Raw genomic sequence first — 57671 nt, 5'->3', positions numbered from 1 at the left:
ACCGTGCCGGTTGAGTCAGGCTCCTTCTCCGCCCGCCTGGACCTGCCCGAGAGCTGGTCCGGCCTGCGCGACGGTGAGTTGGCCGCCGTGAACGGCGTGCCAGACAGCGTGTTCTGCCACCTCAACCTCTTCATTGGCGGTGCCCGCAGTTTTGAGGGCGCGGTGAAGATGGCGGAGCTGGCGTTAGCGTAGCTCTTGTTGTTGCTATTAGCTCCTGAATTAGGAGCGAAAAACGCCTGTGGGTAAACGGCTAGAGACCAATAGAGTTCATTCCTTTCTTTGTATCGGTCACACCACCTTGGCCCGCTCCAGCATCGCATGCAGCAGCACATTGCACCCGGCCGTGATGTGCTCGGGCTTGGCGTCTTCAATCTCGTTGTGGCTGATGCCGTCCTTGCACGGGATGAAGATCATACCGGCGGGTGCGAGGCTGGCCATGTAGACCGCGTCGTGTCCGGCGCCGGAGACGGCGGGCATGTTGGAGTAACCCAGCTTTTTGGCGGCACGGGCCACGGCGTCCACGCAGTCTTTGTGAAAACTGATGGCGGAGTAGCTCGATGACGGCTCAATCTTCACCTCCATCCCCGTCTCTTTGGACAGCTTGGCGGCAAAGGCTTTCACCTCGTCGGCCATCTGGTCCACCAGCGCATCGGTGGCGTTGCGCAGATCAATGCTGAATTTGACCCGACCTGGAATCACATTACGGCTGTTGGGAAACACCTGCACCATACCCACCGTGCCCCGGCCATGCGGTGCGTGACGCAGCGCGGCAGCGACCGTCTCTTGCATGATGTGGGTGGCCAACTGCAGCGCGTCTTTGCGCAGTGCCATGGGGGTAGGGCCGGCATGGGCTTCCATGCCGGTGACGGTGCAGTCGAACCAGCGAATGCCGAGCACACCACTGACCACGCCAATGGTGACATCGTTGTCTTCCAGCACCGGGCCTTGCTCGATGTGGGTCTCAAAGTAAGCACCAATCGGGTGGTCGCCCGGCTCTTGGTCGCCGATGTAGCCAATGCGCTTCAGCTCGTCACCCACCGACTTACCTTCGGTGTCGGTGGCGGCGTAAGCGGTTTCCAGCGAGAAGGCTTTGGCGAACACGCCCGAGCCCATCATCACCGGCACAAAGCGCGAACCCTCTTCGTTGGTCCAGAAGGCCACTTCAATCGGCGCTTCAGTCTCAATGCCGTGGTCATTGAGCGTGCGCACCACCTCAATGCCTGCCAAGACGCCGTAGTTGCCGTCAAACTTGCCCCCGGTGGGTTGCGTGTCGATGTGGCTGCCCGTCATGATGGGGGGCAGGCTGTTGTTGCGTCCGGCGCGGCGCATGAAGCCGTTGCCGATTTTGTCGATGGTGACGGTCATGCCGGCCTCTTTCGCCCAGCGCAAGACAAGGTCGCGGCCCTGTTTGTCCAGGTCGGTGAGGGTTAAGCGGCAGACACCGCCTTTGGGCGTGGCACCAATCTGGGCCAGCTCCATGAGCGAGGCCCACAGGCGTTCGCCGTTGATGCGCAGGGTGTCGATGCCGGGGGTGATGGCTGTGTTCATGGTGACCTTGTCGGCAGTTGCAAAATGAAAGTCAAAGTTGATCCAGGGGGAACACCGGGCGTTTCACGTGGACAAACGGAAACAGCGAGTAATCCGAGCTGGTCACGCCCGCGCTGTCGCACTCAACCAAGGCGTGTGCGAGGGGCTCAAAGACGGGGCGGCAGTACATGCGCGATTTCAATAAAACAAAGTGATGCGCGCTCGGGTCTAAGCTGACGCATTGAAAGACGCCAAGGTCCCAGGGTTCGTGAGGGCGCTCAGTCACCACAATCTGCGCCGTGCCAATGTCGAACAGCACGGTGCGGCCCATGGTGCAGCGTTGGCCGGTGTAGATGGGCCCGGTCACGGTGTATGCGCCGTCGCTGATGGCGCGCACCGTGCCTCGTACCACCATGGGTTGTTTGACAATGCCCAACTGCGTCAACGCCACTTTGTTGCCTAAGGCGAGGCTGACCTCTGCACCCATGCCGGCTTGAATCAAGGTATCAACCGCCTCGGGGTCGCACAGCGGGCCCACGGCAATGTCTTGCAACCCCTGCGCCAGTGCCGCCTGCAGAACATCCATGGTGTCGCAGGTGCCGCCAGACATGCAGTTGTCGCTGTGGTCTAGCAGCAGCACGGGTTGACTGGCTCCCACGGCCAACGCCTGCGCCCGTTCCATCGAACTGACCAGTGGCTCGCTGTCATACACAAACTCTGTACGGTCGGCCCAGATTTGTTTCGCGATTTGATCCGCGACGGCTTGCGCTTCAATCACCCCTTGTGGCGTGGCCGCGCTGGTTACAACCACGCTGACGCAGGGCGCTTCAATATCCGCCAAAGAAAAGCCGGCGAAGACGGTCACGGCAGGCACGTTGACGCACTCGGCCGCCGTGGCGGCTTGCACCGCACGTTGCATGGCACCGTTGAGGGTGGTGCTGCGCAGGGTATGACTCATGAGGGGTAGCTGGTGCCAGCGCACGGTGTAGCGCGCTTTGCCTTGCAGCATCGCCAGCAGCAGGCGACCCGCATGTTCGCCCGTTTCGTACATGTCCACGTGAGGGTAGGTTTTAAAACCCACCACCACATCCGCGTTGTCTATGATCTTTTGGGTGATGTTGCCATGCAGGTCCAGCGCCACGCCAATGGGCACGCCCGGCGCGGCGGCACGCACGCGTGCCAGCAAGTCACCTTCACCGTCGGTGCTGTTTTCGGCGACCATGGCGCCATGCAGGTCGAGCAGAATGGCGTCGCATCCAGGCGCCGCGCTCACGATGCACTCCGTAAGTTCGTCGTAAGCCTGTGCTTGCGCGGGGCCACTGGGGTTGGCCATGGCGGAGAGCGGCGTTATCAGCGTGGCACCGGCAATTTTTGCCAAATCAATGAAAGCCGCCATGGCGGTGCGCATGCCAAAGTTGTCGCGGTAGGCTGCCTCACCATACGTGGGGGAAAAGGCTTGCAGCGGCGTGGGCACGGGCGAGAAGGTGTTGGTTTCGTGGTTCAACCGAGCAATCAAAATCTTCATGTGTGTCTCCAATTTCATCTCTTCTCAAATTAAACCAAACCAACACCCAGGTATCGGTCCTTGACGGCCACATCCCCTAAAAAGGTAGCGTTGTCTGCGCTGTAAACAATGGCGCCTTGCTCGATGATGTAATGCCGATCCGCCAGTTGCGTGCAAACTTCCAAATTCTGTTCCACCAGCAAGATGGCCACGCCCGCCGCCTTGATGGTCTTGAGCTGCGCCACAATTTCTTCCACGATCACGGGGGCCAGACCCTCCACCGGCTCGTCCAGCATGAGCAACTTCGGGTCATTCATCAAGGCGCGCCCAATGGCCAGCATTTGTTGCTCACCCCCTGAGAGTTGAGCGCCGCCGTTTTTGCGACGCTCCTTGAGGCGAGGAAAGATTCGGTACACGTCGTCGAGTTGCCAAGGCGAACTTTTGCGCTGACCCAAGAGCAAGTTTTCTTCCACTGTGAGCAACTTGAAGATGCCTCGGCTCTCTGGCACCAGGCAAATGCCGCGCTGGGCAATGAGGTGTGAGGGTAGGCCTGCAATGGCTTGCCCGCAAAACCGAATGCCGCCCTGTGTTGGCGGCAGCACGCCCACAATGCACTTGAGGGTGGTGGTTTTACCGGCGCCGTTGCGCCCCAGCAGTGTGACCAGTTCACCTTCGTTGACCTGCAAGGTGACGCCCTGCAGCACATGGCTTTTGCCGTAATGGGCGTGGCCGTTTTCTATGTCCAAAATCATGCTTTCCCCCCCGTAATCATGTTGCCCAGGTAAGCGGCGCGCACGCGGTCGTCGCTGCGAATTTCATGGGGAAGCCCTTCGGCTAAGACGCGACCTTGTTGCATCACGGTCACAGTGTCTGAAATATCCATCACGATGTTCATGTTGTGTTCGATCAGCACCACGGTGTGCTCGTCGCGCAGGCTCTTAATGAAATGCTTCATGTCTTCCAGGTCGTCAATCCCCATGCCTGAGGTCGGCTCGTCCAGAAAAATGGCTTTGGGGCGCGCAGCCAGGGCCATGCCCACTTCCAATCGGCGTTGTTGCCCATGGGACAGATTACCGGCCGGCACCGTGGCAAAGCTCTCCAGTCCTAACTTGGCCAACACGTTGGCAACAATGTCTGCGCGTGAGCGAGTGCCCTCAGGTTCGTGCCAGCAATTCAGAGCCGTGTTGGGTGACGTGCCCTGCGCTGCAAGTCGCAAGTTCTCACGCACCGACAGGCTGAGAAACAGGCTCGTGACTTGGAAGGAGCGGGCAATGCCCCGTTGCACGCGGCGATGGTCAGGCTCGTTGGTGACGTCGTGTCCGTCAAATAAAATGCGACCGCCGCTGACAGACTTGGTACCCGTGAGCATATGAAACAGCGTTGTTTTACCCGCGCCGTTCGGACCGATCACGGAATGCACCGTGTTGGCCCGCACCTTGAGGTCCACGCCACCCAATGCGGCAAACTTACCGTAGTACTTTTCGATGCCAATGGCTTCTAGCAAGATGGGCGAGCTCATGCTTGTTCTCCTTTTCTACTCACAGAACGCCATTTGTTGCGCACCATTCCCCAGAGCTTTTCGCCCAAGCCCCAGAGGCCACGTTGCATCCACAAGCTGATGGCAATGAGCACCATTCCGAGCAACAGAAGCCAACGCGGCCACAAGGTGGAGAGCCAATCACCCAGCAGCAAATAGAAGGCCGAGCCCAGCACTGAGGCAAACAGATTGCCAGTGCCTCCAATGACGGTCATGACCAGAATCATTTCACTGGTGTGGTACTCCGCATTGGAGAGTGGCGCAATGCCGGTCATCATGGCGTGCAGCGCACCGGCCAAGCCGGTGACCGCGCCCGAAATCACAAAAGCCTGCAGCTTCAGTAGTTTGAGGTTGTAGCCAATGGCGCCTGCGCGCTCCTCGTTGTCACGCACGGCAAGCAAGGTGCGCCCAAAGGTTGAGCGTGATACTTTGAGCAGCAACCAGAACGCCGCCATGAAGATCACGGCCACAAAACCGTAGAACTGCCATGGCGAGACCAATGGCCACAGCACGTGACCGAAGACGGACAGGCTCGGGCGAGGGATGTCCAGCAGCCCGTTGTCACCGCCCGTGATGTCGGTCGCGGTGTAGGCGACGAAATAGAACATCTGGGCGAAAGCCAGCGTCAACATGACGAAATACGTCCCCTTTTGACGAATGGCCACCCACCCCACAATCGCGGCACCTAACGCGCCCACGACAACTGCCAAGGTGAGCGCCAGAGGCATCGGCAATGGCCAGCGCGTCAAGGTGAGTGCAATGGTGTAACTGCCCAAGCCAAAGAAGATGCCTTGACCAAATGACAGCAGCCCAGTGAATCCCAGCAACAGGTTGCAACCCATGGCAGCCAAACCGAAGATCAGGACTTCGCTGGCTAAAGAGCCGGATTGCATCAAAACGGGCATCAGCAGCACAGCAACCAAGGCCAAGAGAAGGTGAGTATTTTTTTTCATGAGGCTATTCCTTGCGACCGAGCAAGCCATGGGGACGCAGCAACAAGATGGCTGCCATGGCGATGTAAATCATCAAACGCGCGCCTTCTGGCCACAGTGTGCTCATCACGCTTTGCACCACACCAATCAGCAGCCCCCCCAACAAGGCGCCACTAAAACTTCCCAGACCTCCGACCACTACGATGACAAAAGCAATACCTAGCGCCTCGATCCCCATAAATGGTTCAGCCCCGCGAATCGGTGCAGCCAGCACACCTGCCAAAGCGGCTGTGGCCGCACCCAATGCAAAGACGAGACTGAAAATTCTAAAAACGTTAATGCCCAGCAATGACACCATCTCCGTTGACTCGCTGCCGGCGCGCACGGCGCTTCCCAGCCGAGTGCCTTCTAGGACAAACCACAACAGGACGGCGAGGATTGCGGTGAAACCAATCACAAATAGCCGGTATTTGGGATAGATGAAATTGCCCCACATCACCACGCCTTGAAGCAAATCGGGCACGGGTACGTTGCCACCCAGCGGGCCCCATTGCAAGATGACCAGTTCCTGAATGACCAACGCCAAACCGACTGTGACCACGATATGAAATTCGTGGGCCTTGTTATACACATGGCGCAGGATCAGCTTCTCAGCCAGCCAGCCAATCGCACCGACAGCCAGCGGCGACACGATCAAGGACCACCAGAAACTTACGCCCCACTGCGTCAGCTGATAGCAAAAATACGCGCCCAGTAAATAGAAGGCGCCATGGGCAAAATTGACAAAGCGTAACAAACCAAAAACGATGGACAAACCGACGGCCAACAAGAAGTACAGCATGCCGATGCCGATCCCGTTGATGATCTGAAGTAGATAGATGTTCATGCGATGTCTAATGCAGAAATGAAGCACTCCCAAAGCGCTGGACAGCGCTTCGAGCGGGAAATGCAGAAGTGGGTCTCAGCGCGACACCGCGCTGAGCCACGGGTGAACGGTCAGGTCCGTTTGCAGCCTGTTTGGTCAATCGGAAGGAATGATTTGCCAGAGCTCAGGACATCAACATAGTCGTCCTTGTTCTTCATTTTGGATTTCGCTTTGCCTTTAAGCAAGTAGTAGTTTTTGACCACTTGGTGGTCAGCTTTGCGAACCTCTTCTTCGCCCGTCAAACCTTGGTACTTCATGCCTTCAAGCGCAGCAATAACCGCTTTTTGCTCAACGGTTCCCGCCTTGATGATGCCGTCGATGAGCAGCTTGGTGCAGGTGTAGGAACCCGCCAGACTGTAGTTGGGGTTGGATTTGAATACAGCGTTGGAGCGCTTCACCAAATCACGGTTCAGCTCGGAGTCCACGGTATGCCAGTACTGCGCACCAAAGTAAATGCCTTCACACAGGTCGGCGCCCAGCGATTCAAACTGCTCCAAGCCGGAAGCCCAAGCGACCAAGATGGTCATGTTCTTGTTCATGCCAAAACTCACCGCTTGACGCAAGGTGTCAGCGCATTGGGCACCAAAGTTCAGCAGCAGCAGAACATCGGGCTTGGCTGCCAAGGCGTTGGTGATGTAGCCGCTGAATTCCTTTTCGGCGAGCGAGTGGTAGCTGTTGCCCACATGCTCGATTCCTTTTTCTTTGAAGATGTTTTTTGCTGCTGACAGCAAGCCATCACCAAACACGTACTGCGGTGTGATGGTGTACCAGCGCTTGGCTTTGGGCATGGATTCAATGAGGGGGCGCACCGTCTGCTCAATGGCACCAAAGGTGGGCACTGACCAACGGAAGGTGGCAACATTGCAGTCGGCTCCCGTGATTTCATCGGCACCTGCTGTGGTGATGAAAATGGCGCCGGCTTTTTCGGCCTCCTTGCCCATCGCGAGGGCTTCGGACGACAAAATACCGCCTGCAAAAAATCGTGTTCCTTGTTGCTGTGCAGCTTCCTGAACCTTGCGAATGGCCGTGGCTGGTTTGCCCTCTGTGTCGAGCAAGGTGTAGGCCAGAGGCCGCTTGAGAGCGGTGCCGTATTGCTCTATGGCCAGCTTCATACCCAAGTCAGCATATTTGCCGTTGGCGGCAAATGCACCCGACACAGGAACTGGACAACCAAATTGAATGGCGTTTGTTGACTGGGCAAAAGCAGACTGAATCAGTCCCAGTGAAGAGGGCAGAGCACCCAAGGCGGATAGTTGAAGGATGTGACGACGTAGCATGGTGGATTCCTCATGTGTGCAAAAGAACACCTCGAGTTTTTCGCAAAATCCCCCTTCACGCAGCTTCAATTTCTTTCATTTTCTGTCATCTTTCATACGGGATATCCCGTACGCCCAATGGCCCTAGACAGAATTCTTTTCTTGCGATAAACGGGCGTGCGCCGTGAACGCGTAACCCAGTTGATGGGCCGTTTTGAGGGGCAGCGGCTCAGTCAGCATGTCGCTGGCTTTCTTGCGCAGGCGGGCCACCAGCAAGTTCAAGCGCTCATTGCCATTTTGTGCGCGTGCGCCCTGGATCTGTGTGATCAAATCCTGCTTGGATACAACCTTGCCTTGCGAGCGGATCAGACAGTTCAGTAGGGCGAACTCGTGTGTGGTCAGAGGCAGCACCATGCCCTGTGGTGAGACGAGTTGCCAGTCTTGGGTTGCCAAGGTCCAGGGTCCTTTTGAGAGATCGGAAGGAGAACGATTTAGCTCATCTGAGTGCAGCACCAGGCGCTTGCCAACCGCATCGATGTTCGCGGCGAGTTCAAGCAGGCTGACAGGCTTAATCAGGTAGCGATCAGCCCCGGAGCGCATCCCCAACAAGCGGTCATTGAGAGCATCCCGAGCACTCAGTATGATGACCGCCACCTCAGGTCGGTCCATCAACAGTTTGGCCACAGACAGGCCACTTTCACCCGGCAGGCCGACGTCCAGAATCACGACATCCACGGGGTTGACCATGAAATTTCGATAGAAAGACTCTGCGCTGCCTGCCCCCCAAACCGTATACCCAGCATCCAGTAAAAATTCCTCAATGGAATGCAACTGATCGACGTCGTCCTCAACAATGGCAATGCGGGGTTTTGGCGTTTTCATGAGCTTCAGTTTAGGCGGTAGGCGGAGCAAGCAAGGAAATGCTTAAGACAAACCGACTGCCGACCGGTTCGCGCCGAGACATATGGACGCTTCCTCCGTGCAGTGTGGCGATGCGCTCTACCAGGGCCAGTCCCAAGCCTGCGCCAGGTTTGCCTTCTGCGGCGCGTCCGCGGCGGTATTTGTGGAAAATCAACTCGACCTCTTCGTCTGGAATACCAACACCATAGTCATTCACCGCAAAATGGCAGTGTTCCTTGTCAGCCCAGACCTGCAGTTCCACCGTCGTCCCTTCAGGTGAATACTTGAAGGCGTTGGACAGCAGGTTGGTCAGCGCGATGCGCAGAAGAACCTCATCACCGTGCACCGTTGGCAAATCATGCGATACATTGATGTCAAAGTGCTGGTTGGTGGTCAACTGCGCACCGCCATTCGTCACCCATAACAGCATGCGTATGACATCAATAGGCGCTGTTTGGACGCCAAAATTTTGACTGTCGATCCGATCTTGAGTCAGGCAGTTATCAAAAAAATTGGCGATTCGAGCAGACCCCCGGCGGATGCGCTCTGCCACGGCAAGTTGGGCAGGATCGTCCTTCAATCGAAAGGATAGCAACTGTGCTGCGGTGTCAATCACTGCCAGCGGCGATCGCACTTCGTGTGACAGCATGGCAATGAACTGACGTTCATCGGTTAGTGCTTGCTCAATGACGCTCAGCGCTTCCTTGAGTTCGATGGTGCGTTCAGCCACTTCGTGCTCCAGGCTGTCGGCATGTTGTTTCAAGTGCCCGGCCATGACCCCCATGGCGGCAGAGAGTCCGGTCAGCTCACGAATAGGACTGGATTTGGGTGGGGCGGCACTCCAGTCGCCTTGTGTCAGGCGGGCTGCCCAGCCACTCAGCGATGACAAGGGCTGCACCACCCGGTTCGTGACAAAAATTGCGAAAAGAACCGCTGCCATCATCACGGCCAGTGTGAGTGAGACGACATTGCGAACGATGCCATGCAGAGGAGTGTTGAACTGGCTTTCTGGCAGAACAACCCCCATGGTCAGCTCAGGCCCGTTAGCAAGTTGGTGCGTCCACCAGCGGGCCAAATGACGGGTGCCATTGACGGTGATGAATTGGTTGCCCTCAGCAGCGGCGGTATCTCGAATTCGTTCCCCCACCACCCGCAGGATGGGGTCTATGCTGTTGGCTGTTTTAACCCGATAGTCGTTGCGGTTGGCGTCCAGATGAAAGGTGGGCTCGGCGGTAGAGGTGGCCAGTAGTTCACCGGCGGAGTCGGCCAGAAAGGCAATGCTGTTCGATTCGCTTACAACCAGCTTCAGAAAGTCGCTGACTTGGGACAGGGCCAGGTCGGCACTGGTGACGCCCACCATGACGCCGCTCTCGGAAAACACGGGTGCCGACACGCCCATTCCCATCGCCGTGTAAGCGGATTGTTCATCCTCAATCATGTATCGGTAAGGCGCATACCACGCCAATCCACCATTCCAGATGGCAGACTTGTACCAAGGGCGAATACGTGAGTCGAAATGGATATCGCTGTGCGATATGCGGTCGCCACGCTTGCTCACGTCATTGACGCGAAAAACCTCCATGGCGCGGTTGTCCGCGATGCGGGCACGCAGCATGCGAAAATCACCGTCTGCTCCGAGGGGGGGGCGACTGCCCGCATAGTACTGGCCGTCAATCATTCCCATGGAGACAAAAGTCAGCTGCGGCTGCTGACGAATTTGCAGAAGAAATTGACGCATGAGTTCTTCAGGCTGCGCGTAATTCAGATAACCCGCTTTGGCTTGCTCGATATTAAAGGTCACGACCCGCAATGGGATATCAAAGAACGCAATCACTTTTTCGCGCACACGGCCTGACACATCATCTGCGATTTGTTGTGCAAACTGCTCGGTGGCGTCAAGCGCGGAGCGGTAAAAGAACCAACCGCTGGCGATCATGATGGGCAGCAAAACGACCAGCAAGGCGCCGATCAGGAACGTTCTAAGGGCGATGTGGCGGGGCATACATGGGTATTCTCAAACAAAAGACGCACATCGAAATGAGTGGTGTGCAGAAAGCGCCCTGCATCAAAGCACCATCCGCTTGGGCGCTGTGCCAACGTGGGTAGTCAGGTTGTGAGCCTGCAGCATGAGGTGGGGGTTTCGCTCGCGGCGTCTCAAAAGGCAATGTTCACATTGTTGAGCAAGCCCCGGTCTCTCAGCACAAAACCGTTGTAAGGAATGTTCATCACGTTGTCACCACCTCTTGGCGGATGCCATCTTCACCGACAGCAGGTGAAGCTTTGAGCCACCTCAAAGCCTGCGTGGTACTCAGCGTCCCAACGCAGTTTGATGGGTTGAGGCTTTTAACTCCATGCGGTGTGGGTGGGGCGTCCCGGCATGTGCAGCTGGCTGCGCGTCACGGGTGTTTCTGCCAGCAATTGGCCGCGCCGAAACACCTTGAGTCGGGTGGCTCGGAGCCGAATAGCTTCGACGGGGTCGCGCGCTTGTAACAACACGAAGTCAGCGTGGCAACCTGCGGACAAGCCATAGTGGTCCAGCCCCATCACGCGGGCCGCATTGGTGGTGACGGCCTCAAAGCATTGCCGCATGGCGGTTTGGCTGGTCATTTGGGCCACGTGCAAGCCCATGTGGGCCACTTCGAGCATGTCGCCACTGCCCAGGCTGTACCAAGGGTCCATGACACAGTCGTGGCCAAACGCGACGTTCACGCCGGCGGCAAGCAGCTCAGGTACGCGGGTCATACCCCGCCGCTTGGGGTAGCTGTCGTGGCGGCCCTGCAGGGTGATGTTGATCAATGGGTTGGCGATGGCGTGCAACTGCGCCTCAGCCATTAATGGGATGAGTTTGCTGACGTAATAGTTGTCCATGCTGTGCATGCTGGTCAGGTGCGAGCCAGTGACCCGGCCTTGCAGGCCCAGGCGTTGGGTCTCAAAGGCCAAGGTCTCAACGTGGCGTGAGTGTGGATCGTCCGACTCATCACAGTGCATGTCCACCCGCAGGCCGCGTTCGGCGGCGAGTTCGCAGAGCAATTTAACGCTGAGGGCGCCGTCCGCCATGGTGCGCTCAAAGTGGGGAATACCCCCAATGACGTCCACGCCCATATCGAGTGCGCGGCGCAGGTTACCAAAGTGCTGGTCGGGCCCCTGTGGACCGCGCAACAGACCATCTTGGGGAAATGCCACCAGTTGCAAGTCGATGAAGGGCGCGACGCGTTGTTTCACTTCCAGTAACGCCTCGACGGCCAGCAATCGAGGGTCACACACATCGACATGGGTGCGAATGGCAAGCAGACCGTTGGCCACCGCCCAGTCGCAATAAGTCAATGCTCGGTCGATCAGCGCCGCTTGGGTCAGCGAGGGTTTGAGCTCGCCCCACACGGCAATACCTTCCAGCAAGGTGCCTGACTGGTTGACCCGGGGAAGGCCATAGCTCAGCGTGGCATCCATGTGAAAGTGGGCATCTACAAACGGCGGGCTGAGTAAAAATCCTTGCGCATCCACTACCGAATGTGCTGGCGTATTCAATGCCGAAGACACTTCAATGATGGTTCCGGCCTGCACGGCCACAGACATGCCTGTGCGCCCATCGGGCAGCGTGGCATTTTGAATCAATAAGTCCAGCATTCAGCGTTCTCCTTTGCGATAGGGCTTCATCAGTGCCTGGGGGTAGCTGGCCTTGCGGGCGACCAGCACCAGCGCCACGATCGACAGTACATAAGGCAGCATCAGGTACAGCTGGTATGGCAAGGTTGCACTGCCCGACTGTTGCAGGCGCAGCTGCAGTGCGTCAAAAAAAGCAAACAGGAGCGCGCCCAGCAGCGCCTTGCCCGGCCGCCAAGAGGCAAACACAACCAGTGCGATACAAATCCAGCCCCGCCCATTGACCATGTTAAAAAAGAAGGCGTTAAAAGCGGACAACGTCAAAAATGAACCGGCCACGCCCATCAGCGCCGAGCCCGCCACGATGGCGCCGGTCCGGGTGGCCGCCACAGAGACGCCTTGGCCTTCGGCGGCCTGCGGGTTTTCGCCCACCATGCGCACGGCCAGCCCCAAGGGGGTTCGGTACAGGGTGTAGCCAATCAGCGGCACCAGCAGCAGGGCCAGTAAGGTCAGTGGGGTTTGCTGCGCCAGAATGGGCAAGCCCAGCCAGTCCATGTCGGCAAAGGGCGTGATCGTGGGTGGCGTGCTGACTTTGGGGAAACTCACGCGGTAGCCGTAGTAACTGAGTGCGGTGGCCAAGAGAGTGATCCCTAAGCCGGAGACGTGTTGCGACAGCGCCAGCCCGACCGTTAAAAAGGCATGCAACAAACCCAAGACCCCGCCAGTGAGCGCCGCCACGGCTACGCCAGCCCACAGCGGCCACCCCAGATAAACCGCCAGCCAGCCCGTGAAGGCGCCCGCCACCATGATGCCTTCAATGCCGAGGTTCAGCACCCCTGCACGTTCGCACAGCAACACGCCCAACGTGCCCAAAATGAGCGGTGTGGCGATGCGCAACACAGCCACCCAGAAGGACGGGTTGGCCAAAATATCAAAGAGTTCGGTCATTTCAGCCGCAGCGCTGTGCCGCCCCAAGTAAGGTGAGCCCTCTCGGAGGACTGTGTGGTACGCGCAGTGACAAGCGTGGGGGTCATTTCACTTTCACCCGGTATTGCGTGAGCAGCGTGGCCACGAGCACCGAAATCAGGGAGGTCGCCACAATCACATCGGCAATGAAAGTGGGCACGCCCACGGCCCGGCTCATGCTGTCAGCCCCGACCAGCATCCCGGCCACAAAAACGCTAGCCGCGATCACGCCCAGGGGGTGCAGTCCCGCCAGCATCGCAATCACGATACCGGTGTAACCGTAGCCCGGTGACATGTCCAGCGTGAGGTAGCTGGTGCGCCCCGCGACTTCAATCGCGCCGGCCAGTCCTGCCAATGCGCCCGACAGCATCGCCACCAGCACCACCGTGCGCGTCACCGACACGCCGGCAAATGCAGCGGCGCGAGGGTTCGCTCCCACCGCGCGAATGTCAAATCCCAGCACGGTGTACTTCATCAGCGCCCACAGCCCCACAGACAAGGCGCAGGCCCACAGCAAGCCGGTGTGCACGCGGGTTTGCGCGATGAGTTTGCTCAACTCTAGCTCAGGCATCAGCACCACGCTCTGTGGCCAGCCCATGGCGGTGGGGTCTTTCATGGGGCCATCCAGCATCAGTGAGACTAGCAGCAGCACGATGAAATTGAGCAGCAGGGTGGTGACCACTTCATCCACGCCTAGCTTGGCTTTCATCAGGGCCGGCCCAAGTAACAACAATGCACCGGCCAGCGCTGCCGCAAGCATCATCAGCACAAACAACGCTGCCGGGTGCAGCGCCAACCCCGTGCCGTCATGCAAGCCGCCCACTGCCACGGCGGCCAGCGCGCCCATGTAGAGCTGCCCCTCGGCGCCAATGTTGAACAGCCTTGCCTTGAATGCGACCGTCGCCGCTAGGCCGGTCAGCATCAGGGGAGTCGCGCGAGTCAGTGTTTCGCTGAAGGCAAACACCGAGCCAAAGCCGCCTTGCCACAGCAACCCATAGGTCTGCCCGACCGGGGCGCCCGCCCACAGCACCAGTAAGGCACTGACGAGTAGGGTGAATGCAACGGCGCCCAGGGGCGCTAGCAGCAACGCCAGACGGGAGGTTTGTGTGCGTTTTTCGAGTCTCATTCCCGTGCATCCTGCCGGTCTGGTACGCCCGCCATGGCCAAGCCAATGGCTTCGCGGCTCCAGTCCTCAGCCATGCGAGGTGGGGTCAGCTGCCCGGCATGCATCACGGCCACGCGGTCGCCCAAGGTCATCACTTCGTCCAAATCATCAGAAATAACCAGCACCGCAGCCCCTGCATCGCGGGCAGCCAGCAGCTGGGATTGCACGTATGCGACGGCACCAATATCCAAGCCCCAAGTGGGTTGGTGAGCAATGATGAGCTTGGGCGTGGTGGCATCAGGTGTATCGGGTGTGTGGTCGGGGTGCAGCAGAGCGCGTCCCAAAATTAATTTCTGCATGTTGCCACCGGACAGTGCGCGTGCCGCCGCCAATGGGCCGCCGCCACGCACATCAAATTGCGCGATTACGCGCTGGGCGTAGGCATGGGCGGCGGTGCGTTTGACCCAACCCCAGCGCGAGAAAGCTGGGCTGCGCAAACGCTCAGACACTGCGTTTTCCCACACGGGAAGGTCGCCCACCACCCCCACCGCGTGACGATCTTCAGGAATACGCGCCACGCCCATTGCCACCCATTGCGACGGATGCGCTGGTAAGGGTTGGCCCATGAAGGTCACGCGCCCCGCTACCTTGGGGCGTGTGCCGCACAACAGTTCGGCCAGCGCGACTTGACCGTTGCCCGAGACGCCAGCAATGGCCACCAGTTCGCCGCTGTGCAGCGTGAGTGAAACCCTCTCAAGCCGTTCACGCCCTAGCGCGGTGCTGACTTGGTCCAGTACGCACACCGGCGCACCCAAGTGGTTGGCGGGCTGGCGCTGCGGTGGGGCCACTGCGTGCCCCACCATCCACTGCGCCAACTGGGCTTGGGTGGTGTCGGTCGCCGTGGCCTGCGCTACCAACTCGCCGCCGCGCAACACGGCAACTCGGTGCGACACACGCAACACCTCGCCCAACTTGTGACTGATGAAAATGATAGACAAGCCCTGCGCCACCATCTGTGCCAGCACGGCAAACAGAGCTTCGCTTTCCTGCGGCGTCAGCACTGCTGTGGGCTCGTCCAGTATCAAAATGCGGGCGCCGCGGTACAGCGCCTTAAGAATCTCCACCCGTTGTCGCTCGCCCACCGACAATTTCCCCACCTGCGCTTTTGGGTCTACCGTGAGGCCAAACTGCTGCGCTACCGACATTAGTTTGTCGCGCGCGGCGCGGTGGCGGGTGAAGGGTTGCCACGGCGGCTCTGATCCCAGCATCACGTTGTCAAGCACGCTCAAGTTGTCAGCCAGAGTGAAATGCTGATGCACCATGCCGATGCCAGCCGCCAACGCCGCCTTGGGGTCACCGGGACGCAAGGGCTTGCCAAACACCTCAATCGTGCCTTCGTCGGCGGTGTAATGCCCAAACAAAATCGACACCAAAGTGGACTTGCCCGCCCCGTTCTCGCCCAGAAGCGCCAGCACCTCGCCGGCCTGAAGTTGCAGCGAGATGTTGTTGTTGGCAACCAGCGTGCCAAAACGTTTGGTGATGCCGGTGAGTTGGAGAACGGGTTGGGTCATCTGTGCGGCAAGGGAATGCTGAGCCTGCGCCTTACTTGGCGGTTGACTTGGGTTGGCTGTCATCCACTTTCACGGTGAATTTGCCGTCGAAAATGTCTTTTTCACGGGCTTTGACTTTGGTAATAATCTCAGCGGGAACTTTTTTCTCAAACGTACCCAGCGGTGCCAATGAGGAGCCCTTGTGCTTCATCATGGAGTACGGGCCATAGTCTTCAGCGGTGAACTTGCCCTCTTTGGCCAGTTTGATCGCACGGTCGGCGGAGGGCTCAAAGTGCCACAGCGCGGAGGCCACCACCGTGTCTGGATACTGGGCTTGGGTGTTAATGACGTTACCAATAGCCAGTTTGCCTTTTTCCATGGCAGCATCACTCACACCAAAGCGCTCCGCGTAGAGCACATCGGCACCCTTGTCGATCATCGCAAAAGCGGCTTCCTTGGCTTTGGGTGGGTCAAACCAGCTGTTGATGAAGCTCACGCTGAACTCCACCTTTGGATTCGATTCTTTTGCCCCCGCCATGAACGCATTCATCAGACGGTTGACCTCAGGAATAGGAAATCCGCCAACCAAACCGATCTTGTGTGTCTTGGTCATGCCGCCTGCAATGAGACCACTCAAATAAGCAGGTTCCTGGATGTAGTTGTCAAACACACTGAAATTGGGCGCCACCGGTTTTCCACTGGAACCCATCAGGAACGACACTTTTGGGAAATCTTTGGCTACTTTGCGGGCCGCGGACTCTACCGCGAAAGCCTCGCCCACGATGAGGGTACTGCCACCATTGGCGTATTCGCGCATGACACGCTCGTAGTCAGCGTTGGAGACGTTTTCGCTTGCTTTGTATTCGATCTCACCCCGCGCCTCGGCGGCTTTGAGTGCGGTGTGCAAACGCCCGGCCCATTGCTGCTCAAAGGGCACGGTGTAAATGCCAGCGACCTTGAGTTTGGCTTGCGCCAACGCCAAGCCGGGGGCGAATGCGCTCACGCTGACCAGTGCGGCCAGGGCAAGTGAAGTTCGGCGGGTCAATAGTTTTAAAGCCATAGGTACTCCAGAGTTTATTAACGTTGAAAACACTACTAAATGAATAGCTGCTTGCGCAATTTGCATAAGGGCTGCAGCCTATTTATGCCTAATAAAACAGCGCATAACTTGTCATGCAAATTATGTGCCAGCCCGCTCCAGCATCGCATGCAGCAGCACATTGCACCCGGCCGTGATGTGCTCGGGCTTGGCGTCTTCAATCTCGTTGTGGCTGATGCCGTCCTTGCACGGGATGAAGATCATGCCGGCCGGGGTTAGGCTGGCCATGTAGACGGCGTCGTGTCCGGCGCCGGAGACGGCGGGCATGTTGGAGTAACCCAGCTTTTTGGCGGCACGGGCCACGGCGTCCACGCAGTCTTTGTGAAAACTGATGGCGGAGTAGCTCGATGACGGCTCAATCTTCACCTCCATCCCCGTCTCTTTGGACAGCTTGGCGGCAAAGGCTTTCACCTCGTCGGCCATCTGGTCCACCAGCGCATCGGTGGCGTTGCGCAGATCAATGCTGAATTTGACCCGACCTGGAATCACATTACGGCTGTTGGGAAACACCTGCACCATACCCACCGTGCCCCGGCCATGCGGTGCGTGACGCAGCGCGGCAGCGACCGTCTCTTGCATGATGTGGGTGGCCAACTGCAGCGCGTCTTTGCGCAGTGCCATGGGGGTAGGGCCGGCATGGGCTTCCATGCCGGTGACGGTGCAGTCGAACCAGCGAATGCCGAGCACACCACTGACCACGCCAATGGTGACATCGTTGTCTTCCAGCACCGGGCCTTGCTCGATGTGGGTCTCAAAGTAAGCACCAATCGGGTGGTCGCCCGGCTCTTGGTCGCCGATGTAGCCAATGCGCTTCAGCTCGTCACCCACCGACTTACCTTCGGTGTCGGTGGCGGCGTAAGCGGTTTCCAGCGAGAAGGCTTTGGCGAACACGCCCGAGCCCATCATCACCGGCACAAAGCGCGAACCCTCTTCGTTGGTCCAGAAGGCCACCTCAACCGGCGCCTCGGTTTCAATGCCGTGGTCATTGAGGGTACGCACCACCTCCAGGCCAGCCAGCACGCCGTAGTTGCCGTCAAACTTGCCCCCGGTGGGTTGCGTGTCGATGTGGCTGCCCGTCATGATGGGGGGCAGGCTGTTGTTGCGTCCGGCGCGGCGCATGAAGCCGTTGCCGATTTTGTCGATGGTGACGGTCATGCCGGCCTCTTTCGCCCAGCGCAAGACAAGGTCGCGGCCCTGTTTGTCCAGGTCGGTGAGGGTTAAGCGGCAGACACCGCCTTTGGGCGTGGCACCAATCTGGGCCAGCTCCATGAGCGAGGCCCACAGGCGTTCGCCGTTGATGCGCAGGGTGTCGATATTGGGTGCGGTGGCTGTGTTCATGGTATTTCTCCTGAAGTCGTTGTGGGTCGGCGACTAGCGCACGATGGGCGTCGGTGCCAGCGTCTCTGAGCGCAAGCGGTTGGCGGTGAAGTTGTCACTGAAGGCGGGGCGCTTGATGTAGCGGCCTTTGCCTTTCACCGCACGCAGATCGCCCTGCACAAACACCAGTTCGCCTTGGCTCACGGTGTGGCTAGGAATGCCTTTGACGGTACGTCCTTCAAAGATATTGAAGTCGCCCTTGCTGTGCTGGGTCTTGACCGACAAGGTTTTTGTGCCTTCGGGGTCCCACACCACCAGATCGGCGTCTGCGCCCACAGCGACGCAGCCTTTGCGGGGGTAGATGTTGAATAGTTTCGCCGTGTTGGCTGATGTGATGGCCACAAACTCGGAGGGCGTGAGGCGCCCGGTGTTGACACCGGCGTCCCAAATAACGGCCAGGCGTTCTTCCACACCACCGGTACCGTTGGGGATTTTCGAGAAATCATCTTTACCGGCTGCTTTTTGCTCGGCGCAAAAGGTGCAGTGGTCGGTGGCCGTGGTGTGCAAATTTCCGCTCTGCAGGCCGCGCCACAGAAATTCTTGGTGGCCTTTGGGACGGAAGGGCGGGCTCATTACGTGCGCTGCAGCGCTGGTGAAGTCGGGGTTGCGGTAAACGCTGTCGTCCAGCACCAAATGGCCGGCCAGCACTTCGCCATACACACGTTGGCCGCGTGCTCGGGCGCGGGCAATGGCTTCGGCCGCTTCAATGCAAGACACATGGACCACGTAAATGGGTACGTTCAGCACATCGGCAATGGCGATGGCGCGGTTGGCCGCTTCTGCCTCCACCATAGGCGGGCGCGACAGCGGGTGGCCCTCGGGGCCGGTGATGCCCATCTCTGCCACCTGTTTTTGCAGCAGGTACACCAGCTCGCCATTTTCAGCGTGCACGGTGGGCATGGCGCCCAACTCTAGCGCGCGTTTGAAGCTGTTCACCAGCGTTTCGTCGTCGCACATGATGGCGTTCTTGTAGGCCATGAAGTGCTTGAAGCTGTTGATGCCTTCTTCTTTCACCAGCGTGCCCATGTCGCGTTTCACGGACTCGTCCCACCAGGTCACAGCGACGTGAAAGCCATAGTCCGCCGCTGACTTTTCTGCCCAGCCACGCCAGGTCTGGTAAGCCTCCATCAGCGATTGCTGCGGGTTGGGGATGACGAAGTCGATGATGGATGTGGTGCCACCCGCCAGACCGGCTGCTGTGCCGGTGAAGAAGTCGTCCATTGTGACGGTGCCCATGAAGGGCAGTTGCATGTGGGTGTGGGGGTCAATGCCGCCGGGCATCACATACTGGCCGCCTGCGTCCACAATCGTGGCGCCCGCCGGGGCTTCCAGGTCTGCTCCTACGGCGGTAATTTTGCCGTCCACACACAGAACGTCGGCTCGGGTTTGGCAGTCGGCGTTGACAACAGTTCCGCCGCGAATTAGCAAGGTGCTCATGATCGTGCTCCACTTAAAGTTAAAGATGAGGTGCGCTTAGCTGTGATCAGGTAATAGGACCCGGCCACCGCGAGGCTGAAGAACCAGCCAAAGTCAAACAGGCTGACCAGAGGGGCTGCTACTGAGGCCCGGTCCAACACGCCGGAGACCACCAAATAGCCCGGCAAGCAGGGCAAGACGCCCAGCGCAAAGGCGATCAGGGCATGGATATTCCAGCCACCGCTGTATTCATAGGCGCCATTGCGGCGGTACAAGTCGTCCACTTTGAGTTCTCCCTTGCGAACTAAATAGTAGTCCACCAGCAGGATTCCGGCAATGGCGCCCAGCAAGGTACCGTATCCGCCCAGCCAGGTGAACAGATAACCGCCCGAGGTGGCCAGCAATTTCCACGGCATGAACAGCAGGCCAATACCGGCCGCAATCAAGCCGCCAGTGCGAAAGCTGATCTTGTCCGGGGCGATGTTGGAGAAGTCATACGACGGCGACACCAGGTTGGCCGCCACATTCGTGGTCAGGTTGGCCAGCAAAATCACCAGCAGGCCAATGGCCGAGGCAAAGGTGCCCATCTGCGTCAGCAAACCGTCGGGGAACATCTGGGCTTTGCCGTACAAGATCTGTGAGGCAGAGAAGCCAATGATGCCGACCATGGAGAACAGCGCCATGGGAATCGGCAGGCCCAGCGCCTGACCCGTCACTTGGTCGCGGTTGCTTTTGGCAAAACGGGTGAAGTCGGGAATGTTCAGCGCCAGCGTTGCCCAAAAACCAACCAGCCCGGTCAGTGCAGCCCATGTCTTGGGGCCTCCTTCAACGACTTTGGCGGGCAAATCAAACAACTGAGCGGCGGGCACTTGAACCAAGGCCCAGGCCACCAAGGCGATGGAGGCCACCAGCATCAAGGGCGCGGCAAAGACTTCCAGCTTGCGAATCGACTCCACGCCGTTCCAGATGAAATAGATGTGCACGGCCCAAAAGGCGTAAAAGCACACCAGCTGTGAGGTGCTGATGAACTCGCCTTCACCGGGTCCAGCTAGGCCCATGCCGATCACATTCAAAAAGCCATGCAGAGCCAGTGCCCCGAAATAGCAGTTGATGGAGAACCAGCCGCAGGCCACCAGGCCGCGCAAAACGGCTGGCAGATTGGCTCCTTTCACACCAAACGACGCGCGCGCCAGCACAGGAAAGGGAACGCCGTAGCGGGTGCCGGTGCGACCGATCAGAATCATCGGCACCAACACGATGCAGTTGGCCACAAACACCAACCAGATCGCCATTTGCCAGGTGAAGCCTTGGTCCAACATGCTGCTGGCCATGGTGTAGGTGGGCACGCAAACCACCATGCCAATCCACAGGGCGGTGAAATCGCGAATTCGCCAGGTGCGCTGCGCTGCCGTGGTGGGCAGCAAGTCCTCGTTGCTTAAAGAATGGTCGTTAGTTGACATTGGGGGTCCTTCAGGCTGCGGCTTTGGCCATGGGGTTGTTGGGGTGGGTGGTCCAGTCCGCGTGGGTGGCACTCACGGTTTTTCCGGTGCGCAGATCAACTTCTCCCGGCATCAGGTCGCGCAGGGTGATGCACTCGGGCACTGGGCAGACGATCACGCAGAGGTTGCAGCCCACGCATTCGTCTTCTTTAACCTCGAAGAAGCGTTTGCCGTCCTTCATATTCGTGATGGCCTGGTGCGAGGTGTCTTCGCAGGCAATGTGGCAGCGGCCGCACTCAATGCAGGAGTCCTGGTTGATGACGGCTTTGCTGATGTGGTTCAGGTTGATGTAGCGCCAGTCCGAGACGGTAGGCGTTGCCTTGCCGACAATTTGACTGACGGACTCAAAGCCCATGTCGTCCATGTAGTTGGACAGGCCGTCGGCCATCTCTTGAACGATTTTGAAGCCGTACACCATGGCCGCGGTGCAGACCTGCACATTGCCCGCGCCCAGCGCAATGAAGTCCAGCGCATCGCGCCAGTTGCCGACGCCGCCAATGCCGGAAATGGGGAGGCCGGCGGTGAGCGGATCACGGGCGATTTCGGCCACCATGTTCAGTGCAATGGGCTTCACGGCCGGGCCGCAGTAACCACCGTGCGAGCCTTTGCCGCCAGTGGACGGCGTCATGGTCAGCGTGTAGGGGTCCACACCCATGATGGAGTTGATGGTGTTGATGAGGGACACCGCATCCGCCCCGCCTTTTTTGGCGGCACGGGCGGGCAAGCGCACGTCCGTGATGTTGGGGGTGAGTTTCACGATGACCGGCAGCTTGGAGTAATGCTTGCACCAGGCCGTCACCATCTCGATGTATTCCGGCACCTGACCCACAGCCGCGCCCATGCCGCGCTCGCTCATGCCATGTGGGCAGCCAAAGTTGAGTTCAATGCCATCGGCGCCGGTGTCCACTAGGCGCGCCAAAATGGCTTTCCAGGACTCCTCCACACAAGGCACCATCAGCGAGACGATCATGGCGCGGTCGCTCCAGTTGCGCTTGACCTCGGTGATCTCTTTCAGGTTGAGGTCCAAGTCACGATCGGTGATCAGCTCAATGTTGTTAAAGCCCATCAAGCGCCGATCGGGTGTGAGCAAGGCGCCGTAGCGCGGGCCGTTGACGTTGACCACAGGGGGACCAGCTTCACCCAGTGTTTTCCAGACCACGCCACCCCAACCGGCTTCAAAGGCGCGGTTGACGTTGGTGGCTTTGTCGGTGGGGGGCGCAGAGGCCAGCCAGAAGGGATTGGGGCTTTCGATGCCAGCGAATGTGGTTTTTAGATTGGCCATGGTGTTTCTCCAGTTTTCTTCAATGTGAGGGTGGCGACGGCTCAGACGCCCATCAGGTGGGTGTGGATAGCTTTTGCAGATTGCTTGCCGTGCTCCACGGCTTCAACCGTCAGGTCCAGGCCGCCGGCGCGGCAGTCGCCACCGGCCCAAATGCCGGGCAGGTTGGTGGTGCCGGAAGCGTCTGTGGCAATGCGTCCGCCTTGCAGCGTCAAGCCCATTTGCGCGAGCACCGGGTTGCCCAGTTGCTGGCCAATGGCTTTCAACACGGTGTCGGCTTCCCAGGTCAGTTCGCGCCCGGTGGCTTTTAACTTGCCGTCCATCATGGCTTGCTCGGCAAAGCGCACCGCGGTCACGTGGCCGTTTTCGCCCAGAATCTCTACCGGAGCCAGCCAGTGGTGCAGCACGACGCCATTGGTTTGCGCCCATTCCTGCTCGGCTTTGGACGCCGTCATGGTTTCCACGCCACGCCGGTAGGCCATGTGAACGACGGAGGCGCCGAGCAGCTTGCTTTGCACCGAGGCATCCACGGCGGTCATGCCACCGCCAATGACGATGACACGGCGGCCCACAGGCAGCGTGGCCAGGTCTTCGGTCTGGCGCAGCGTGGCAATGAAGTCCACTGCGTCCTGCACACCACTTAACTCCTCACCCGGTACACCGAGTTGGTGCGTGGTGGACAGCCCCATGCCCAGAAAGAGGGCGTCATAGTCTTTTTGAAGCGCACTCACCTGAGCGGCAGTTTCCAGGCGCCAATCGTGGCGCATTTCAATACCGCCAATGTCCAGCAGCCATTCAATTTCTTTTTGGGCAAAGTTGTCCGGGGTTTTATAGCTGGCCAAGCCATATTCGTTGAGGCCACCGGCCTTGGCATTGGCGTCAAAAACCACCACGTCATGGCCGAGGCGCGCCAATGTGAAGGCGCAGGCCAGGCCCGCCGGGCCGGCCCCCACCACGGCCACTTTCTTGCCCGTGGTGGGGGCGCGGGTGAATAGCTGTGGCTTGGGGCTTTCCATCAACGCATCCACGGCGTGGCGTTGTAGGCGGCCAATGGCCACCGGCACCCCTTCTTGGGTGTTGCGCACGCAAACCGCTTCACACAGGTTCTCCGTGGGGCAGACCCGGGCGCACATGCCGCCCAGCGGGTTGGCGTCCAGAATGGCGTGTGCTGAGCCGCGCAAATTGCCATCGGCAATGCGCTTGATGAAGGAGGGGACATCAATGCTGGTGGGGCAGGCCGTGACGCAGGGGGCGTCATAACAGTAGAGGCAACGCTCCGCCTCCAGCACGGCCTGTGCCTGGGTAAAGCGGGGCGTGGCGTCGGAAAAACGCTTGGCGTACTCAGGGGCACTCAAGCGGCCAGCTTGAACATCAGGGGGCAGGGTGGTAGACACGTTGAAACTCCTTCAAAGAGGGGTGAGATCGAACTCGGAACATAAAAACTGACCATTTAGTCAAGTTCTGAATTGATCCTAGCAATAGTGATGCCATGGTGTATCTAGGGGTTTGCCCGATCCTGGTGCATTTCGATGGGATGAAGGGGGTGAACCGCGTTTTTATTGCAGCGCACAATAGTGCCTTTTCGGTGTTGCCCTGAATAAGGTTCGGCGCCGAACGCATTGATCAAAGATATTCAGGGTGATGAGCATGCAGGGAAAGTGGACGCTGTTTTTTTTCTGGCTGAGGGTTTCGGTTTTACTGGTGGTGTCGACGGCGTTGGTTGTTGTTGGGGTGCTGGTTGCGCGGGAATTTCGGTCGTCGACCTATCAGGCACGGTTTTTTTCTGACCTCGCTCGCAAGGCGACGTTCTCGTTGGACGAGGGCCCCAGTTCGTCCATTCGTTTTCCGGTTAGCGCGCCTTACGATGACCGTCTGGGGTACTCCAAGCTGCCAGTGTTCATTGATAAGTTGAAAGCGCGCAATTTTTCAGTAACCCAACAGGCACGTATTTCAGAGGGAATGAGCGAACTGCTAGACGCTGGATTTTTTGCCCCCTACCCGGAAAAAATTCAGAGTGGCCTGACCATTCAGGATTGCCGCAAGGACACGCTGTTTCAGGAGAGTTATCCCGGGCGCGTGTTTGCGCGGTTCGAAGACCTCGCGCCTGAGTTGGTCCATAGTTTGCTGTTCATCGAAAACCGCGAGTTGCTTGACCCGAACAATCCCAAGCGCAATCCCGCTGTGGAATGGGACCGTTTGGCTCATGCGGTGGCTATCAAGGTGCAGAACCTCATCACGGGGCAGGGGAATGCACCGGGGGGGAGCACCCTCGCCACGCAAATTGAGAAATATCGTCATTCCTCCGAGGGACGTACCTCTTCGGTCATTGAAAAATTGCAACAAATGGTGTCGGCCTCATTGCGCGCCTACCAGCAAGGGGAAGACACCACCGAAGCCAGGCGCCAGATTGTGCTGACCTATCTCAACACCATGCCTTTGTCCGCCAAGGTGGGGTTTGGTGAGGTGCACGGGATTGGAGATGGCTTATGGGCCTGGTATGGCAGGGACTTTAGCGAGGTGAGCCGCATTCTGAAGGACGCCGCCGAGGGGCAGGAAGACCTCTTGAAAATGGGTCTGCTTTACAAGCAGGCGTTGAGTCTGTTGATTTCCCAGCGTCGTCCGTCGTACTACTTTGATGCGCCTGAAGCCGAATTGGAGTCATTGGCAGACAGCCACCTGCGGCTGTTGGCAACGGCCGAGGTGATTTCGCCTGCCCTGCGCGACGCCGCCTTAAAGGCCAAATTGAATCGCCGCACCGGCCGGGTGCCTTCGCCGGACGTGTCTTTCGTCACCCAAAAAGCGGCCAATGCGGTTCGCACGCACTTGACGGGGCTCATGGGCGGTAATTTTTATGACTTGGACCGGTTGGACCTGAGCGTGGCCAGCACCCTGAATGCTCCCGTCCAGGCCACGGTCGCGACCTTACTTCAAAGCCTTCGCGATCCTGCTCAGGCCGAAGCACTGGGCCTCAACAACAAGCAGCTCCTGGCACGCGGCGATCCGGCCGGCGTGGTGTACAGCTTTACCTTGTACGAGCGCGGCGTTGACCGCAACTACCTGCGGGTGCAGACGGACAACTATGACCAGCCGCTGAACATCAATGAAGGCACCAAACTCGACCTGGGATCGACCGCCAAGCTGCGTACGCTGATTACCTATCTGGATGTGATTGCCAAGCTGCATGGACGCCTGTCGGTTCTGGATTCCGCCGCCCTGAAGGCGCAGGAGATTGACCCCAAAGATGTTTTGTCAAGCTGGGCGGTTGATTACCTGATGCGGGCCAAAGACCGAAGCCTGAAGTCCATGCTGGATGCTGCGATGGAAAGAACTTATTCTGGTAGCACCGCCGAGAGCTTTTTTACTGGCGGTGGCATGCACACTTTCGCCAACTTCAACAAGGCGGACGACAGCCGGGTGATGACGCTGCGTGAGGGACTGAGAAGCTCCGTAAATCTGGTGTTTATTCGTCTGATGCGTGACATCGTGCGTCACTACATGTTTTTGACGCCCGGGTCGTCCGCCAAGTTGCTGCAGGACGCCGATGACCCACGCCGCGCGGACTATCTGGCCCGATTCGCAGACCGGGAGGGGCAAATTTTCATGCGTCGCTTCCTGGGCAAGTACCAGGGGAAAACCGAAAAGGAGGCCCAACAAATATTGCTGGAAAGCGTGCGCCCGACCACCTCAAGGTTGGCGGCCATTTTTCGCACCATTGCGCCTACCGCCACAGTGGCGCAGTTCTCGGACTTTGTGATGGGCAACTTGCCGCACGACCAAGAGGTCAGCGGGGATCGGCTGAGCCGTCTCTATGCGCAGTACGATCCGGCCACGATGTCGCTGGCGGACCGAGGCTATTTGGCGACGATTCACCCCTTGGAGCTGTGGCTGGTGGGGTATCTGAGAAGTCACCCAGACGCTACGCAGACGCAGGTGATGGAGGTCAGCGTGGATGAGCGCCAGGCGGTGTATTCATGGCTCTTCTCCACCCACCGCAAGCATGCCCAGGACAAGCGCATCCTGGTGCTGCTTGAGGGCGAAGGGTTTTTGGAAATTCATCGACAGTGGGCCAAGATGGGCTATCCCTTTAGCTCGCTGGTTCCGTCCTATGCCACTTCACTGGGGGCCTCGGCTGACCGGCCTGCCGCGCTGGCGGAGATGATGGGTATTTTGGTGAACGACGGTGTTCGCAAACCCAATACGCGGATCGAAACCATGCATTTTGCGACCGCGACACCGTATGAAACACGCTTGACTTACCAAGGCAGTGAAGGAGAGGCTGTGCTGGCCCCTGAAGTCGCGCAGGCCGCCTTGGTCGCCGCTCGGGAAGTGGTCGACTCTGGCACCGCCAAGCGAGTGCGGGATGCCTTTGTGCGCCCGGACGGCAGCCACTTCGCGGTCGGTGGCAAAACCGGCACGGGAGACCAGCGTTTTGACACCTACGGAGCGGGCGGGCGCCTGTTGGAGTCCCGCGTGGTCAATCGCTCTGCCACCTTTGTGTTTAATATTGATGAGCGCTTCTTTGGCACAATGATCGCCTATGTCCCCGGATCCAAGGCCGCAGACTATGGGTTCACCAGTGGTTTGCCGGTTCAGCTGCTGAAAGTGTTGGCGCCCTCGCTGATGCCTTTGATTGCCGGGACCCCGGCTGCAGAAGGCCAACCTGGCGGGTGTCTGCGCTAACCAAGTCGCCATAGCAACCCAGGTCACCGTGTCTTGAGCAGGTGACCTGGGTGCTTCCGGCCCTCGCCCCTGCAGCGTTACAACATCGCGCGCATTCCGCGCCTGGCATGGGGTCGGGATAAGCCTGCCTTCATTGCCACCCAACTGTCACGCCATCGTCACAAGTCGCGCCTACAGTGCTGTAGTTTTCTCCAACGCATCAAAGGTGTTTATGTTTGTCAAAAGTGTGGCAGCCTCATTGGTCGCCCTGAGCCTGATTTCCTGTGCCTCTACCGGCCCCAACGGTTCCATGCCTGGCGCATCGGCCAGCCAGGTCTATTCGTTCGGCCTCTGGGGCGATATGCCTTACAAAACGGCGGGCGATGACCCCAAGTTGCCTGCGGTGCTGAACAGCATCAACCGCGCGGACATTGCGTTTTCGATTTATGACGGTGACATCAAGGACGGCAGCTCCAAATGCACCAACGACATCTACACCGATGCCTTGAAGATGTTCAACAGCCTGGTGAAGCCTGTGGTCTATGTGCCGGGCGACAACGAGTGGACGGACTGTCACCGGGTGAACAACGGCGGTTTTGACGCGCTGGAGCGCCTGACACACTTGCGCAACGTCATGTTCCCTACGCTGAACAGCCTGGGACAAAGCACGATGGCGCTCACGCATCAGGGCAAGCTGGGCGAGGCCTATGTGGAGAACACCCGCTTCACCCACGGCGCGGTGACCTTTGTCGGCATCAACATGCCGGGCAGCAATAACAATTTGGTGCTCAATGCCAAGGAGTGCACGAAGAAGAGCGCTCGCGATGCAAAGCAGTGTGATGCCGGCAACGCCGAATACCTGGCGCGCGACACGGCCAATGTGGAATGGCTGAAGGCTTCTTTCGCCCAGGCCAAGGCAAATAATGCCGCCGGCCTGGTCCTTGTGGTGCAGGCTGATCCGGGTTTTGACCTGCCGGAAACCGAAGAGCTGAACGAAAGTGCAGAGGCGGGCTTCACCGGCTACCGCAACTTCATGGATGAGTTGGCCAAAGAGACCGAGCAATTCAAAGGCCAGGTGCTGTTCGTCCACGGTGACACCCACTTCTTCAAGATGGACAAGCCATTGCACGCGCCCGGCAAGATGCTCGCCAACTTCACCCGGGTGGAGACCTTTGGCAGCCCGTCCTTGCATTGGGTAAAAGTCACGGTGGACCCGAAGTCAGACAATGTGTTTCAGGTGCAGCCGGTGATCGTGAAACAGCCCTGAACGCGATTGGGGCCAGCCACCGATCAGGTGGCAGCCAGCGACACTTGGGGCACTATTTGTAGTAAAAAGTGCCTCTGGCCCTTGTCTAGTATGCGCAAGCAGCTATTGAATTAATAGTAAATCTAGGTGGCCCGGTGTGGACTGGGGCACCTGGTCTCAACCTCTAGTACAGGTCAACTCATGGCAATCTGATCCAGCGCCGCTTCCAGTTGCGCCACACTGCGTTCTATGTTGTGGAGCTTTTCCAGGCCAAAAAGCCCCACCCGGAAAGTCATGAAGCCAGCGGGCTCGTCGCACTGGAGGGGCACGCCGGCGGCGGTTTGCAGGCCCAGGGCCAGAAACTTTTTGCTGTTTTGCACACCTGCATCGGTGGTGTAGCTCACCACCACGCCGGGGGCTTGAAAGCCCTCAGCCGCCACACTGGCAATGCCGTGGCGCTTGAACAGGGCGCGCACCTGGGTGCCTAGCGCCAGTTGTTCATTGCGCACCTTCTCAAACCCGTAAGCCTTTGTCTCCAGCATCACCTCCCGCAAGCGGGTGAGGGCGTCGGTCGGCATGGTGGCGTGGTAGGCGTGGCCACCTGCCTCGTAGGCCTCCATGATTTGCAGCCATTTCTTCAGGTCGCAGGCAAAGCTGCTGCTGCTGGTGCCGTCAATGGCCGTGCGGGCGCGCTCGCTCAACATCACCATGGCGCAGCAGGGTGAGCTGCTCCAGCCCTTTTGCGGCGCGCTGACCAGCACGTCCACGCCCGTGGCCTGCATGTCCACCCACATGGCGCCAGAGGCGATGCAGTCCAGCACGAACAACCCGCCTTCTTCATGCACAGCGTCCGCGACGGCGCGCAGATAGTCGTCAGGCAGGATCATGCCGGCGGCGGTTTCCACATGCGGGGCAAACACCACGTCAGGCTTTTTGCCGCGAATGGCGGCAATGACTTCCTCAATAGGGCAGGGCGCCCAAGGTGACTGTGGGTCGTTGCTCAAAGGACGGGCTTTGAGGACATTGGACTCGCTGGCGATCTGGCCCATGTCCAGAATTTGCGACCAGCGGTAGCTGAACCAGCCGTTGCGAATGATCAGGGTCTTTTTATTGCCGGCAAACTGGCGGGCCACCGCTTCCATGCCAAAGGTGCCGCTGCCGGGCACCAACACCGCAGACTGCGCGTGGTAGACCTCTTTCAATATGCTGGAGATGTCTTTCATCACGCCTTGAAAGCGCTGCGACATGTGATTCAAGGCGCGGTCGGTGTAGACCACTGAGAATTCAAGCAACCCGTCCGGGTCAATGTTAGGCAATAGTCCTGGCATAGCGGTGCTCCTGATGGCTTGTAAGAGGTTCAATCTGACTCGTGAATCAGCTTAGCATGAACCCTGCTACGCCTGCCCCGAACCATGGGCAGTTACGGCCAAGGAACAATACATGGACTCATAATGATGAAAACGCCTCTTTTGACGGGTTGGCCGCCTCTGGCGCCCAAGGCCTTCACGTCTGCGTTGCGGCCACCAACGGGCGCATGAAACCTAGCTCACACCATGACCACAGAAACCGAAACTCAAACCCGGACCGAAACCATCGAACGCACCCTGCGTCCCTGGGGCTGGTACGAAACCGTCTCTGAAGCTCCCGGCAACAAGATCAAGCGCATTGGCGTGGCTCCGGGCCAGCGCCTGAGCCTGCAAAAACACCACCAGCGTGCGGAGCACTGGGTGGTGGTGCTGGGTCAGGCCGAGGTCACCGTGGGTGACACAGTGCTCAACCTCGGTCCGGGTGAGCATGTGGACATTCCCCTGGGTGCTGTGCACCGCCTGACCAACCGCACCACCGAGCCGGTAGAAATTGTCGAAGTGCAATTTGGCAGCTACCTGGGCGAAGACGACATTGTTCGACTCAGCGATGACTACGGCCGGGCCTGAACCGCGCGCGCTGCTGCGCCAGATGTTTGACGCGGCCGTGGCCGCGGCACAACCTTCGCGCTGCTTGGCGGCTCACCTGCCCGAGCCCCCCAAAGGGCGCACCATCGTCATTGGCGCTGGCAAAGCCTCGGCTGAAATGGCTCGGGCGCTGGAGGCGAATTGGTCCGGTCCCTTGACGGGGCTGGTCGTGACCCGGTATGGCTATGACGTGCCCTGCCAGCAGATTGAAATTGTGCAGGCCGCCCATCCGGTGCCCGACGCGGCCGGACTGGAAGCCGCTCAGCGAATTCGCGCGCTGGTCAGCAACTTGACGTCCAATGACCTCGTGGTCGCTTTGATTTCCGGGGGCGGCTCCTCTTTGCTGGTGGCGCCCGGCGAAGGGCTCACCCTGCAAGACAAGCAGGCGGTTAACACCGCTCTGTTGGCCAGCGGCGCCAGCATTTCCGAGATGAACTGCGTGCGCCGTCATTTATCCAGCCTCAAAGGGGGACGCTTGGGCGCGCTGTGCCACCCGGCGCAGTTGTGCACGTTGTTGATATCCGACGTGCCGGGCGACTTGCCCATGGACATTGCGTCTGGCCCCACGGTGGCGGACCCCAGCACCTGCGCACAGGCCTTGGACATCTTGCAACGCTACCAAATTCAGGTGCCGGATTCTGTTCTTCGCTTGCTGAACAGTGATGCGGGCGAAAGCATCAAGCCCGGCGATCCCCGCTTGCTGGGTAGCACGGTGCGCATGATTACCGCACCCCAGCTGGCGCTGGAAGCCGCTGCCGAGGTGGCGCGTGCGGCGGGCGTAACACCCTACATTCTGGGCGACAGCTTGGAAGGCGAGGCGCGCGATGTAGGCACCGTCATGGCGGGCATGGCGCGCCAGGTGGTCCAACGGGGTCAGCCTTTTGCGACCCCTTGTGTGCTGCTGTCAGGCGGTGAAACCACCGTGACCCTGCGAGGCAAGGGTGTGGGCGGGCGAAATGTGGAATTTTTGCTTTCCATGGCGATTGCCTTGGGCGAAACACCCCGTGTCTATGCGTTGGCGGGCGATACAGACGGGGTGGACGGCGCGCAGGAAATTGCCGGGGCCATCAGCACGCCAGACACCTTGGCGCGCGCTTGGCAGCTGGGATTGAACCCGCGCAAGCACCTGGACAACAACGACGCCCATACCTTTTTCGGCGCACTGGGTGATGCCGTGGTGACGGGGCCGACATTGACCAATGTGAACGATTTCCGCGCTGTTTTTATTGATTCACCTGCTGCAGCATCCAGTTCCTGAAATAGGTCACCGCTGGGCGTTCACCACCGCGATCCGGCGTAACCAGGTAGTAGGCCCGTTCGCTGGCCGGCGCCAGTGGGCAAGCGAGCACCAATTCACCACGCCGCAGTTCCGCCTCAATTAGCAGACGAGGCACCAACGCCACACCCAAGCCACACGCGGCAGCCGCAGCCGTCATGGAAAACAGCTCAAAACGCGGGCCAGCGAGCGCCAGGGGAGCGCTCACCCCCATGCTGTCAAACCACCTTCGCCAGGCGTTGGGGCGAGTGGTTTGTTGAAGCAGCGGCAGCTGGGACAGGGCCTGTGCGGTCATGCCCTTTGGGCCCGCCAGCCACTGCGGGCTGCACACGGGCACCACGTCTTCATCCATCAAGCGCAGCGATCGAGTGCCCGCCCAATTAGCCACCTGCTCTACCGTGCCGGCATAGAGCGCCACATCAAACGAGGTGTCGGAGAACATGAACGGGCGTGTGCGTGTTTCCAGGTGCACGGTGACCTCTGGGTGCTGGGCAGTAAGCAGCGGCAGGCGGGGAATCAGCCAGCGGGTTGCAAACGTAGGCACAGCGGCCAGATGCACGGTGCCACTGCGGCTCTGGGGCGACATGATGTCCAGCGTGTCTTGCTCCAGGCTTTGAAGTCGCAGCGCCACCTGGCTGGCATATTCCGCACCGCGTTCGGTGAGCGCCACGCCGTGGCGGGTACGCCGAAACAAGGTGACACCCAAGAACTCCTCAAGGGCCGTGATCTGGCGTGACACCGCGCTCTGGGTCAGCACCAGTTCTTGCGCGGCACGGGTGTAGCTTTCGTGTCGGGCTGATGCTTCAAAGCACAGCAGGGTGTGGGTGGACGGTATTTTTCGGCGCATGGGTCAAGGCGCTTTGACGTCGGTCAAATGGGAGCAATGAAGCCGGGCGGCTGCCAGCCGGGGCGCCAGCAGGGTGGCAAAGACCAGCGTTTCTTCGTGTCCGGCTTGGGCCAGCAGGGCCCCATCAGGCGCGGCCACCGTGCTCAGTCCGCCATAGATCACCGCGCCCTCAGAACCCACGTAGTTCGCGTAGGCTACATAGACTTGGTTTTCATAGGCGCGCACGGGGACTAGGGCTTTGGAAACGAAGTCAAATTCCGGCATATTCGCAGTAGGCACGGCAATCAGTTCAGCACCTTCCAGGGCCAGGCGACGCGTGTTTTCAGGAAACTCAACGTCATAACAAATCAGAACACCCACCCGCCAGCCCTTGAGGTCTACCCAACCTGGGGTAGGTCTGCCGGGCGAAAACTGCGTCTTGTCCAGCGCGCCGTAGAGATGCGTCTTTCGGTAGTTGAGGCAGCGCTCGCCAGCGGCGCTGATCCACTGGGCGGCGTTGAAAACCGCGCCCCCGTCGCCCAGTTCAGGGTAGCCATAGAGCAGGGCGATGGCGTGGCGCCGGGCGATGTCGGCAACCGCCTGCGCATAGTCGCCGTTCGCGGCTTGTGCCAGTTGTCGCACTGCGTCGAAACTGATGTTGTAGCCAGTCAAGAACATCTCGGGGCACACCAGCACATCGGCGCCGCCCTGCGCCGCCTGCTCGGCCGCTGTCTCCAGGCGCCGCAAATTGGCGGGCACGTCCAGCGGGGCTGGCGTGCATTGGTACAGGGCCAGCGTCAGCGGGTTTTTCATTCTGGCAACTCAATGGGACCCAGGGTGCCAAACAGGTCGCCCGGGCCGGGGTTGTTCGCATGCGTTTGCCCTCCCAAATGGTGCGAGATGCCCCACACCGCGTTGAGCGAAGTTTGCACCGCCCCTTCGACCCAGGCGGGTGTCCAGGAAACATCATCGCCCGCAATGAAAATACCGCGCTGTTGCTTGGGGAACAAGTCCTGCATGAAATGCGCAAACATACGTTGGTTGTAGCGGTAGTGCCCCGGAAGGGCGCCCTTGAAGGCTCCCAAAAAGTGGGGGTCGGCCTCCCACGACACGCAAATCGGATCGCCAATGATGTGGCTGGCAATGTCCACCTTGGGGTAGATCTTTTTGAGCGCGTCCAGCGCCAGCTTGACGCGCTTTTCCACGCTTTGCGGCAACATTTTCAGCGCGTCGCCCATCCAGGCGTAGGACAGGCATATCACTGCCGGTTGATCCGGCCCGTTGTCAAACAGATAAGTGCCCCGAGTGAGCCGGTCGGTCAGCGTCATGCTCATCACGTCGAGCCCGGTCTCGGGGTCTTTGTCTTTCCAGAACGGGCGGTCCACCATGACAAAGGTCTTGGACGATTGCATATAGCGGGTGCGGTCCAGCGCCATCCAGACCTTCTGCGAGAACAGGGATTCTTCGCATTCAATCTGAGTCGTCAGCAGCCAGCTTTGGCAAGTGGTTAATACCGCGGCATAAGTCCGTTTGGCACCCCAGCAGTCAGTGACTTCCAGGCGGCCGTCAGCGGCACGGGCAATGCGCGAAACCCCTGCTCGAGTAGCACCGCCGTGCAAAGAGGACAAGGTGGTTCCCCTCGGCCAATGGGCCAGTTGATCAGGCGCATGGCGCCACAGGCCATGCGGCACCTGGTCGGCGCCACCCACGATCAGGCGCTGATTCTCATCGCAATTGGTCATGACCACGCGCAAGATCTCCAGCATGGAGTTGGGAAAGTCGGAGTCCCAGCCGCCGGTGCCAAACCCCACTTGCCCAAATACCTCGCGGTGGTGAAAAGACAGTCGTGCAAACGCCTTTGAACTTGCAATAAAGTCATAAAAGGTGCGGTCATCCCAGAGCGGAATCAGGGTGTTCCACAGCTTCTTCAGGGCCGCCACGTCACGCCCGCGAATCGCGGTTTGAACATCCGAGAATCGCGCATCGGTCTCCAGCGCTTCTGCCCACGCGTCGGCCACCTCACGAAACAGCGGGGGCAGATCTGCCAGCGACTCGGCGTAGTAGGTCTGGCCCTCCAGATCAATCACAGTGCTGCCAGAGGCCGGTGTCAGCGGGTTCGGAAAAGCCTGGGTTTGCAGACCCAGTGTCTCTACGTAGTGGTAGAAGGCCGTGGACGACACGGGAAACCGCATGCCACCCAGTTCGGCCACCACATTGGGCGTGCCTTCAAAGCACTGTGATCGCAGACGCCCACCCATTTTGGAGGCCTCATAGATCACCGGCTTGAGGCCGAGTTTCATCAGTTCATAAGCCGCCACCATGCCCGCCATGCCGGCGCCCACAATCGCGACCTCTTCTCCCAAGCGTTGCGAGGGCAGTGTGCCCAAACCGGCCGGGTGACTGATCCAGTCGTCAAAGGGAAACGGGAAATCAGGCCCAAAGTGGGTGATGGGCTTTTGAGAGGGGGCAGAGGTCGTCATAGAACGCATGGCTCTCATAGCTGGTGACCAAGACGGCAGGGTGAGTCACTTGGTTTGGCCGTTGATGGGGTGGGCTGACGAGGTCACTATACCGCTCAAGAAGACACAAGCTATGCGAATGCAGCATATCTGGATGAGAAATGATTGATTGTGAATCGCGCCTTGCACCGGTACCATACAAAACAACACGCCCCCTTCTAACACCTAGATTCATGGAGATTTCACATGGCCCACGCCGCATTCAACTGGCAAGACCCTTTTTTGCTGGACAGCCAGCTCAGCGACGACGAACGCATGGTGCGCGACGCCTCCGCCGCGTACTGCCAAGACAAATTGCAACCGCGTGTGATTGAGGCCTTTCGCAAAGAGCAAACTGATGCGTCCATCTTTCGTGAGATGGGTGAACTGGGGCTGCTCGGCCCCACGATTCCTGAAGCCTATGGCGGCCCGGGTCTGAACTATGTCGCCTACGGCCTGATCGCCCGCGAAGTCGAGCGCGTGGACAGCGGTTACCGCTCCATGATGAGCGTACAAAGCTCGTTGGTGATGGTGCCGATTTTTGAATTCGGCAATGAAGCCACCAAACAAAAATACCTGCCTAAGCTGGCCACCGGCGAGTGGATTGGCTGCTTCGGCCTGACCGAGCCTGACCATGGCTCCGACCCCGGCTCCATGATCACCCGCGCCCACAAAGTGGACGGTGGCTACAAGCTGACCGGCTCCAAAATGTGGATTTCCAACAGCCCCATTGCTGATGTGTTTGTGGTCTGGGCGAAAGAGGTGAGTGCGTCTGGCCAAGTGGGCCCGATTCGCGGCTTTGTGCTGGACAAAGGCTCCAAAGGCCTGTCCGCCCCCGCCATCCACGGCAAAGTGGGCCTGCGCGCCAGCATCACTGGTGAGATCGTGATGGACGGCGTGTTCTGCCCTGAAGAAAATGCCTTTCCTGAAGTGCAAGGCCTCAAAGGCCCCTTCACTTGCCTCAACTCCGCGCGCTACGGCATTGCCTGGGGCGCACTGGGTGCCGCTGAAGACTGCTGGTTCCGTGCTCGCACGTACACCATGGACCGCAAACAGTTCGGTCGTCCGCTGGCCGCGAACCAACTCATTCAGAAAAAACTGGCCGACATGCAGACCGAGATCGCGCTGGGCTTGCAAGGATGTTTGCGCTTGGGTCGCATGAAGGACGAGGGCACGGCTGCCGTTGAAATCACCTCCATTCTGAAGCGCAACAGCTGCGGGAAGTCGCTTGACATTGCCCGTTTGGCGCGCGACATGATGGGCGGCAACGGCATCTCTGACGAGTACGGTGTGGCCCGCCATTTGGTGAACTTGGAAGTTGTGAATACCTATGAAGGTACGCACGATATTCATGCGCTGATTTTGGGTCGGGCGCAGACGGGAATTCCTGCTTTTTCTTGACGTTTTTTTGCTCTGGAGAATGTTGGGTCAGCATGAGTAGCTATTAACTATGTAGCAATTCTTGCGCTGTAACCCCCACTCTCACCCCCAACCCCTCTCCCGCCCCGCCGGGCGGGAGAGGGGAGCCGAACTGCCAAATGTGGCCAACCGTTTGAAGTGACTGAGTTCATGTGGATGAGCCAATGCCAAAAGTAGCCGGGGACAGAAAACGTGAGCAGATAACTGATACCGATCACTTGAAGTTGGTTGTCAGCTCAGAATGAACTCAATTACTTCCAACACGCGGCCAAATGTGGCTGTTGGCTCCCTTTCCCGCCCGGCGGGGCGGGAGAGGGTTGGGGAGAGAGTGGGGAAAAACTCCCGAGAATCGAAACGTATCAAGCACCACGGGTCCCAACTCGCCAACATCCCATGACCCCCGCAACCAAAGCATGGACAACCCAACAATGACTGAAACCAAGCAACTAGGCGCCCTGTCCCACCTCAAAGTGCTCGACCTCTCCCGCGTGCTCGCCGGCCCCTGGTGCACCCAAATGCTGGCGGATCTCGGTGCGGACGTGATCAAGGTCGAGCGCCCCGGTGCGGGTGACGACACCCGCCACTGGGGCCCTCCCTTCCTCAAGGATGCTGAAGGCAACGACACCGATCAAGCCACCTATTTCACATCCTGCAACCGCAACAAGCGCTCCATCACGATCGATATGGCCAAGCCCGAAGGCCAGGCCTTGATTCGGCAAATGGCCTTGCGGAGCGACATTTTGGTGGAGAACTTCAAGGTCGGCGGCCTGGCCAGCTACGGGCTGGATTACGCCAACCTCAAGGAGATCAACCCACGATTGATCTACTGCTCCATCACCGGCTTTGGGCAAGACGGCCCCTACGCCGAGCGAGCCGGTTACGACCTGATGATTCAGGCCATGACCGGCATGATGAGCATCACCGGCCGCCCGGACGACGTGCCCGGCGGCGGCCCCCAGCGTGTGGGCGTGGCGCTGACTGACTTGTTCACCGGCGTTTACGCGACCTCCGCCATTTTGGCGGCGCTGGAAGTGCGCAACCGCACCGGGGCGGGGCAACTCATTGACATGGCTTTGCTGGATGTCGGCATGGCGATATTGGCCAACCAAGCGGCGGGCTTTGTGAACACCGGCAACGTGCCGCACCGCCAAGGCAACAGCCACCCCAGCCTGGCGCCCTATCAGGACTTTCCGACCGAAGACGGCGCCATGCTGCTGGCCATTGGCAACGACGGCCAGTTCGCCCGATTTTGCGAGGCCGCCGGGCGCCCGGAATGGGCCGCAGACCCCCGCTTTGGCAGCAATACCTTGCGCGTGCGCCACCGCGAGGTGTTGATTCCTGCCATGCAGGCGCACACCCGCACCCAAACGACGGCGCAGTGGATCGCACTGTTGGAGAAAAAAGCGGTGCCCTGTGGGCCCATCAATGACATTGGCCAGGCCTTTGACGACGAGCAGGTGAAGGCCAGGGGTTTGCATATAAAACAGGCTGTAGCGTCCGACTTATATGAGAGAACAGCTATTGAATCCATAGCGGGTGTGGCCAGCCCTCTGCGTTTGACGGCCACGCCACCGGTGCTGATTCGCCCACCGCCAGGTTTAGGCGAGCACACCGACGAGGTGTTGGCTGAATTGGGTCTGGGCGCCAGTGAGATGGCTGCCCTGCGCGCCACGGGCGTCGTCTAGCGCCCGCGGCAAGGGGGGGCGGCTTGCCGCCCCGGGCTCAATGAAGGGCGTGGGCGGCCTGGGTGAGGTCAAGATGACGCCGCCCCTTGTTGATGGCTTGCGAGTCCTTGGCGGCTTTGGCCTCAAAGGCGGCCATTTCCTGCTTGAGCTGTATCACCAGGTCATCGTCTTCGCCGTAGCGGGTTTGCATTTTTTGACAAAGTCGTTGAAGGTTTTGTAGGTGCTTGTGCATGGGTGTCTCCTGAAGACCGTGAAAAGAGCGCGAACCACACGGTCAAGCCGCGTAGTCCAGCACCGCGAAAAAGTGACAAGCGGTTCCGGTGGCCACAAAGCCATGCCACACGGCATGGGAGTACCGAATTCGGGAATCCAGTACAAAAAAAACAACGCCTACGGTGTAGGCCAGGCCGCCGGCCAGCAGCCACAAGAGGCCGGGCAGGGGCACGCGTTCGATCAACGGCACAGCGGCCACCACCACCAACCAGCCCATGGCCAGGTAAAGCCCGGTGGACCACCAGGGGTGAGTCAACTGGTCAAACGCCTTCAGCGCAATACCCATGGCGGCCAACGACCAGATCACGCCAAACAGGGTCCAGCCCCAAGGCCCGCCCAGGGCGCCCAAGGCAAACGGGGTGTAGCTACCGGCGATAAAGAGGTAAATCGCGCCGTGGTCAAGTTTCAGGAACAGGGCCTTGGTGCGGCCGCTGGGCAAAGCGTGGTACAGCGTGGAGGCCAGATAAAGCAGCACCATGGTCGCCGCAAACACCAGGGTGCCAATAAAGCTCAGCGTGCTGAGCGGGCGGGCTGCGGTCACCAGAAAGGGCACGGCCGCAATGGCCGCCAGCAGGGCGACGCCGTGGCTCACGCTGTTGGCGATTTCTTCCCCCAGGCTTTGCGGTCGGTCGGTCATGTGGCGGATTGTGTCAGGTGGGTGTGACCGTGCTGTGACAAATTGTTGACGACCGTGGCAACCCGGGACGGATAGCGGGTGCAGGTGGCTATTTGCAGTTTGTTCAGCTTCGGTTCAGGCAGGCGCTTGCACACTCACTTTCATACCAACCGAAGGAGTGTTTATGAAGCAACTTTTAACTGCCACTGTTCTGCTCACCGGCGTCTTGAGTGTGCAAGCCCAGACCATGATCGACACCGCCCGCGTGCGCAGTGCCGAGCCCCAGTACGAGACCACCCGTGTGCCGCGCCAAGAGTGCACCAACCGTTGGCAACCTGAGCGCGGGGGGCGCCACAGCCAGGTTTACCAGGAGCAGGAGCAATACCAGGAACGCAATCAGGACGCCGAGCGCCGTTACGGCGGCGCCATTGTGGGCGGCCTCGCTGGCGGCGTATTGGGAAATCAAGTAGGGGCCGGCAACGGCAAAGTGGCGGCCACCGCCATAGGCGCGGTGCTGGGTGCGTTTGCGGGTGACCATCTGGACAACCGCAACGCCCGACCGGCACCGCCTCCGGCCTACCCGGCGCAGGTCTATCAAACGGGCGGGCGCGAGGGGAATCGTTGCCAAACCGTATACGAGACCCAGTCGGAACTGACGGGCTACCAGGTGGTCTACGAGTACCGTGGCCAAAACTACAGCACCTTCATGCGCAACAACCCCGGCAACCGGCTGAAGGTGCGTGTGTCGGTTGAGCCGATTCAGGAATAGCACTGACGGTGCTGCCGGGGTTAGGATGACCGCCCATGCACGCCAGTTCACCTATGACCACCATGAAACTCCTGATTCCTTTCACCTTGGCCCTGTTGACCGCCTTGGCGACGCCTGCGTGGGCGCAGTTCAGCCGGGACGCGGCTGCTGCGACCGCGCGCCAGGCCGGTGGCGGGCGTGTGCTGTCGGTGGATCGCAGCGAGTACAACGGCCGCGCGGTGTGGCGGGTGAAAGTCGTCACGCCCAAGGGTGAAGTGCGGGTGCTGCTGCTGGACGCCACCACCGGGCAAGCGCTTTAGCCGCGCTCCGAGAGACCGCTCATGCGATTGCTACTGATCGAAGACGATGCCGTGCTGCGGCTGAGCCTTGAACGCCAGCTGGAGGCCGAAGGTCACCGGGTGGACTTGGCATTTGATGGCGAGGACGGCCTGTTTCAGGCCCGTGAGTACCCGTTTGACATGGCCATCATTGACCTGGGCTTGCCCAAGGTCAACGGCATCACCGTGGTGCAAACACTGCGCGCCGAGGGTCGCACCCTGCCCATTCTGGTTTTGACCGCACGCGGCAGCTGGCAAGACAAGGTGTTGGGGCTGGAAGCCGGGGCCGACGACTATTTGGTCAAACCCTTTGAGTACCCGGAACTGGCGGCACGGGTCAAAGCCCTGCTGCGCCGGGCCCTCAAGGCCACCTCGGATGTACTCACGCTGGGTGCCTTGAGCATTGATTTTTCAGCGCAAACCGCCCGTTTGAACGCGTTGGCGCTGGACTTGACGACCTTTGAGTACCGCGTGCTGGAATTCCTGGTGCGCGAGCGCGCCCGCGTGGTGAGCAAGCAAGAGTTGTCGGACTACCTCTATCCGCGCGACGAGGACCGTGACAGCAATGTGCTGGAGGTGTTGGTCGGGCGCTTGCGGCGCAAGCTGGACCCCGGCGGTGCGCTGCCGCCCATTGAAACCCTGCGCGGTCGCGGCTACCGCTTCACATGGCAATAAAAGCGCCGCTGTCCATCCGGGCCCGCCTCATCTGGGGCGGCACGCTGGTCTTGCTGGCGTTTTTGGCCGCTGCCGGCTGGGCCGTTCAAAAAGCATATGAAGACAGTGTGCAAGCCGCCCGCTTTGCCCGCCTGCAAACCACCGTCTACCTGTTGATGGCAGGTGCCGAGTTGGACGCCCAAGGCGCGCTGGTCATGCCGCCAGCCTTGGCAGAGCCTCGCCTCTCGCTGCCCGCATCCGGGCTCTACGCGCAGATCGTCAACCCGGACCACAATGAGACTTGGCAGTCGACGTCGACCGTCGGCCTCACCCCACCTTTTCAGCGTGTTCAAGCGCCGGGGCAATGGCGTTTTGACACCATTGCTGCATCCCCCTTGGCGGGTGGCAGCCCTGCCAAAACCGGCCGTGCCTATCTGGCCGCCACCTACGCCGTGACCTGGACCGTCAACAACCGGGCCTCGCCGCTGGTGATCTCTGTGCTGGAAGACAAGGCAGCGTTTGACCGGGAACTGGGCGCCTTCAAGCGAACACTCTGGCTGTGGCTGGGCGGCACAGGTGTTTTGCTGCTGCTTACCCAAATCGTTTTGTTGCGCTGGGGCTTGGCGCCGCTGCGCCAAATGGCACGAGAGGTTCAACACATTGAGCAAGGCACCCAAACTCAGCTGGAAGGGCGCTACCCGCGTGAGCTCAATGGCCTGACTCAAAACCTCAATGGCTTGATGGCGCAAGAGCGCGCCCGCCAAACCCGCTTCAAGGACGCGCTGGACGACTTGGCCCACAGCCTGAAGACGCCACTGGCCGTCATGCGGGCGTCTCTGGACGCACCGCAGGAACTGCCCGCTTTGGTCGCGCAGCAAGTAGCACGCATGGACGACATCGTGGTGCACCAGCTGGGCCGCGCTGGCGCCAGCGGGGCGGCCCGTTTCGCCCCGCATCTGGTTCTGGCACCCGTGGTCTCGCGAATTCAGGCCAGTTTGGACAAGGTCTATGCCGACAAACATTTGAGCTGGGTCGTCGACTGCCCGGCAGACCTGACTTGGCGGATCGACGAAGGAGATGCCTTTGAGATGCTGGGCAATGTGCTGGACAACGCCGCCAAGTGGGCGCGCCAGCAGGTCATGGTCAAAATCTGGACGCAAGACCAGCGCCTGCATGTGCGGGTCACGGATGATGGCCCCGGCTTTGACGACCCACAGGCCGTGCTGCAGCAGCGCCGGGTACGCTTGGACGAGCAGGTGCCTGGCCATGGAATTGGCCTGTCCGTTGTTCGCGACCTGGTGGCCAGCCACCACGGCATGCTGACCGTGTCGCGTGCGTCCTCCGGTGGCGCGCAGTTGGACTTGGTTTTGTCGGCGGCGTGAGCGACGAGACAGGCACTTCAAAGGAGGGTAATGGCATCCCTTTCCCCTCGCGAGTGCCCATGGCAATCTCTTAGGATTTTTATGCCTTCATCCTTAGAGGGAAAGGCACTTTCAGCTATTGAAACAATAGCGATTCATGCGCTGAAATCTCAACCACCGCCACGCAATTCACCGTGATAACGGCGACGACACCAAAGCTGCCGGTATTGCCTAGCGGCTCGCAACCGAACTCCCTGCATTCGCCGTTCTGTCTATCGCGGCCTCGCGCTCCCTGATCCAGTCCACGATGGCATTGATGACCTTGGTGTCGCTGTAGATGCCGCTGTGCACAAGGCCTGGCTCACCTGTGCCTGGTGGTGGCGACTGCAGGAATACGCGTGCTGTGCCGGGTGGCGACGACTCTGCCGTGGTCGAGAAGTAGTGGTTCCAGAACAGCGCATCCAGGCCGAATGGCAGGGCCGCCGCGGCCAGGACCAGCAGCCCGATCAGACACAGCAAACCGTAGACGACGGAGACCGCTGAGAACATCACGATCGCCACCAGTGTCACGTCTCGAAGAATCCAATGGACGCCGAACAGGCCGTTGACCCAGGGTGCTTCGCCAAGCACAAAGAACGCATCGACCGTGTTCGGCAGCACCATGGCCACGACGAACAGCAGTGCGGCGGCGACGACGACTTTCGGCAGCCACGAGAACCACCCGAGCTTCCAGAACCGGCCCATGGACGCGCTGAGCATCGTCAGGATGTGGTTCTGCACCCAGGAGAAGAACTGCGACGCCACCAAAGACATCGCGGCCTCGTCGCCGATCGGGCGGGCCACGAGTAACTTGTCGGACAGTTTTTTGCGGGCGGCGTCCGTCTCCGGTGTCAGACGCAAGCGATCCAGTTCCCGTGCCACGATGGGCTCGGCGCCACTTCGCAGAATCAACGCCGTCAGGTCTTGCCATCCGAACGCTTTGCCCCGATACCGCAAGGCGGAGGCCATGGACGCGAAAAGCCAAAGAAGCATCACGCTCGCGATCCACCATCCCGCCTGGAATCGGTTGGCCTCGGCGACCGCTGCCTTGGCGACGACCGCAGCCGCTTCAGCCTCCTTCGATTTGCCTTTCGCCTCAGGCGTCGCTTCGGCTCCAGCCTTCGGCATCAAGATCACCGATTGCTGAGCCAGGAGATTCATGTTGTTCGTTGCAACCACAACTTTCAGGGACCGTTCATTAGCATGCGCAAACTGGAGGGCTGCTTCGACGGTCCCGAGCAGGCATATCGTCAAGATCCCGGTTAACACCAGAGGATGGAGTTTTCTCCTACGCACCGTGATGAACGGCGTGGCCAGCGTGACAAGGCCAGCGATCCGGTCGGCCAAGGACGGATCCTTCAGCGCATACAACATGACGTTGCCGCCGTGGCTGTGGCCAATGACGAAGTGCTTGGCGTGCGGGAACTTCGTCGTCAGCCCATCAAGGTGCGCATGCAGGGCGTCGCCTGCAGTGAGGCGGTCGGTGTGCGTGTTGGCGCCGGACCAGCAAAAGCGGCTGAACAGTGTCCTGCCCGGTAGCGCATCCGGATCGCCGGGATTCGGCTGGAACCCCTGCCACAAAGTACCCTCTCGCATCCACGGCGCGTGGCGTGCGAAGGTGCCATGCACAAGCGTTACCACACGGTCCGGCGCAGGGCTGGCGGCAAGTTCTTCGGCGGTTTCGTTCGCACATGGACACGTGCTTGCATTGTTTTTCATGGGTGCCTCCTGGGTTTCAACAAGTACAGTCCAATGGTTCTATGGCGCCGTGTCGTCGCCGGGTGCGACGGGCGCCGGCTCGATTCAGTTGCCGCCGCGCCGTGGCAGCCACCGGATGTCCTGCTGGAGCCCCGCGCCGCCGTCGTCGCAGATTCGGGTGCTGAGATGCTGACCGTCGCGCGAGACCGTGACGCCATCCTCGAACACTGGGTCGGAGGCCTGGCCGTTCCCCGGCGCACGGCCCACCCGGGCGAAGACGGCATAGTCGTATCCGCTGCGAGTGAAATGAACGCTGGTCATCCCGCCGCCATACAGCGGCGTGTTCGCCAAGGAAAACCCCCCGCTGCCGCTACTGTCGGGGTGCACCAGTTCAATGCTGCCCGTGGCGATGAACAACCCGCGCACGCTAAATCCCGAGCAACTCGCGGACCCGTGCAAGGCGCCGCTGTCGGTCGGGCAAGCCGTTGACCCCGCCATTGATCAGTTTCGTCACCGCTTTGACGTCGTCACGGTCGGCTGCGTCGTTGATGTCGCGGATATTCCAGAAAAAGAACGCGCACTCGACGCCGTATTTCAGTTCGGTCGAGAGCAGATCGGGGTTGGCGACGAAGTCCTGCGGATCGCCCGGCAACCTCCGGTTGTGGAACGCCGTGAAATTGCTGTAATTCTCCTTTCCGGTCAGCTGCATCAAGCCGCGGCCGCGGTACCGGTACCCGTCACCCGAGGCCTCGTTGCCATTTCCCATGCGCGATGCGTAGGCGTAGGAGAGCAGGTTCATCGCATTTCCGGCGTATTTGGCCTCTTCGCTCCAGAGCTTGTCGCGCAGTCGGCCCTTCTTGCCGTCGTCTTTGGCTGCATCGTAGTAGCGCATGCCCCCTTTGCAACCGAAGACTTTGCGCATGCGCCGGGCCGTGTAGTGGCCAGATTCGGCTTTGAGCTTGAACCCGCTCTCGTGCCCGATCTGCGACAGGAAATGAGCCACGCGCCGCGGTGTATCGATCGTGTATGCGGCAGCCAGCTCCGCCATCGCTAATGCTACCGACTGGGCGTCGCCCAGCGACAGGGACGTATCTGCGGCGGTGACAAGGGCGGGGCTGATCAGGCCGTTTGATCGGGGCGTCTGGGGCTGATGCGCGGCATCCGCCGGTGGCGGCTTGGCCGGCGCAACCAGGGGTTTTGAGTCCGGCTTGGGGGTCCGACTGACCGGGGGTTGATCAGAGGGGGCTGCGACCGTTGCCGGTGGCTTCGGCGCGCGCGGATCAGAATGGACAGCGGCACGGACAGGCGCTGCGACGTTGCCGCCGTGTGTCGCGTTCGCCTTGTCCAGAATTCTCGTCGCCGAGACGGCGACGTCGCTGAATCGGGTGTGTTGCAACTTCGCGCTCAACGTTTCGAGTTGTGCAATGCACTGGCGCAAGGGCTCTGAGCGCTGCTCCATCGCCGCGAGCAGGGCCGCCGTGTCGGTGGCCAAGCTGCCTAAGAGGATCTCCCGCGCCGCTTTTTTGACCTCGTCCGGTATTCCTCGTGCTATGAGAATCAGGTCGAGTCTGTCGATGGAGAGAACTTCCGGTTCAGGGGTGAAGTGGGGCATATTGGCGATCTCCTGGGGTCATGGTGACTGGGTGCTTGCGTCGGCCTTCATTGCCGACCGGATGCGGATGATGCTGTCTCTTATGTTGGTGCCGATGGTGGTCAATTCGCCCCCGTGTCCGGCGAGTGACGGTATGCGAGTGGCCGCGGCCCAGACTACACTCAGGCCTTGTTTCGCGTCCCGCAGCAAGACGACGTAATCCGGCAGCATGCGAGCGTGGTAACTGCGCAGCGTTTCGCGAGCCGCGACGGTGCGGAGCGCCTGTTGCTCGACCTCGTTGACGAATCCCCCGAGCAGCAGAGCTCCTTTTTCAGTCAACGGCATGCCGCGCTGTTCGGCGAATGGGAACCGATACGGGAACCCGTTCAAGGCATCGCTCAGGTCACTGGAGATCATGGATTTTGCCTTGCCCGAGCCACAAGGGTCGAACGGTACGTCGGGTTGATACACGGCGACGAAACTGGCTGTCATACGTTGCTCCAACGCATTGACTTCCTCGCGCAGGCCACCCTGCGTTGGTCGCGCGAATGCGGCTGTGAAACCATCCACCGAGTCGAGCGTTACGTTGATCATGGGAAGGGCTTCGCCGTTTCGCACAAGGGCGCATTGGACTTTTTGGAAGCCATAAAGCTGTGCGGTATCCGCTTCGAGAATTGACAACACCTGCTGGATCGGTTCGTATGCGTCAAGCAGCGCCTGTCGCATCTCGTTGTTTGCCTTGGCTTGCAACGCGATCGTGACAAGGCCCTTCAGGCCTCCAAGCACGCCGGAGGTGGCTATGAGGTTGAACGGATTGATCGCTGGGAGATCAGTTTCGACTGAGCCCTTGACTCTCTTGCCGGTGAAGTTGCGCGCCAGATCGATGAACCGGTTCATCGACCCTGCAGCCGCCTTCAGCGGTGCTGTGATTTTTTCGAGGGGATCACCAGATACATGCGCGACCAAGGAGTCGTTGTAGGCGACGACCGTTTGTAGCGCGGCCAAGCGAAGCGCAATGGCTGGTGGAAAGTCCGCGTCGGGTCCAGTAGGTCCGGCGACCGCGCGCGGGTCAAACTCAGAAGGGGGATTGACCAGGTCGAGGCTGTGCTGCTTCCCTGTTTGCGCCGCCTGCACATCGACAACGGTCTTGCCTGCCTGCGCGTAAAGCGTGGTGCCAACAACCGACACTTCGCGGAACGCATCCCGGTAACTCGCCAGTTCGGCAACAGGAACGCTGGCACAGCCACCGAGAACTGCCGTCACCACCAGAAGCAGGGTGCGTGTGCTGTGAGAAGCTCGCATGTCGTCCTTCCCGCCTGTAAGGCGAACCGTCGAACGAAACCCGTGAGCCAGTCTTACGCCTGTAGATGACGCAGCACACCTGCAACCGTCTGGTTCGACCTCCCGCTGCCCCAAACGACACCGCGGGCCTGCTGTGGCTGTGCACAGCTCGGATTAGAGCTGGCCGTGCTCGTGATCCGGTTCATGAAATGCAAGGAGCGCTTCCATCGGGGGCCGGTGGTCGACCCGATGGAGTGCGGGTCGGCGCGTTCTTTGCTCGAGAACTACCGGACCATTGTTACCCAGGGCATACAAATCACCAAATCGCGCGACATCAACCGATCGAGGGTCCTCGTGCCGGCGCCGTTGATTGACCCAGCGATTCACGCATGGCAGGCCTTGCGTCGGACCATCGACCCATGGGATCGGAGTCGCGCCCAGCTGATCAATTGAGTTGCACCAAACCGCCCCTCCGCCAGTGCCAGGTCCTTGTTCAGACCTGTCCTCGGCGAATCAATCGCGACGGACTTCTCCCGCCCCCATTGAAGCCGGAAAACGGCAATTCACAACAGTCTGTATCCGAGGGGTTTGCGCAGTCTCAGGCCGCAGCGACGCTGTCGTTGACTTCAGTGGCCCCTCGATCGGTTGTGATTTATCAAAACGCACTTCCCTTCTGTGCCTAAAGTGAATTTTCGGATGGCACGGTCGCCCGAATGAATGATGATTGGCGGTCAGGACCGTGCGGTATCCAGGTCAATTTCTGGAGGGTTCATGTTGAACTCAATCAAGCAAACAGGCAGAAACATCGGCCTTGAACTCAGTCACGCTTGGAGTAGCCTGTCCAGCGGTTGGCACGAGTTGCTTTGCCGCAGCAGCAATGCACTCACGCACTTCACCCAGGGCAAAGGGGATGACCAGTCCGACAGCGTGGGTGGGGACACCTTCCCTAACTGGAGCCTGCTGGCGGGTGAGCTGGAGGAAACGGACAAGGACGTGGTGGTGCGGTTGGAGTTGCCCGGAATGGACAAGGCGGACTGCCAAGTGATTCTGGACGGCAACACGCTCTACGTCAGTGGCGAAAAGCACTCGGAACGCGAAACCAGTGACAGCACTTACCATGTCATGGAGCGCGCCTATGGGTTTTTTCAGCGTGCCATTCCGCTACCGCGCAACGTGACACTGAATGAGGCGCACGCCGCCTTCAAAAACGGGGTACTCACCGTGCGACTGCCCAAGGCCGCAGGGGCCAGCAACCGGTCCCATTCAATTCGGGTGACCTGAGCCGGTGGGCTTGGTGTAGAGATAGGCCCGTGACCACGGGGTGGGGTTGAGGCTCTCGCTGGTGCCCTCCTTGCACGCCAAAACCTGGTACAGCGACACCCAGTTCTGGGCAAACGCATGAGCACAACCGGCCAAGTAAATGCGCCACACGCGGTAAGTAGTTTCGCCCACCATCCTTCGTATTTCATTGCCATTTTGCTCAAAATTTTCTGACCAGAAGGTTAGCGTGCGTGCGTAGTGTCGGCGCAGACACTCCACGTCCAGGGCCTCCAGCCCGCCCGTCTGCATGTCACGTAGGGCCCGACTGATGTGAGGTAACTCGCCATTTGGAAACACATACTTGTGGATGAAGCTGGCCGCGCCCAGTGGTGAACCGCCACTGCCCGCATCGGTGGAGGTGATGCCGTGGTTCAGCACAAGGCCACCGTCCTTCAGCAAGGCGTGAATTTTGGCGAAGTAGTCAGGCAGGTGGTTCAAGCCCACATGCTCGAACATGCCCACCGAACTGATCTTGTCGAACTGGCCGTCGCGCTCATCAATGTCGCGGTAGTCCTGCAGCCGGATCTCTACCTGCCCGGCCAATCCTGCGTCGGCCACCCGCTGGCCCGCCAGTTCGAACTGCTTGCGAGAAAGCGTCACACCGACCGCCTGCGCGCCCCACTTCTCTGCAGCGCGTATCACCAAGGCGCCCCAGCCGCACCCGATGTCCAGCAATCGCTCCCCCGGTTTCAGCATCAGCTTGGCCAGAATGTGATCCAGTTTGGCGTTCTGGGCCGCATTCAAGGTTTCAGTGCCGCTGGGAAAGTACGCGCAGGAGTAAACCATGGCCTCGCCCAGCCACAGGCGGTAAAAGTCGTTGGAGACATCGTAATGGTGCTCAATGGCACGGTGGTCACTCGCCCGGTCATGCTGACCGAGCGACAACAGCCGCCCAAACCGGCCCCGACGTGGCACGCTCTGGTGCGCTAACTGCGAGGCAACTTCCACAATGTCCTGCGCCCGGCCCTCCACGTCGAAGCGGCCGCTCACATACCCGTCGGCCAGGTTGTCCAGACTGGGGGGCACAAAATGCCGAAGTGCTCCCATGCTGGACAAGCGCACCGTGACCAACGGGTCGCGCCCCAAGTCATGCTGAGAGCCATCCCACAAAGCCAGTCGCAGGGCAATGTCGGGCATGGTGTGAAAACCCGCCAGAAAGCTGCTGAGCAAGCTGGGTCCGCCCGACGACGACGCGCTCATGTGTGGCATCCCACCCACTCCTTGGCCGTGATGCGAACAATGACCCCGTCGGTGGTGTTCATCGCGCCACCGCCTAACCAGGAATAAGGCGGCAACCCGAACGCGGCCGACGTGGCCGCGACGGCCAGCCCTGCCGCAATCAGAATCAATACCAATTTTTTGGGTGTCATGCTGTCCCTTTCCGCATCTCGTCATTCGCCAGATGCATTCAGGGCATGCTAGGTCGGTGGCGCGCCGACTCTTTGAGAATTCTCACATTGGCGGGCGGTGTTCGGTAATCAAATCTCTCCAACCCGAGATGACGCAAAAAACCCGCCGGGCCTTGGAAAGCCGGGCGGGTGAGTCAGTGACTGGCCTGGCGCCAGTGCGCCTAAGCCTTAGCGGCTGCTGGGAAAGCTGAACACCGAGCCTTCGCGCACACCCGCTGAGGGCCAGCGTTGGGTGATGGTTTTGCGCTTGGTGTAGAAACGTACAGCGTCCGGGCCGTAGGCGTGCAGGTCGCCAAACAGTGAGCGCTTCCAGCCGCCAAACGAGTGGTAAGCCACGGGCACGGGCAGGGGCACGTTAACGCCGACCATGCCGACCAGAATGTGGTCGGTGAAGTAGCGCGCCGCCTCGCCGTCGCGGGTGAAGATGCAGGTGCCGTTTCCGTATTCATGGGCATCAATCATGTCCATGGCTTCTTGCAGCGAGTTCACGCGCACCACGCCCAGTACCGGTCCAAAAATCTCTTCCTGGTAAATCGCCATGCCGGGTTTGACGTGGTCAAACAGACAAGGCCCCATGAAATAGCCGCCTTCATGGCCGGGCACTTTCACGCCGCGGCCGTCCACCACCAGCGTGGCACCTTCTTTGACGCCTTGCTCGACAAAGCCGGTGACCTTCTCGAAATGCTGACGGGTTATCAGCGGGCCCATGTCGTTGGATGCGTCGGTGCCGGGGCCGACCTTCATCTTGGCAATCTCGACCTTTAGGCCTTCGACCACGGCGTCCGCCGTCGCGTCACCCACGGCCACCACCAGCGGAATCGCCATGCAGCGCTCGCCGCAGGAGCCATAAGCCGCGCCCATGAGGGCGTTGACGGCGTTGGCAATGTCGGCGTCGGGCATCAGCACGGCGTGGTTCTTGGCACCGCCCAGCGCCTGCACGCGTTTGCCGTGGGCACATCCCGTGGCGTAGATGTATTCGGCAATGGGGGTTGAGCCCACAAAGCTGATGGCTGTTACGCGCTTGTCCATCAGCAGCGTGTCCACGGCTTCCTTGTCGCCGTGCACGACGTTCAGCACACCGGGTGGCAGGCCGGCTTGCAGGGCCAGTTCGGCCACCAGCAGGGCGCTGCTGGGGTCGCGCTCGGAGGGCTTCAGGATGAAGGTGTTGCCGCAGGCCACGGCCATGGGCCACATCCACAAGGGCACCATCACGGGAAAGTTGAACGGGGTGATGCCGGCGGTCACGCCTAGGCCCTGAAACTCGCTCCAGGAGTCGATGTTGGGGCCGACGTTTTTGCTGTGCTCGCCTTTGAGCAGTTCAGGCGCGTAAGAGGCGTATTCCACGTTCTCAATGCCGCGCTGCAACTCGCCCATGGCGTCGCTCAGCACTTTGCCGTGTTCGGCGGTGACCAAGGCGCAAATCGCCTCGGCGTTTTCTTCCAGTAAAACCTTGAGCTTGCTCATGACGCGCGCCCGCTTGAGTGGCGGCGTATTGCGCCAGGCGGGGTATGCCGCCTGGGCACTGGCAATGGCCAATTCCACGGTGAGTTTGTCGGCCAGAAGCACGCGCTTCTCGGCCTGGCCGGTGGCGGGGTTGAAGACGTCTTGCGAGCGGGTGCCGCCATTGACCAGTTGGCCGTCAATCAGGTGTTGGATGGTAGGAAGTGTGGACATGGTTTTCAATCAAGCAGTTTCGTGAATGGTGTCGCCCAGCGCGCTGAGCAGGCTGTCGATCTGCGCGGGGGTGGTGATGAAGGGAGGCGCGAGCTGAATGGTGTCGCCGCCGTAGCGCACGTAATAGCCCTTTTTCAGCATCCCCATGGCAATCTCATAGGGGCGTTTGGCGGGCTCGCCGGGCACGGCGGCGATGGTGAAGCCCGCGGCCAGGCCAAAGTTGCGAATGTCGGTGATGTGCTTCGTGCCTTTGAGTCCATGCACGGCATTTTCAAAATGCGGGGCCAGAGCTTTGACTTGGTCCATCATATTTTCCTTTTGCAAGATCTCCAGCGTGGCCAGCGCCACCGCGCAACACACGGGGTGGGCCGAGTAGGTGTAGCCGTGCACAAACTCCAACAGGTACTCGGGGCCACCTTGGTCCATGAAGGTGTCGTAAATGTCTTTCTTGGCCAGTACCGCGCCCATGGGCTGCGAGCCGTTGGTGATTTGCTTGGCCACATTCATGATGTCAGGGGTTACGCCAAAAGTCTCGGCGCCGGTAAAGGAGCCGGTGCGGCCAAAACCGGTGATGACCTCGTCGAAAATCAGCAAGATGTTGTTGGCCGTGCAAATCTCGCGCAGACGCTGCAAGTAGCCCTGGGGCGGAATCACGACGCCGCCCGAGCCCGACATGGGCTCGACGATCACGGCGGCAATGTTGCTGGGGTCATGCAGGGCAATCACGCGCAGCAAGTCGTCCGCCACCTCCGCCCCTTTTTCGGCCATGCCGCGGGTGAAGGTGTTGCTGGGCAATTGCGTGTGCGCAATGTGGTCGGCCGCAATGCCCTGGCCAAACATCTTGCGGTTGGCGCCAATGCCCCCCACTGAGATGCCGCCAAAGTTCACGCCGTGGTAGCCCTTCTCACGCCCCACCATGATGGTCTTGCTGGCCTGCCCCTTGGAGCGCCAGTAGGCGCGTGCCATCTTGAGGGAGGTGTCCGCCGACTCGGAGCCCGACCCGGTGAAAAACACATAGTCCAGCCCGGCGGGGGTCAGTTCCACCAGTTTGTTGGCCAGCTCGAACGAGAGCGGGTGACCAAACTGAAACGCGGGCGAGTAGTCCAGTGTCGCCATTTGCTTGGCGGCCGCCTCGGTCAGTTCCGGGCGGCCATGGCCCAGGCCACTGCACCACAGGCCGGAGAGGCCGTCAAAAATTTGCTTGCCGTGCTGGTCGGTGTAGTAACAGCCCTTGGCGCTGGTGATGATGCGCGGGTTGGCTTTGAAGTTGCGATTACCCGAATAGGGCATCCAGTGGGCTTCCAAAAAAGCCGCGTCGGTGCGGGGGGCAGTCAATGGGGCAACATCATTCATGTTCATGGGGCATCCTAAAAGAGGGCTGAATGGGTCAATTCTGGGGGCTTCTGTTACTCTTATAAATGTCTAAGTATCACTATTCAGTTGCGAATCTATGCAAGTAAAGAGCCGAGCCGCCTTGGGTCAGTTGAGCGACATGGATATTCGCCTGCTGCGGGTGTTCAAAAGCGTGGTCGAGTGCGGGGGCATGGCCGCTGCCGAACTGGAGCTCAACATTGGCACCTCCACCGTCAGTCGCCACGTCAAAGACCTGGAAACCCGGTTGGGCCTCACCCTGTGTCGCCGGGGTCGCGCCGGTTTTGCACTGACCACCGAAGGGCAGCAGATTTACACCGAGACCCTGCGCCTGCTGGCCGGGGTGGACGCGTTTCGCACCAGCGTGGACGAGATTCACAAACGCATGGGTGGTCAGCTCAACATTGCCGTGTTTGACAAAACCGCCAGCAATCCGCTGGCCCATATTGGCGAGGCCATTGCCCTGTTCACCGAACAGGCGCCCGAAGTCAGCCTGCACCTGCATGTGGCGCCGCTGAACGCCATTGAGCGCGGCGTGCTGGACGGGCAGTTTCAGGTCGGCGTCATCCCCGGCCACCGCAGCTCCGAGGCGCTGGCCTACCAGCCCCTGTTCACCGAGACCATGTCGCTTTACTGCGGCGCCGCGCATCCCTTGTTTAAAGCGCCCGCTTATCAGGCACCCGCCGACTGGGACGCTCTGCGCGCTCACGCCTTTGCCGGGCTGGGCTATCACTCGCCCAATATGGAACTCAGTCAACAGGTGCGCCTCACCCGCAAGGCTACCGCCTACGACCAGGAATCCATCGCCACCCTGATCCTGTCCGGCCAATACCTTGGCTTCCTGCCCGACCATTACGCTCAGGCCTTTGCCCGCACCGGGCAGATGCGACCCCTGCGCCCCGAGCTGTTTCGCTACGACTGCGGGTTCTTCAGCATCGTGCGCCGCTCCCCCCAGCCCTCCCGGGCGGCCCTCGCCTTTCAGGCTTGCCTGGAGCAGGCGCACCGGATGAATTTGAGGGTCGAGTAATTTATAAGAAGAGTGGGTATAGCGCATGGTTTGTAAGCGGGAGCAGCTATTGAAATAGGAGCGGTTTTCGCGGTAACGGACCCAGGCCGTCGAAAACACTGAATCACGACAGGTTGACGCAGATCTTTTGAGGCCTGCGGGTGAACGTTGACAATGCACGAATGGACGCTCACGCCGCTTTTCCTTTTCTGAAGGAGATCATCCTCTTTCTCGCCTTGTCGGGCGTGTTGATTCCGCTGTTGGCGCGCCTGCGAATCAATTCAGTGCTGGGGTTTCTGGCCGTAGGCGCAGCGCTGGGGCCCTACGGCTTGGCTGGTTTGAGCCCTGCTTACCCATGGATGGACTACTTCACCTTTTCCCGCCCTGACGGAGTGGATGTGCTGGCGGAGCTAGGCGTCATTTTCCTCATGTTCATGATTGGGTTGGAGATGTCGGTGAACCGATTGTGGTCCATGCGCCGACTGGTGTTTGGCATGGGCGGCCTGCAGGTCGGTTTGACCGCGGCCGTGATCGGGGTTGCGGCCTGGGGGTTTGGCAACCCGGTGGAAGCGTCGGTCATTCTGGGCTTGGTGCTGGCGTTCTCATCGACGGCCATCGTCATGCAGCTGCTCAGTCAACGCCGGGAGTTGGGCTCACCTCTGGGCCAGTCTACGTTTGCCATTTTGCTGTTTCAAGATCTGGCGGTGATTCCGCTGTTGGTGCTGCTCAGTATTCTGGGCGCGCAGGCGGGCACCGAGAGTTTTGGGGCGCTGCTGGGCATGGCGGCGTTGAAAGGGGTGCTCACCGTGGTGGTGATCTACCTGGTCGGGCGGCGGGTGGTGCGTCCGCTGTTTCACCAAATTGCGGCCAGCCACCAGCCCGACACCTTCATGGCGCTCACCCTGCTGGTGGCGCTGGGTGTGGGCGCAATTACCTGGGCAGCTGGCTTGTCCATGGCGCTGGGCGCCATGCTGGCGGGGTTGATCATTGCTGAGACTGAGTTTCGCCATCAGGTTGAAATCACCATCGAGCCGTTTCGGGGTTTGTTAATGGGATTGTTTTTTCTCTCCGTCGGCATGGGCATTGACCTGCGTGCCGTTCTGGATGAGCCCTTGTGGATTCCCCTGTCGGTGCTGGGACTGCTGCTGCTCAAAGGCACGCTGCTGCTGGGCTTGCTGCGCCGGTTCGGACTGAGCTGGGGGCGCTCTCTGGAAGGGTCCCTGCTGCTCAGCCAGGGCGGCGAGTTTGCCTTCATCGTGATCGGTCTGGCCGTCTCCATCAACGTGCTGCCACGTGACGTTAGTCAATTCATGCTGATCGTGGTCGGTCTGTCCATGTTGGCCGCGCCGCTGGTGGCACGCGCGGGCAAGTTGTTGGGTGACTGGGTGGACCGGCGCGCCGGGCAGGAGCCCCACCCTGAGGGCACATTCAGCGGCATGCAGGGCCATGTTCTGATCGCCGGTTATGGCCGGGTGGGTCACTTGGTGGGTTGCATGCTGAAGGCACAAAACGTGACCTTTCTGGCCATCGAAAGTGATGCCCGCCTGATTGCCCGGCACCGCAGCGAGGGCGTACCGCTGGTGTTTGGCGATGCGAGTCGCCCCGAGTTGCTGGGCAAACTCAAGCTGTCGCAGGCGAAGGCCGTGGTGTTGACGATGGACGACACAGCTGCGGCCATTCACGCGGTGCACGGCATTCGCCGACTGATGCCGCACATCCGCATCATTGCCCGTGCGCGCGACGAAAAGCACGCCCTCATTCTGCTGAACGCGGGCGCCTCTGTGGTGGTGCCGGAGACACTGGAAGCCAGTCTGAAGCTGGCGGACTCGGTGTTGGAAACCTTGGGCGTCTCGCCTGAAGAAAGCGCACGATTGCTTGACGAGCAGCGCGAGCGCTGCATGGCCGCTCTGCGGGATCACTGAGTCTCTATTTCCCCGGCAGGGGTCAGCGCGGTATTCAATGTTTGGCTTGAGGCGTTTGGCCCTTGGCGGCCAGTTCGTCCTGGCGCAGCTTCTTGGTTTTCTTGACGTCCATGAATACTTTGCCGGCCGCAACCAGATTCACGATGCCCACCACAACGGCAGGCCATACCGGCAGTTCCTGCCCGGTCACAGAGCCATAAAGCAGCAAGCCACCAATGGCCAGGCCGCCGATCAAGAGGGTGATGACGCCGCCATTGATAAAGCCGGATTGCTTGTGATGCACAGTTTTGTCCTTTTAAAGCAGAAACGTCACCGAAGGGGCTACCCATCGGCGACGTTTCATTGAATGAGTGGGGCGCAATTTAACATGCACCCCTTTGGGGCCGCTTACTCCTTGTGGAATTTGCTCAGCCAGTGGCTCATCAGCTTGCCGGCGGCTTCGCGTCCGCCCAGTCCAAAGGACAGTGCCACAGCAATGGCAATGGCGCCCAGTGTCAGGCCAAAGGCGAGGTTGACGATGTCGTCGGCAATGCCCATTGCGCGCAGGCCCATCGCGACCACCAACGCCAGAATGGCGTAGCGGGCGATGCGGGCCAAGCCCTTGCTGCTGTCGCCGCTGGCGCGGTCGATGGCGTTGTAGGCCACATTGGCGATCATGAAGCCGATCACGAAGATGGCTGAGCCCAGCAGCACTTCACCACCGAAGTTGATGAAGGTTGTGACCACGTCACTCACTTTGTGGAAGTTGAGCTGGTCAGCGGCTTCCACGCTGGCAAACAGCATGGCAAAAAACATGGCGATGCGTCCCACCAAAACCGAAGCAGAAGTCTTCTCAAACGATTGGGCCATGCCCAAGCGGGCGGGCAAGCCGTCAAAACCAGCACCGGCCAACAAGCCGGTCAGCAAGCGGCTCGCAAAGGTGGCCACCAACCATGTCACCACCAAAATCAAACCAGCCGCGACGACCTTGGGCACCGACTGCATCATCACATCCAGCATGCCAATGGCGGGGCCGGAAATCGCCTGGACCTTGAGTGCGTCCAGCGCCGCGATCAGGGCGGGCAAAAAGACCACCACAAACACCAACGTGCCCACCAGGCTGGAAATCTGAACTTTGTCGGACATACCTGCGTCGTTGCCGACCTTGTCAGCGCCGGCGGCGCGCAGCAAATTGACCGAGATATTGCGCAACACCTGGGCGATGATCCAGCCCACACCACCAATCACCACGGCGGCCAGAATATTAGGCAGCATGTCCAGCACCTTGGCTGACATGTCGCGCAGGGGCTCCAACAGGCCTTCCATCTTCAGCGCGCTGAGGATTGAGGGCAAAAACAGCAGGATGATGATCCAGAACACCGCATGGCCCAAGCCAACACTCATGGGGCTCATGCCGGCATGAGCGGACAGTTTCTCGTCCAGCTTGGTGGAGTCCAGCGCCTTGTTGACGCCTGCGCGGCCAATGGAGGCCACCAGTAGCGCCACGACACCCAGAATAAGGCCGGCAAACAGGCGCGGCGCAAAGTCAAAGAGTTGCGTGGTCACCGCGCTGAACGGGCTCGACAGAATGCTCAGATTCAGCGTATTGAGCACGCCGACCAAGGTGAGCAAAAGCACCACGGCAAACACGGCAAAGGCCAGTGCGTTTTCCAGATCAATTTTCTGGTCCGTGAGGCTGGTGAAGCGGCTGTTCATGCCCAAGCTGTGCAGGCCCTGGCGCACCAAGGCGCGAAGTCCGACGGCAATAAACCAGCCAATGAGCAGAATGGCGACCGCGCCCAAAAGGGGAAACAGGTGGTTCCCCAGATTGGCCTGTAGCGTGTCGATAAAGGCGGAAAAGTTCATGTCGTTTGTTCCTATTGTTGATTTGCTTGCTGTTCTTTTGAAATAGGGGCTCACTCGCGCAAATACCCCCCAAGAACCGATGCAATGGCAGGCATTCCTTGTTTAAGTTACCGCGAAACAAGCCTTGAGTCAAGTCAAGCGACGCCTCACTTTGCGACATTGGAGGTCAATTGGCTGGCAAAAAACAGCTCGGACATACTAAAAAACGTCATTTACAGAAATCTCGGCTTTTGCCACGGGAAACCCCGCCAGTGCCCCACCGTCCACGTCCATTGCTTCCCCAAACACCGCGCTAGTGGCCCCATCCTGGTGGCGGGGCGGTATGGCGGCATCCAAGGTGCTGGACTTTGTGGGTGAAGCCCATCTGGATCGCCTTTTGGCGCCGCTGGTGGCTGATGCCGCTGACCGTGCATTTGTGGTGCGTTACCTGGTGGGCGAGGGCGACGCCGGTGGCGAGGCCCGCCGTCGACTGGAAAGCCCACGCCCGCATCG

At 59.9% G+C, this 57671-nt stretch carries 50 protein-coding genes (2 of these 50 only partly in view); 15 read left to right on the top strand and 35 right to left on the bottom strand.

Annotated elements, in window-relative coordinates; all coding sequences use genetic code 11:
• Positions 1-192 carry the final stretch of an MYG1 family protein gene (locus J8G15_RS14340; RefSeq protein ID WP_240538306.1) on the top strand. It extends 783 nt beyond the left edge of the window, so 192 of the gene's 975 nt are visible here — the last part of the coding sequence; its start codon lies off the left edge, out of view; the stop codon is at positions 190-192.
• Between the two features lie 96 nt (positions 193-288).
• Here J8G15_RS14340 and J8G15_RS14335 read toward each other — a convergent pair whose 3' ends face one another.
• The 19 genes from J8G15_RS14335 to J8G15_RS14245 all read right to left on the bottom strand — a co-directional run bounded on the left by J8G15_RS14335 (position 289) and on the right by J8G15_RS14245 (position 23866).
• The gene (locus J8G15_RS14335) at positions 289-1548 is read right to left on the bottom strand and encodes a Zn-dependent hydrolase (RefSeq protein WP_210542866.1); all 1260 of its coding nucleotides are present in this window, start codon (positions 1546-1548) and stop codon (positions 289-291) included.
• Between the two features lie 31 nt (positions 1549-1579).
• Entirely contained in the window at positions 1580-3052 is a 1473-nt protein-coding gene (locus tag J8G15_RS14330; RefSeq protein ID WP_210542865.1) for a M81 family metallopeptidase, read from the bottom strand.
• Positions 3053-3081: 29 nt separating this feature from the next.
• A complete protein-coding gene (locus J8G15_RS14325; protein ID WP_210542864.1) occupies positions 3082-3783 on the bottom strand; it encodes an ABC transporter ATP-binding protein in 702 nt (233 codons plus the stop codon).
• Positions 3780-4550 (bottom strand): ABC transporter ATP-binding protein, encoded by a 771-nt coding sequence (locus J8G15_RS14320; RefSeq protein WP_210542863.1) that lies wholly within the window; start codon positions 4548-4550, stop codon positions 3780-3782. Before J8G15_RS14320 ends, J8G15_RS14325 begins: the two co-directional genes overlap by 4 nt.
• The gene (locus tag J8G15_RS14315) at positions 4547-5521 is read right to left on the bottom strand and encodes a branched-chain amino acid ABC transporter permease (protein WP_210542862.1); all 975 of its coding nucleotides are present in this window, start codon (positions 5519-5521) and stop codon (positions 4547-4549) included. The genes J8G15_RS14320 and J8G15_RS14315 overlap by 4 nt, the downstream gene beginning before the upstream one ends.
• Before the next feature lie 4 nt (positions 5522-5525).
• Positions 5526-6386, bottom strand: coding sequence for a branched-chain amino acid ABC transporter permease (locus tag J8G15_RS14310; protein ID WP_210542861.1), 861 nt, complete (start codon positions 6384-6386; stop codon positions 5526-5528).
• Between the two features lie 110 nt (positions 6387-6496).
• Positions 6497-7702 carry an ABC transporter substrate-binding protein gene (locus tag J8G15_RS14305; RefSeq protein WP_210542860.1) on the bottom strand — a complete coding sequence of 402 codons (1206 nt, stop codon included), beginning with the start codon at positions 7700-7702 and terminating at the stop codon, positions 6497-6499.
• Positions 7703-7825: 123 nt separating this feature from the next.
• Entirely contained in the window at positions 7826-8563 is a 738-nt protein-coding gene (locus tag J8G15_RS14300) for a response regulator transcription factor (protein WP_210542859.1), read from the bottom strand.
• A 10-nt stretch (positions 8564-8573) separates the two neighbouring features.
• A complete protein-coding gene (locus tag J8G15_RS14295) occupies positions 8574-10583 on the bottom strand; it encodes a sensor histidine kinase (protein ID WP_210542857.1) in 2010 nt (669 codons plus the stop codon).
• 341 nt (positions 10584-10924) lie between these two features.
• Complete coding sequence (locus tag J8G15_RS14290; RefSeq protein ID WP_210542855.1) at positions 10925-12205, bottom strand: amidohydrolase family protein; 1281 nt, start codon at positions 12203-12205, stop codon at positions 10925-10927.
• Positions 12206-13129 carry an ABC transporter permease gene (locus J8G15_RS14285; protein WP_210542854.1) on the bottom strand — a complete coding sequence of 308 codons (924 nt, stop codon included), beginning with the start codon at positions 13127-13129 and terminating at the stop codon, positions 12206-12208.
• 82 nt (positions 13130-13211) lie between these two features.
• Positions 13212-14273 (bottom strand): ABC transporter permease, encoded by a 1062-nt coding sequence (locus J8G15_RS14280; RefSeq protein ID WP_210542852.1) that lies wholly within the window; start codon positions 14271-14273, stop codon positions 13212-13214.
• A complete protein-coding gene (locus tag J8G15_RS14275) occupies positions 14270-15823 on the bottom strand; it encodes an ABC transporter ATP-binding protein (protein WP_210542850.1) in 1554 nt (517 codons plus the stop codon). Before J8G15_RS14275 ends, J8G15_RS14280 begins: the two co-directional genes overlap by 4 nt.
• Positions 15824-15854: 31 nt before the next feature.
• Positions 15855-16862, bottom strand: coding sequence for a BMP family protein (locus J8G15_RS14270; RefSeq protein ID WP_210542848.1), 1008 nt, complete (start codon positions 16860-16862; stop codon positions 15855-15857).
• Positions 16863-16982: 120 nt separating this feature from the next.
• Complete coding sequence (locus tag J8G15_RS14265) at positions 16983-18239, bottom strand: Zn-dependent hydrolase (RefSeq protein ID WP_210542847.1); 1257 nt, start codon at positions 18237-18239, stop codon at positions 16983-16985.
• Positions 18240-18272: 33 nt separating this feature from the next.
• Complete coding sequence (gene hydA, locus J8G15_RS14260; RefSeq protein ID WP_210542846.1) at positions 18273-19715, bottom strand: dihydropyrimidinase; 1443 nt, start codon at positions 19713-19715, stop codon at positions 18273-18275.
• A complete protein-coding gene (locus tag J8G15_RS14255; protein ID WP_210542845.1) occupies positions 19712-21154 on the bottom strand; it encodes an NCS1 family nucleobase:cation symporter-1 in 1443 nt (480 codons plus the stop codon). Before J8G15_RS14255 ends, hydA begins: the two co-directional genes overlap by 4 nt.
• Before the next feature lie 10 nt (positions 21155-21164).
• Positions 21165-22475 carry an NAD-dependent dihydropyrimidine dehydrogenase subunit PreA gene (gene preA / locus J8G15_RS14250; protein WP_210542844.1) on the bottom strand — a complete coding sequence of 437 codons (1311 nt, stop codon included), beginning with the start codon at positions 22473-22475 and terminating at the stop codon, positions 21165-21167.
• A 41-nt stretch (positions 22476-22516) separates the two neighbouring features.
• Positions 22517-23866, bottom strand: coding sequence for an NAD(P)-dependent oxidoreductase (locus J8G15_RS14245; protein WP_210542843.1), 1350 nt, complete (start codon positions 23864-23866; stop codon positions 22517-22519).
• Positions 23867-24119: 253 nt separating this feature from the next.
• On the opposite strand from J8G15_RS14245, the gene J8G15_RS14240 reads away from it, so the two are divergent.
• On the top strand, positions 24120-27152 hold the full coding sequence (locus J8G15_RS14240) for a transglycosylase domain-containing protein (protein WP_210547598.1): 3033 nt from the start codon (positions 24120-24122) through the stop codon (positions 27150-27152).
• A gap of 211 nt (positions 27153-27363) precedes the next feature.
• Positions 27364-28398 (top strand): hypothetical protein, encoded by a 1035-nt coding sequence (locus J8G15_RS14235; RefSeq protein WP_210542842.1) that lies wholly within the window; start codon positions 27364-27366, stop codon positions 28396-28398.
• A gap of 173 nt (positions 28399-28571) precedes the next feature.
• On the opposite strand, the gene J8G15_RS14230 is transcribed toward J8G15_RS14235, so the two are convergent.
• Positions 28572-29705, bottom strand: a complete 1134-nt coding sequence (locus tag J8G15_RS14230) for an aminotransferase class V-fold PLP-dependent enzyme (RefSeq protein WP_210542840.1) — start codon at positions 29703-29705, stop codon at positions 28572-28574.
• Positions 29706-29930: 225 nt separating this feature from the next.
• On the opposite strand from J8G15_RS14230, the gene J8G15_RS14225 reads away from it, so the two are divergent.
• Positions 29931-30311 (top strand): phosphomannose isomerase type II C-terminal cupin domain, encoded by a 381-nt coding sequence (locus J8G15_RS14225; protein WP_210542837.1) that lies wholly within the window; start codon positions 29931-29933, stop codon positions 30309-30311.
• On the top strand, positions 30292-31587 hold the full coding sequence (locus tag J8G15_RS14220; RefSeq protein WP_210542835.1) for a glycerate kinase: 1296 nt from the start codon (positions 30292-30294) through the stop codon (positions 31585-31587). The genes J8G15_RS14225 and J8G15_RS14220 overlap by 20 nt, the downstream gene beginning before the upstream one ends.
• Here J8G15_RS14220 and J8G15_RS14215 read toward each other — a convergent pair.
• The 3 genes from J8G15_RS14215 to J8G15_RS14205 are packed head-to-tail and all read right to left on the bottom strand — an operon-like array spanning position 31553 to position 34911.
• Positions 31553-32452 carry a LysR family transcriptional regulator gene (locus J8G15_RS14215; RefSeq protein WP_210542834.1) on the bottom strand — a complete coding sequence of 300 codons (900 nt, stop codon included), beginning with the start codon at positions 32450-32452 and terminating at the stop codon, positions 31553-31555. The genes J8G15_RS14220 and J8G15_RS14215 overlap by 35 nt on opposite strands.
• A 3-nt stretch (positions 32453-32455) precedes the next feature.
• Positions 32456-33244 (bottom strand): carbon-nitrogen hydrolase family protein, encoded by a 789-nt coding sequence (locus tag J8G15_RS14210; RefSeq protein ID WP_210542832.1) that lies wholly within the window; start codon positions 33242-33244, stop codon positions 32456-32458.
• On the bottom strand, positions 33241-34911 hold the full coding sequence (locus tag J8G15_RS14205; RefSeq protein ID WP_240538304.1) for an NAD(P)/FAD-dependent oxidoreductase: 1671 nt from the start codon (positions 34909-34911) through the stop codon (positions 33241-33243). The genes J8G15_RS14210 and J8G15_RS14205 overlap by 4 nt, the downstream gene beginning before the upstream one ends.
• 225 nt (positions 34912-35136) lie before the next feature.
• Between J8G15_RS14205 and J8G15_RS14200 the strand changes: the two genes are divergently transcribed.
• Both J8G15_RS14200 and J8G15_RS14195 read left to right on the top strand, forming a co-directional pair.
• Positions 35137-36330 carry an acyl-CoA dehydrogenase gene (locus tag J8G15_RS14200; protein WP_210542828.1) on the top strand — a complete coding sequence of 398 codons (1194 nt, stop codon included), beginning with the start codon at positions 35137-35139 and terminating at the stop codon, positions 36328-36330.
• Between the two features lie 446 nt (positions 36331-36776).
• A complete protein-coding gene (locus J8G15_RS14195; RefSeq protein ID WP_210542827.1) occupies positions 36777-38033 on the top strand; it encodes a CaiB/BaiF CoA-transferase family protein in 1257 nt (418 codons plus the stop codon).
• Positions 38034-38070: 37 nt separating this feature from the next.
• Here the strand turns inward: J8G15_RS14195 and J8G15_RS14190 are convergent, their stop codons facing one another.
• The gene (locus J8G15_RS14190) at positions 38071-38265 is read right to left on the bottom strand and encodes a hypothetical protein (protein ID WP_210542826.1); all 195 of its coding nucleotides are present in this window, start codon (positions 38263-38265) and stop codon (positions 38071-38073) included.
• A gap of 42 nt (positions 38266-38307) precedes the next feature.
• Positions 38308-38943 carry a hemolysin III family protein gene (locus J8G15_RS14185; RefSeq protein WP_210542825.1) on the bottom strand — a complete coding sequence of 212 codons (636 nt, stop codon included), beginning with the start codon at positions 38941-38943 and terminating at the stop codon, positions 38308-38310.
• Between the two features lie 163 nt (positions 38944-39106).
• Between J8G15_RS14185 and J8G15_RS14180 the strand changes: the two genes are divergently transcribed.
• From J8G15_RS14180 to J8G15_RS14165, 4 genes are read left to right on the top strand one after another with little or no spacing between them, the layout of a single operon-like run.
• Positions 39107-39691 (top strand): glycine zipper 2TM domain-containing protein, encoded by a 585-nt coding sequence (locus J8G15_RS14180; protein WP_210542824.1) that lies wholly within the window; start codon positions 39107-39109, stop codon positions 39689-39691.
• 35 nt (positions 39692-39726) lie between these two features.
• Positions 39727-39990, top strand: a complete 264-nt coding sequence (locus J8G15_RS14175) for a PepSY domain-containing protein (protein ID WP_240538302.1) — start codon at positions 39727-39729, stop codon at positions 39988-39990.
• A gap of 21 nt (positions 39991-40011) precedes the next feature.
• Entirely contained in the window at positions 40012-40683 is a 672-nt protein-coding gene (locus J8G15_RS14170) for a response regulator transcription factor (RefSeq protein WP_210542823.1), read from the top strand.
• A complete protein-coding gene (locus J8G15_RS14165; protein WP_210542821.1) occupies positions 40674-42044 on the top strand; it encodes an ATP-binding protein in 1371 nt (456 codons plus the stop codon). The genes J8G15_RS14170 and J8G15_RS14165 overlap by 10 nt, the downstream gene beginning before the upstream one ends.
• Before the next feature lie 210 nt (positions 42045-42254).
• Here J8G15_RS14165 and J8G15_RS14160 read toward each other — a convergent pair whose 3' ends face one another.
• The 4 genes from J8G15_RS14160 to J8G15_RS14145 all read right to left on the bottom strand — a co-directional run bounded on the left by J8G15_RS14160 (position 42255) and on the right by J8G15_RS14145 (position 46653).
• Positions 42255-43781: a triacylglycerol lipase gene (locus tag J8G15_RS14160; protein ID WP_210542819.1), complete on the bottom strand. Its 1527-nt coding sequence runs from the start codon at positions 43779-43781 to the stop codon at positions 42255-42257.
• A gap of 84 nt (positions 43782-43865) precedes the next feature.
• Positions 43866-44177, bottom strand: coding sequence for a hypothetical protein (locus tag J8G15_RS14155; protein WP_210542817.1), 312 nt, complete (start codon positions 44175-44177; stop codon positions 43866-43868).
• A 10-nt stretch (positions 44178-44187) separates the two neighbouring features.
• On the bottom strand, positions 44188-45372 hold the full coding sequence (locus J8G15_RS14150) for a glycoside hydrolase family 19 protein (protein WP_210542816.1): 1185 nt from the start codon (positions 45370-45372) through the stop codon (positions 44188-44190).
• 18 nt (positions 45373-45390) lie between these two features.
• Positions 45391-46653 (bottom strand): hypothetical protein, encoded by a 1263-nt coding sequence (locus J8G15_RS14145; protein ID WP_210542814.1) that lies wholly within the window; start codon positions 46651-46653, stop codon positions 45391-45393.
• Positions 46654-47403: 750 nt separating this feature from the next.
• Between J8G15_RS14145 and J8G15_RS14140 the strand changes: the two genes are divergently transcribed.
• The gene (locus J8G15_RS14140; protein WP_210542812.1) at positions 47404-47913 is read left to right on the top strand and encodes an Hsp20/alpha crystallin family protein; all 510 of its coding nucleotides are present in this window, start codon (positions 47404-47406) and stop codon (positions 47911-47913) included.
• On the opposite strand, the gene J8G15_RS14135 is transcribed toward J8G15_RS14140, so the two are convergent.
• The 4 genes from J8G15_RS14135 to J8G15_RS14120 form a co-directional block, all read right to left on the bottom strand.
• Positions 47896-49089 (bottom strand): cyclopropane-fatty-acyl-phospholipid synthase family protein, encoded by a 1194-nt coding sequence (locus J8G15_RS14135; RefSeq protein WP_210547596.1) that lies wholly within the window; start codon positions 49087-49089, stop codon positions 47896-47898. The genes J8G15_RS14140 and J8G15_RS14135 overlap by 18 nt on opposite strands.
• A gap of 59 nt (positions 49090-49148) precedes the next feature.
• A complete protein-coding gene (locus J8G15_RS14130; protein WP_210542811.1) occupies positions 49149-49322 on the bottom strand; it encodes a hypothetical protein in 174 nt (57 codons plus the stop codon).
• 207 nt (positions 49323-49529) lie between these two features.
• Positions 49530-51035 (bottom strand): CoA-acylating methylmalonate-semialdehyde dehydrogenase, encoded by a 1506-nt coding sequence (locus tag J8G15_RS14125; protein ID WP_210542809.1) that lies wholly within the window; start codon positions 51033-51035, stop codon positions 49530-49532.
• 9 nt (positions 51036-51044) lie between these two features.
• Positions 51045-52394: an aspartate aminotransferase family protein gene (locus J8G15_RS14120; RefSeq protein WP_210542808.1), complete on the bottom strand. Its 1350-nt coding sequence runs from the start codon at positions 52392-52394 to the stop codon at positions 51045-51047.
• 91 nt (positions 52395-52485) lie between these two features.
• On the opposite strand from J8G15_RS14120, the gene J8G15_RS14115 reads away from it, so the two are divergent.
• Positions 52486-53433 (top strand): LysR family transcriptional regulator, encoded by a 948-nt coding sequence (locus tag J8G15_RS14115; protein ID WP_210542807.1) that lies wholly within the window; start codon positions 52486-52488, stop codon positions 53431-53433.
• A 161-nt stretch (positions 53434-53594) separates the two neighbouring features.
• Positions 53595-55334 carry a cation:proton antiporter gene (locus J8G15_RS14110; protein ID WP_210542806.1) on the top strand — a complete coding sequence of 580 codons (1740 nt, stop codon included), beginning with the start codon at positions 53595-53597 and terminating at the stop codon, positions 55332-55334.
• A 34-nt stretch (positions 55335-55368) separates the two neighbouring features.
• On the opposite strand, the gene J8G15_RS14105 is transcribed toward J8G15_RS14110, so the two are convergent.
• Both J8G15_RS14105 and J8G15_RS14100 read right to left on the bottom strand, forming a co-directional pair.
• Positions 55369-55617: a hypothetical protein gene (locus tag J8G15_RS14105; protein ID WP_210542805.1), complete on the bottom strand. Its 249-nt coding sequence runs from the start codon at positions 55615-55617 to the stop codon at positions 55369-55371.
• A gap of 104 nt (positions 55618-55721) precedes the next feature.
• On the bottom strand, positions 55722-57179 hold the full coding sequence (locus tag J8G15_RS14100) for a mechanosensitive ion channel (RefSeq protein WP_210542804.1): 1458 nt from the start codon (positions 57177-57179) through the stop codon (positions 55722-55724).
• A gap of 353 nt (positions 57180-57532) precedes the next feature.
• Here J8G15_RS14100 and J8G15_RS14095 point away from each other — a divergent pair, with 353 nt between their 5' ends.
• Positions 57533-57671, top strand: partial view of a hypothetical protein gene (locus tag J8G15_RS14095; protein ID WP_210542803.1) — the 5' portion only. 62 nt of this gene lie beyond the right edge of the window; the window shows 139 of its 201 coding nt (coding positions 1-139); its start codon is at positions 57533-57535; the stop codon falls past the right edge of the window.

The sequence above is a fragment of the Rhodoferax sp. PAMC 29310 genome, from assembly GCF_017948265.1.
Taxonomy (GTDB): Bacteria; Pseudomonadota; Gammaproteobacteria; order Burkholderiales; family Burkholderiaceae_C; genus Rhodoferax.
This window is presented reverse-complemented; position numbering and strand designations above follow the sequence as displayed.

What these genes read in the sequence shown, in the direction of transcription:
- J8G15_RS14110 (WP_210542806.1), top strand. Translation starts at nt 53,595, where the DNA reads ATGGACGCTCACGCCGCTTTTCCTTTTCTGAAGGAGATCATCCTCTTT.
- J8G15_RS14130 (WP_210542811.1), bottom strand. Translation starts at nt 49,322, where the DNA reads ATGACACCCAAAAAATTGGTATTGATTCTGATTGCGGCAGGGCTGGCC.
- J8G15_RS14315 (WP_210542862.1), bottom strand. Translation starts at nt 5,521, where the DNA reads ATGAAAAAAAATACTCACCTTCTCTTGGCCTTGGTTGCTGTGCTGCTG.
- J8G15_RS14125 (WP_210542809.1), bottom strand. Translation starts at nt 51,035, where the DNA reads ATGTCCACACTTCCTACCATCCAACACCTGATTGACGGCCAACTGGTC.
- J8G15_RS14335 (WP_210542866.1), bottom strand. Translation starts at nt 1,548, where the DNA reads ATGAACACAGCCATCACCCCCGGCATCGACACCCTGCGCATCAACGGC.
- J8G15_RS14295 (WP_210542857.1), bottom strand. Translation starts at nt 10,583, where the DNA reads ATGCCCCGCCACATCGCCCTTAGAACGTTCCTGATCGGCGCCTTGCTG.
- J8G15_RS14160 (WP_210542819.1), bottom strand. Translation starts at nt 43,781, where the DNA reads ATGAAAAACAATGCAAGCACGTGTCCATGTGCGAACGAAACCGCCGAA.
- hydA (WP_210542846.1), bottom strand. Translation starts at nt 19,715, where the DNA reads ATGAGCACCTTGCTAATTCGCGGCGGAACTGTTGTCAACGCCGACTGC.
- J8G15_RS14120 (WP_210542808.1), bottom strand. Translation starts at nt 52,394, where the DNA reads ATGAACATGAATGATGTTGCCCCATTGACTGCCCCCCGCACCGACGCG.
- J8G15_RS14165 (WP_210542821.1), top strand. Translation starts at nt 40,674, where the DNA reads ATGGCAATAAAAGCGCCGCTGTCCATCCGGGCCCGCCTCATCTGGGGC.
- J8G15_RS14185 (WP_210542825.1), bottom strand. Translation starts at nt 38,943, where the DNA reads ATGACCGACCGACCGCAAAGCCTGGGGGAAGAAATCGCCAACAGCGTG.
- J8G15_RS14230 (WP_210542840.1), bottom strand. Translation starts at nt 29,705, where the DNA reads ATGCCAGGACTATTGCCTAACATTGACCCGGACGGGTTGCTTGAATTC.
- preA (WP_210542844.1), bottom strand. Translation starts at nt 22,475, where the DNA reads ATGGCCAATCTAAAAACCACATTCGCTGGCATCGAAAGCCCCAATCCC.
- J8G15_RS14240 (WP_210547598.1), top strand. Translation starts at nt 24,120, where the DNA reads ATGCAGGGAAAGTGGACGCTGTTTTTTTTCTGGCTGAGGGTTTCGGTT.
- J8G15_RS14205 (WP_240538304.1), bottom strand. Translation starts at nt 34,911, where the DNA reads ATGACGACCTCTGCCCCCTCTCAAAAGCCCATCACCCACTTTGGGCCT.
- J8G15_RS14280 (WP_210542852.1), bottom strand. Translation starts at nt 14,273, where the DNA reads ATGAGACTCGAAAAACGCACACAAACCTCCCGTCTGGCGTTGCTGCTA.
- J8G15_RS14225 (WP_210542837.1), top strand. Translation starts at nt 29,931, where the DNA reads ATGACCACAGAAACCGAAACTCAAACCCGGACCGAAACCATCGAACGC.
- J8G15_RS14175 (WP_240538302.1), top strand. Translation starts at nt 39,727, where the DNA reads ATGCACGCCAGTTCACCTATGACCACCATGAAACTCCTGATTCCTTTC.
- J8G15_RS14320 (WP_210542863.1), bottom strand. Translation starts at nt 4,550, where the DNA reads ATGAGCTCGCCCATCTTGCTAGAAGCCATTGGCATCGAAAAGTACTAC.
- J8G15_RS14265 (WP_210542847.1), bottom strand. Translation starts at nt 18,239, where the DNA reads ATGAACACAGCCACCGCACCCAATATCGACACCCTGCGCATCAACGGC.
- J8G15_RS14215 (WP_210542834.1), bottom strand. Translation starts at nt 32,452, where the DNA reads ATGCGCCGAAAAATACCGTCCACCCACACCCTGCTGTGCTTTGAAGCA.
- J8G15_RS14330 (WP_210542865.1), bottom strand. Translation starts at nt 3,052, where the DNA reads ATGAAGATTTTGATTGCTCGGTTGAACCACGAAACCAACACCTTCTCG.
- J8G15_RS14310 (WP_210542861.1), bottom strand. Translation starts at nt 6,386, where the DNA reads ATGAACATCTATCTACTTCAGATCATCAACGGGATCGGCATCGGCATG.
- J8G15_RS14210 (WP_210542832.1), bottom strand. Translation starts at nt 33,244, where the DNA reads ATGAAAAACCCGCTGACGCTGGCCCTGTACCAATGCACGCCAGCCCCG.
- J8G15_RS14270 (WP_210542848.1), bottom strand. Translation starts at nt 16,862, where the DNA reads ATGGCTTTAAAACTATTGACCCGCCGAACTTCACTTGCCCTGGCCGCA.
- J8G15_RS14255 (WP_210542845.1), bottom strand. Translation starts at nt 21,154, where the DNA reads ATGTCAACTAACGACCATTCTTTAAGCAACGAGGACTTGCTGCCCACC.
- J8G15_RS14235 (WP_210542842.1), top strand. Translation starts at nt 27,364, where the DNA reads ATGTTTGTCAAAAGTGTGGCAGCCTCATTGGTCGCCCTGAGCCTGATT.
- J8G15_RS14170 (WP_210542823.1), top strand. Translation starts at nt 40,012, where the DNA reads ATGCGATTGCTACTGATCGAAGACGATGCCGTGCTGCGGCTGAGCCTT.
- J8G15_RS14195 (WP_210542827.1), top strand. Translation starts at nt 36,777, where the DNA reads ATGACTGAAACCAAGCAACTAGGCGCCCTGTCCCACCTCAAAGTGCTC.
- J8G15_RS14180 (WP_210542824.1), top strand. Translation starts at nt 39,107, where the DNA reads ATGAAGCAACTTTTAACTGCCACTGTTCTGCTCACCGGCGTCTTGAGT.
- J8G15_RS14140 (WP_210542812.1), top strand. Translation starts at nt 47,404, where the DNA reads ATGTTGAACTCAATCAAGCAAACAGGCAGAAACATCGGCCTTGAACTC.
- J8G15_RS14200 (WP_210542828.1), top strand. Translation starts at nt 35,137, where the DNA reads ATGGCCCACGCCGCATTCAACTGGCAAGACCCTTTTTTGCTGGACAGC.
- J8G15_RS14285 (WP_210542854.1), bottom strand. Translation starts at nt 13,129, where the DNA reads ATGACCGAACTCTTTGATATTTTGGCCAACCCGTCCTTCTGGGTGGCT.
- J8G15_RS14300 (WP_210542859.1), bottom strand. Translation starts at nt 8,563, where the DNA reads ATGAAAACGCCAAAACCCCGCATTGCCATTGTTGAGGACGACGTCGAT.
- J8G15_RS14145 (WP_210542814.1), bottom strand. Translation starts at nt 46,653, where the DNA reads ATGCGAGCTTCTCACAGCACACGCACCCTGCTTCTGGTGGTGACGGCA.
- J8G15_RS14190 (WP_210542826.1), bottom strand. Translation starts at nt 38,265, where the DNA reads ATGCACAAGCACCTACAAAACCTTCAACGACTTTGTCAAAAAATGCAA.
- J8G15_RS14100 (WP_210542804.1), bottom strand. Translation starts at nt 57,179, where the DNA reads ATGAACTTTTCCGCCTTTATCGACACGCTACAGGCCAATCTGGGGAAC.
- J8G15_RS14290 (WP_210542855.1), bottom strand. Translation starts at nt 12,205, where the DNA reads ATGCTGGACTTATTGATTCAAAATGCCACGCTGCCCGATGGGCGCACA.
- J8G15_RS14305 (WP_210542860.1), bottom strand. Translation starts at nt 7,702, where the DNA reads ATGCTACGTCGTCACATCCTTCAACTATCCGCCTTGGGTGCTCTGCCC.
- J8G15_RS14150 (WP_210542816.1), bottom strand. Translation starts at nt 45,372, where the DNA reads ATGCCCCACTTCACCCCTGAACCGGAAGTTCTCTCCATCGACAGACTC.
- J8G15_RS14220 (WP_210542835.1), top strand. Translation starts at nt 30,292, where the DNA reads ATGACTACGGCCGGGCCTGAACCGCGCGCGCTGCTGCGCCAGATGTTT.
- J8G15_RS14115 (WP_210542807.1), top strand. Translation starts at nt 52,486, where the DNA reads ATGCAAGTAAAGAGCCGAGCCGCCTTGGGTCAGTTGAGCGACATGGAT.
- J8G15_RS14275 (WP_210542850.1), bottom strand. Translation starts at nt 15,823, where the DNA reads ATGACCCAACCCGTTCTCCAACTCACCGGCATCACCAAACGTTTTGGC.
- J8G15_RS14135 (WP_210547596.1), bottom strand. Translation starts at nt 49,089, where the DNA reads ATGCCCGACATTGCCCTGCGACTGGCTTTGTGGGATGGCTCTCAGCAT.
- J8G15_RS14325 (WP_210542864.1), bottom strand. Translation starts at nt 3,783, where the DNA reads ATGATTTTGGACATAGAAAACGGCCACGCCCATTACGGCAAAAGCCAT.